Origin of the sequence: Gordonia shandongensis DSM 45094, assembly GCF_000423025.1 — a bacterium.
Classification (GTDB): Bacteria; Actinomycetota; Actinomycetes; order Mycobacteriales; family Mycobacteriaceae; genus Gordonia; species Gordonia shandongensis.
The window spans coordinates 287,350-345,020 of the sequence record NZ_AUHE01000002.1; the positions used below are offsets into that span (position 1 = coordinate 287,350).

The window sequence follows — 57,671 nt, forward strand, 5'->3', positions numbered from 1 at the left end:
AGCAGGCCGAGTCCTGGGAGGATCTGCCCGAGGACATCAAGAACACCTACGACCGCCTCGGCATCCCCGAAGCCGAGAAGCAGCGTCTGGTGGCGGGCGTCGCCGCGCAGTACGAGTCCGAGGTCGTGTACCACCAGATCCGGGAAGACCTGCAGGAGAAGGGTGTCATCTTCGTCGACACCGACACCGGGCTGAAGGACTACCCGGAGCTGTTCCAGGAGTACTTCGGAACGGTGATCCCGGCGGGCGACAACAAGTTCTCGGCGCTGAACACCGCGGTCTGGTCCGGTGGATCATTCATCTACGTGCCGCCGGGCGTCCACGTCGACATCCCGCTGCAGGCGTACTTCCGGATCAACACCGAGAACATGGGCCAGTTCGAGCGGACGCTCATCATCGTCGACGAGGACGCATACGTCCACTACGTCGAGGGCTGCACCGCGCCGATCTACAAGTCGGACTCGTTGCACTCCGCAGTCGTCGAGATCGTGGTCAAGAAGGGCGGCCGCTGCCGCTACACGACCATTCAGAACTGGTCGAACAACGTCTACAACCTGGTCACCAAGCGTGCGAAGGCCGAAGCGGGCGCGACCATGGAGTGGATCGACGGGAACATCGGGTCCAAGGTCACGATGAAGTACCCGGCCGTCTGGCTGACCGGCGAGCACGCCAAGGGCGAGGTCCTGTCGGTCGCGTTCGCCGGCGAGGGCCAGCATCAGGACACCGGCTCGAAGATGGTGCATCTCGCGCCGCACACGTCGAGCAACATCGTCTCCAAGTCGGTGGCGCGCGGCGGCGGACGGTCGTCGTATCGCGGACTCATCAAGATCAACCCGGGTGCGCACGGCAGTCGCTCCACGGTGGAGTGCGACGCGCTCCTGGTCGACCAGATCAGCCGCAGCGACACGTACCCGTACGTGGACATCCGCGAGGACGACGTCACGATGGGCCACGAGGCCACGGTCTCGAAGGTCAGCGACGACCAGATCTTCTATCTGATGAGTCGTGGGCTGAGCGAGGAGGAGGCGATGGCGATGGTGGTCCGCGGATTCGTGGAGCCGATCGCCAAGGAGCTCCCCATGGAGTACGCGCTCGAGCTCAATCGCCTCATCGAACTGCAGATGGAAGGATCGGTCGGCTGATGACGGACACCGTCGCAACCACCGCGTCGCCGGTGGTCAACAAGGGTGAGCTCTTCACCTCGTACGACGTCGAGGCCTTCGAGGTCCCGGCACAGCGCGAAGAGGCCTGGCGCTTCACTCCGTTCCGCCGGCTGCAGGGACTGCACGACGGCAGTGCACCGGCCACGGGTCGCGCGGGCGTCGAGGTCACCGGCGTCGGGGCGGGAGTCAGTGTTGACACCGTCGGGCGCGACGACGAGCGTCTCGGGCAGGCCGGTGTGCCGTTCGACCGGGTCTCGGCGCAGGCCTACTCCTCGTTCGACGAGGCGACCATCGTCACGATCGAGAAGGAGGCGCAGGTCGCCGACCCCGTCACGATCACGATGACCGGGCCGGGTGCCGACGAGGTCGCCTACACGCATCTCCAGATCCGGGCGATGCCGTTCTCGAAGGCCGTCGTGGTGCTCGATCAACGCGGTGGGGGCGTGATCGGCGAGAACGTCGAGATCATCGCCGGCGACAGCGCGCACATCACGGTGCTCAACGTCCACGAATGGGACGACGACGTCACCCACGTGACGACTCACCACGTCTCGGTCGGCCGCGATGCGTCCGTCAAGCATTTCGCGATCAGCCTGGGCGGGCGCACGGTCCGCATCTCGCCGCATGTGCAGTACACCGGCCCCGGCGGCGACGCCGAGCTGTGGGGCCTGTACTTCGCGGACGCCGGACAGCACCTCGAGCAGCGGCTGCTCGTCGATCACTCGCAGCCGAACTGCCGGTCGCACGTGATCTACAAGGGGGCGCTGCAGGGCGACGAGTCCGGTGACAAGCGCAAGGAGGCGCACACGGTCTGGATCGGCGACGTGTTGATCCGTCCCGACGCCGAGGGCACCGACACCTACGAGCTCAACCGCAACCTGGTCCTCACCGACAACGCGCGCGCCGACTCGGTGCCGAACCTCGAGATCGAGACCGGCGAGATCCTGGGTGCCGGGCACGCGAGCACGACCGGCCGGTTCGACGACGAGCAGTTGTTCTACCTGCAGTCCCGGGGCATCCCCGAGGATCAGGCGCGGCGGCTGGTCGTCCGCGGATTCTTCGGCGAGGTCCTCGCCAAGATCGCGGTGCCCGAACTGCGCGAACGGCTCGAAGCCGCGATCGAGGCCGAACTCGAGGCCGCCGGCGCCTGACGCGCACCGACCCCACGACCCACTTTCGATTTTCGTCAAAGGAACCACTACAGATGACCACCCTGGAAATCCGCGATCTGCACGTCGACGTGACGCCGGCCGATCCCGACGCCGAGCCCATCCACATCCTCAAGGGCGTCGATCTGACGATCCGCGCAGGCGAGAAGCACGCGATCATGGGCCCGAACGGCTCGGGCAAGTCGACGCTGTCGTACGCGATCGCCGGTCACCCCAAGTACACCGTGACCTCGGGAAGCATCACCCTCGACGGTGAGGACGTCCTCGAGATGAGCGTCGACGAGCGGGCCCGCGCGGGCCTGTTCCTGGCCATGCAGTACCCGGTCGAGGTGCCCGGCGTCTCGATGTCGAACTTCCTGCGCAGCGCCGCGACCGCCGTCCGCGGTGAGGCGCCGAAGCTCCGCCACTGGGTCAAGGAGACCAAGGAGGCGATGGCCGAACTCGAGATCGACCCGTCGTTCGGCGAGCGAAGCGTCAACGAGGGGTTCTCGGGCGGCGAGAAGAAGCGTCACGAGATCCTGCAGCTGGGCCTCCTCAAGCCGAAGATCGCGATCCTCGACGAGACCGACTCGGGCCTCGACGTCGATGCGCTGCGGATCGTCTCCGAGGGCGTGAACCAGTACGCGGAACGCGAGAACGGCGGAATCCTGCTGATCACGCACTACACGCGGATCCTTCGCTACATCAAGCCCGATCGCGTCCACGTCTTCGTCGACGGGCGCGTCGTGGAGTCCGGTGGTCCGGAACTGGCCGACGAGCTGGAGGAGAAGGGCTACGAGCGCTTCACCTCGGCACTGGCGCAGTAGGCGGCGATGACCACCGCTGCTGCACTCGACGTCACGGCCGTCCGGCAGGATTTTCCGATCCTGTCGCGCACGGTTCGTGACGGAAAGCCGCTGGTCTACCTCGACTCGGGTGCCACGTCTCAGCGTCCGCTGCAGGTGTTGGACGCGGAACGGGACTTCCTGCTGCATCGGAACGCCGCCGTCCATCGGGGTGCGCACCAGCTGGCCGAGGAGGCCACCGACGCGTACGAGCATGCGCGGGCCGCGATCGCCGGGTTCGTCGGCGCCGCGGTCGATGAGGTGGTGTTCACGAAGAACGCCACCGAGTCGCTCAACCTGGTCGCGTACGCGCTCGGTGATGATCGGGCCGCCTCCGTGGTCGGCGGGACGCCCCTCGGGGAGGGCGACACCGTCGTGGTCACCGAGTTGGAACACCACGCCAATCTGGTGCCCTGGCAGGAACTCTGCCGTCGGACGGGCGCGACCCTCCGGTGGTACTCGATCACCGACGACGGCCGCATCGATCTGGATTCACTGGAACTCGACGAGTCGGTGAAGGTCGTCGCCTTCACCCATCAGTCGAACGTGACGGGTGCGGTCGCGGACGTCCCCGAACTCGTCGCTCGGGCCCACGAAGTCGGAGCGCTCGTCGTACTCGACGCCTGCCAGTCGGTTCCGCACATGCCCGTCGACTTCGCCGCGCTCGGCGTCGACTTCGCGGCCTTCTCGGGCCACAAGATGCTCGGCCCGTCGGGAGTCGGGGTGCTCTACGCCAAGGCGTCCCTGTCCGCTCAACTGCCGCCCTTCCTCACGGGTGGCTCGATGATCGAGACCGTCACCATGGAGGGCTCGACGTATGCGGCGCCGCCGCAGCGGTTCGAGGCCGGTGTCCCGATGACCTCGCAGGTGGTCGGGCTCGGTGCCGCGGTCGACTACCTCGAGCACATCGGGATGGACGTCGTCGCCGCCCACGAGCACGAGTTGACCGCGCGTGCCCTCGAACGCCTGACCGCGATCGAGGGGCTGCGGCTCGTCGGTCCCGCCGACACCGCGCTGCGCGGGGGAGCGGTGTCGTTCGACGTCGCCGGCGTCCACGCGCACGACCTCGGACAGATCCTCGACGACGAGGGCGTCGCGATCCGCGTGGGCCATCACTGCGCGTGGCCTCTGCACCGGAAGTTCGGTGTCCAGGCCAGTGCGCGTGCGTCGTTCGCCGTCTACAACACGCTGGACGAGGTCGATGCGCTCGCCGACGCCATCGTCACCGCACAGCGTTTCTTCGGGGAGCGCTGAGCCGTGCGGATGGAGCAGATGTACCAGGAAGTGATCCTCGATCACTACAAACACCCGCACGGCCGCGGTCTGCGCGATCCCTTCGGAGCCGAGGTCCATCACGTCAACCCGACCTGCGGCGACGAGGTGACGTTGCGGGTGTCGGTGGTCGACGAGACGGTCGCCGACATCTCGTACGACGCGCAGGGCTGCTCGATCTCCCAGGCGTCGACGTCCGTGCTGTTCGACCAGGTGGTCGGACTGCGAGTCGACGAGGCGCTCGCCGCACTCGACTCGTTCAACACGATGATGACCTCGCGCGGAACCGAATCCGGTGACGAGGACGTCATCGGCGACGGGATCGCCTTCGCGGGTGTCAGCAGATACCCGGCACGGGTGAAGTGCGCGCTGCTGGGATGGATGGCGTTCAAGGACGCGCTGTCCCAGACCGTCGACATCATCACAGATTCTCCTACCCACCGTGATCAAGGAGCCACCTCATGACCGAGACCAACACGGCACTGCCCTCCATCGACGATGTCGAGGAGGCCATGCGCGACGTCGTCGACCCCGAACTCGGGATCAACGTCGTCGACCTCGGCCTCGTCTACGGACTGGAGGTCGATGACGACGCCGCGGCGAAGATCGAGATGACCCTCACCTCGCCGGCATGCCCGCTGCAGGACGTGATCGAAGACCAGATCCGCAGCGTCCTGATCAACAGCGGTCTGTGCACCGACATGGAGATCGAATGGACCTGGATCCCGCCGTGGGGGCCGGAGAAGATCACCGACGACGGCCGCGAGCAGCTGCGAGCGCTCGGCTTCACCGTCTGACCGGTCGCATCGGCCGGCCGGGCGCCGTGGAGCAGGCGTCGCCCGGTGGCCGTCTCGGCGGCACGTCATTCGGGTGACGGGTGTGCGCAACGGCACCAGTATGCTCGTCGCATGCAGAAATCTTGGCGCAGACCCCTGCTCCCGGTGTTCGCCCTCGTTCTCGGCATGGCGCTGGCCGCCTGCGCGGTGGACGGGACGCCGACACGCGGGCCGATCACCCTGAAGACGGGGAAGTACGGAGGCGAGCAGACTCCGGCGCTCGGCGATGCCGACTCGCCGGTCTCGTGGGCGAAGCTGCGGGCGGTACGCCTGGCCGACCACATGGTCTTTCCCAGTGCGATCGATCCCAAACTCGACGACGGAAAGCTCCCGACCCAGCCGTTGGCGACTGTCACCAACACGCAGATCGTGATCCCCGACACCGCGGATCTGCCGGCGATGAAGCACTTCGAGTACGGATTCACGGTGACCGCAGGCAATGCCGACGACAACGATTACGGATTCAACCAGGCCGTGTACGTCTTCTCCGACGACAAGGCGGCCACCGCCGCGGTCGACGAGCTGTCCGGGGCGATGCTGAAACCGTCGAGGTATTCGAAGTTCGCGAAGGCCCCGGTTCCGGGGCTTCCCGCGGGTGCCGTCGGGATTCACGACGGCGGCAAGTACGGCGAGACCGTGGCTGCGTTCACCACGCAGGGCTCGCGACTGATCTACACCTGGGCGAAGTCGCCCGACCGGGGTTGGTCGGAGCGGGTCGCCGCGACGGGACAGGAGCAGCAGATCGCACTGCTCAAGGACGTCGGAGCCGACAGCGACGATCGGCGAATCGATCCCGACGGGCTGCTGACCGGGACACTGCGGTCCGACGACGGCAATCCCCTGCACAAGGCCGTCTACGGTCGGCGGGCCGCGGCACTGTTCTACGGTGACCAGGAGGCGGCCCTGCGGGCGCTCACCGCGGCGGGCATCGACCGCTTCGCATGGAACGGCAGTCAGGCGTACCGGGCGGCGAGCGAGCGCCAGGCCGCGGGCTGGGTCGACTTCTTGGCCGAGAACTTCGAGGACGAGACGACCCGCAAGGCGTCGAGCCCGCAGGACCTCGGGTCGGCGCGCTGCCTGAAGAGCGGGCGGAGGGCCGCCTGCTTCATCACGGTGGGCCGGTACGTCGGCGAAGTGTACGACTCCACCCTCGAGGACGCGCAGGCGCAGATCTCGGCCCAGTACACGTTCCTCAAGAAGCTCCGCGACTGACCCTGTCGCGACGGCGGTGCGATGATCGAGACCGTAAGGGTAAATCCGTGCCGTCGCAGCGATCCTCCTGGGCATAACCCGACGGGTGTCCAGCGTGGTGCCCAGTCTGTGGGTGGCGTCGTGTCCGACGCCGCCGACAGAAATGAGGAACACGATGAAGCAGTGGTCAGCAATGCGACGGTCGGTCGCGAGGAGGGTGGCCGTCGCCGCCGCGGCGTCGGTGACCGCAGCCGGTGTGGTCGCCGGCGTTCCGGTGACCGCGGACGCGGCGCCCGACACGGGGGAGTACACCCTGACGCTGGTGCGGCACGGCGAGTCCGAGGGCAACACGAGCGGATTCATCGACACGAAGACGCCGGGACCGAACCTGACGGCCAAGGGGCGGACCCAGGCGCGGGCGATCGCCGAACTCCTGGGCTCGTCGCGATTCGACGGCGTGTACGCGTCGCGGATGATCCGGACCCAGCAGACGGCGGAACCGATGGCACGGAAGCTGCACAAGCGAGTCGTCGTCAAGGACGGAGTCCACGAGATCCTCGCCGGCGACTACGAGGGGACCTCGGAGGCAGACGCGAAGGCGGAAGCCGAACAGGGGAAGGGCTATTTCGGCGCACCGTTCCGGTGGATGAACGGGGACCTCGCCGCGCGCATTCCGGGCGCGGAGAACGGCACCGAGTTCCTCTCGCGGTACACGGGCTCCATCAATGAGGTCTTCGCCGGCGGTAAGAGGAATCCGGTCGTGTTCTCCCACGTCGCGGCGATCTCGACGTGGGTGATGCTCAGCGCGAACAACGCGGCGAACTATGCCGAACAGTCGCGCAAGGACGTCCTGAAGAACGTCGGCTACATCGTCCTCAAGGGCAAACCCGGCAGTTGGCGCATCGTCAAGTGGGTCGGCTCGCCGCAGCTGCCCGCCGTTCCCGAATGCCCGCAGTTCGGCTTCGGCTCCTCGTCGGGGTCGCTGATGCCGTGCTGACGGCCCCGGCGCTCCGACGCCGGTGACGGTGAGGTGGGCGCGATCAGACTCGCGCGGTCAGATGGACGCGATCAGATGGACGCGGGGGAATACTCGGGTCGCCGACCGTGTTGGATGGGGACATGGCAACCATTGATCTGACCGGAGCCGATTTCGAGAAGACGATCGTCGACAACGAGATCGTGCTCGTCGACTTCTGGGCGACCTGGTGCGGCCCGTGCCGCCAGTTCGCGCCCACCTTCACCAAAGCGTCCGATGACAACCCCGACATCGTGTTCGGCAAGGTCGACACCGAGGCCGAACAGGAGTTGGCCGCTGCCGCGAGCATCAGGTCGATTCCGACGATCATGGCGTTCAAGCAGGGGCGTCTGGTCTTCAACGAGGCCGGCGCACTGCCGCCGCAGGCCCTCGACAACCTGATCACGCAGCTCAAGGAACTCGATGTGGACAAGGCGCTTCGGGAGAGCGGCCAGGACTGAACCGTCGGCCCGGTGACCGACCCCGGGGCGACGGTGCCGTAGATTCGAGCAACGACACCGTCGTCCCGTTGCGAAGGGGAACCACCGTTGCGCAAGTCATCCGTCGTCTCAGCGTGCTCGATCGTCCTCACGGTCGGGCTCGTGGTCGCCGCACTCCTCGGTGTGTTCACCCACCGGACCGACGGCACCGCCGTCCCGAACGAGGCCACCCGAGCAGGTCAGCTTCTCGGTGGGGCGGCGGCCGCGCTCGCCGACGCACCGGCGGTGACCTACAGCGGTGCGATCCGCGGCGGCAACGGCCTGAGCATGCAGCTCCACGACGTGACCGTCAGTTCCACCGGTGACGCCGCGGGCCGGATCGGGACCCGCGACGGACAGGCGGAGATCCGGCTGCTGGGCGACCTGCTGCTGGTCAAGGCCGGCGAGAAGTTCTGGAAGGAACGGGTGCCGGGCCAGCAGCTCGGCGTCCAGGTGAAGAACAAGACCGCCGACGCCTGGACCCTGGCCCCGATCGACGTGTTCGGCGCCGATCTGCGCCTGCTGCTGCGCCCCAGTCGGATGGGCGCGGCGCTCGAAGGCCGGCAGGCCAGGACGGGCGATGCGGAGATCTCCGGCACCGTCGCAGACCCGCGCTGGTCGGACACCCCCGACGTCCGCGTCCACACCGGACGCGATCCGGTCGGCGTCACCCGATACGACGAGGCCGACGAGTTCGACGGCAGCAGCCGCATCGAGGCCGGCGAGGTGACGACCACCCTTGACGACGAGGACCGTCCCGTCGGCGTCAGCGCCCCGATCGAGACGATCGACTCCGACGGGAGAATGCCGCAGGCGAGTCTGTCGATCGATCTCCTGGACTCGGCCGACACCGTGTACTCGAAGATCGAGAAGACGATCGCGAGCACCGAATCGCTGCCGGTCGCGTCGGTCCGCATCGACGTGGGCGACGGAGACCTCGACTGCACGTTCGCCAGCTGCGTGATGAAGTACGACGTCCGCAACACCGCTGTCGGCGCGGTCTCCGGGGAGGTGCGCATCACCCTCACCACGAAGCTGACGGTGAACAACGTGCCCGGTCGGTCGTGTACGGCCTCGGCGGTCGGCCCGTTCAACGGGTCGACCCCCGTATCGTGCACCATTCCGGTCAACGAATCCGGCAACCGCGATGTCGCATTCAACTCGAGCAGCCAGTTCCTGGTCACCGCGATGGGTCGCCTCGACACCGACGCACTGCGTACGGAGTCGACGCGCGCCCGCACCCTCACCGAATCGGCGGCGGGGTGGCGCGCCGCTGGCGTGAAGAAGCATCCGACCGCCCGCGCCTACCACCGAGCGATCGTCGGCGGCGCCTCGTCGCTGGTGTACGACGTCGGCGGCTTCGCATTCGACGGACGTGAGCCCGACGGGACGCTGCTGATCGTGGCGTCGGCCGGATACGACGCGCACGTCACCCCGTCCGGCGATCTGGATCCGGCATGGCCGGGGACCGCGAAGGTCGTCGAACTGGCGCGGGCCGCGCGGTCGGCCGCGGGAAGCAGTCCGATCCGCATGGTCTTCGCCGAACAGCGTGCGGCCGACGCCACCGCCCGGAAGCTCGCGGCCGAAGGCGTCGAGAACATCGAGGTCGTCGCGGTAGCACCCTGATCGGGGCGGTCCCGTCGCGGTGCGGCGTCGCTACGGCGCGCGATGTACGAGGCTCGCGATGGTGCGACGGCGCATCACCGATCGGAGTTCGCCGGGCACCGTCGCGTAGAGCCGGACCATCGTCCGGACGACGCCCGCGAGGTTCCCCCGTTCCGACAGGAACGCCCGCTGGTCATCCCCGGGGAGGCGGAAGAAGGCGTCGAAGAAGGCCGTGATCGACGGTCCGTCGAGAGCGAGGAGGACCTCCAGCCCCGCCGATCGCAGCCGGTGGACCCAGCGGGCGCGGCACGGCCACAACGCGCGCCGCGGGTCACGACCGGCGACGACGGCGGCCACCACGGTGTCGACGGCCGCGAGCGACGGGGCCACGCTGTAACCCGTGGCCGGATGCATCAGGCCGCCGGCAGCTCCGAACGCCAGCGCCGCCCGTGTGCCTCGGGACCACGGGCGCGGCGCGGAGTCGAGGGGAAAGTCGACGAATTCGTGATCGAGACGTCCCGTCGACACGCCGGAGGGCAGCCGTGCGCCCGTCCGCCGACCGAGTTCATCGACGTCGATGGGCGGACGTCCCGCCAGGCAGGTCTCCTCGACGAGGTATCCGTGCGGCGTGGGAACCCGGTAGCTGAACGACGGACTGTCTGCGGAGGCGTGTCGCCAATCCATGAGAACGGTCTCGTCCCCGACATCGCGTCGATCCGTCGACGCGGTGAGGAAGACACCAGATGCCGTCTGCCGCGCCGCACCCGGATCGGCGCCGCGGCCGCCGCGCGCATCGACGACGCAGCGCGCAGACACCCGGGTACCGCTCTCGGTGTCAACACCGGTCGCGGTGAGCCTCGAGGCCCGATCGACGATCACCGCGGCGCCGTCGAGCGTCAACGACCGTTGCAGGATGTCGGTGCGGAGCGTCACATAGGGACGTCCGACGACTCGGCGATCGGGGGTGTAGACGACGACGCCGGACGACGGACGGGTGAGTGCGTCCCGCGTGATCCAACCCGGCAGGTCGTCGACGAACATGCCGTAGGTGGCGCGCCAGGGCGTATCGGGTGCCGGATCGATGACGGCGACGGCGAGGCCCGCGGCGACCGCCCGGTGTGCGAGGGCCCGCCCCGCGGGGCCGGCGCCGACGACCGCGAGATCCACGTGTGCGGGGACGTTCACATGCTTCCGGTGGCCATCATCCCGCCGTCCACGCGAAGCGTCTCGCCGGTGATCCACGACGCGTGATCGCTGACGAGGAATGCGGCGGCCGCCGCGATGTCCTCGGGACTCCCGAGCCGCTTGAGCGGATATCCCGCGGCGGCCTGGTCCTCGCCTGCGGCGACGAGGACGGAGGCGAACTGGGTCTTGACGATGCCGGGAGCGATGGCGTTCACCCGAATCGTCGGTCCCAGCTGCCAGGCGAGTTCCTCGGTGAGTCGGATCAGGGCGGCCTTCGACGCACCGTACGCGGCGATGACGCCCGTGGACCGTAGTCCGGCGATCGACGCGATGTTGACGATCGCTCCGCCGGACTCCCTCATCCCCGCGGCGTACGCCTCCTGAACGTATCCGAGAGCGGCCACCACGTTGGTGTCCAGGAGTTTGCGCACACCGTTGAGGTCGGTGGTCATGAGATCGCCGAAGACCGGGTTGATCCCGGTGTTGTTGACGAGGATGTCGATGCCGCCGTTGGTGACGGCCGCCTGCACGGCGGCCGCCCGATGCTCACCGTCCCCGGTGTTGCCGGCGACCGGGGTCACGACGGCGTCGGGGATCGCCTCGCGGATCTCCGACGCCGCGGCGTCGAGGGGTTCGGCCTTGCGGCCGGTGATCACGACCGCGGCACCGCGCGCGGCGAGTTCGTGGGCGATCGCGAGGCCGATGCCTCGGCTGGCGCCGGTGACGACGGCCGACCGGCCGCTCAGATCGACGGGGGCGGGGCTCGAAGCAGTCATGGCTCCACCGTATCCCTCGCTGACGTCGGACGGTCCGGTGAATTCGGGTTCGCCGGTCGCCGGTCGGTACACTGGCCCTCCGTGATCACCGCGACCGACCTGGAAGTACGAGCGGGCGCGAGGACTCTCCTCTCCGCGCCCGGGGACGCCCTCCGAGTGGCTCCCGGCGACCGCATCGGCCTCGTCGGCCGCAACGGGGCGGGCAAGACCACGACCCTGCGAATCCTGGCGGGGGAGACGCACCCCTACGCCGGCGAGATCCGGAGTTCCGGGCCCGTCGGATACCTGCCGCAGGACCCGAAGGAGGGCGATCTCGACGTCCTCGCGAAGAACCGGGTGCTCTCGGCGCGCGGACTCGACGAGATCCTGGCGTCCATGGCCCGTCAGCAGGCCGAGATGGAGTCGGCGTCGGACGACAGTCGACGCGACCGGGCCATCGCCAAGTACTCCCGCCTGGAGGAGCGGTTCGGCGCGCTCGGCGGTTACGAGGCCGAATCGGATGCCGCGCGGATCTGCAGCAGTCTCGGCCTGCCCGATCGGGTGCTCTCTCAGCCCCTGCACACGCTCTCGGGCGGACAGCGGCGTCGTATCGAGTTGGCGCGCATCCTCTTCGCGGCATCGGACGGCTCGGGGAAGTCCGACACCACCCTGCTGCTCGACGAGCCGACCAACCATCTCGACGCCGACTCCATCGCGTGGCTGCGGACCTTCCTGCAGAACCACGAGGGCGGCCTCGTCGTGATCAGCCACGACGTGGAACTCCTGGCCGACGTGGTCAACCGGGTCTGGTTCCTCGACGCCGTCCGCGGTGAGGCCGACGTGTACAACATGAGCTGGCAGCGGTACCTCGACGCTCGGGCGACCGACGAACAGCGCCGCAAGCGGGAACGCGCGAACGCCGAGAAGAAGGCGTCGGCGCTGCGCACGCAGGCCGCGAAGCTGGGTGCCAAGGCCACCAAGGCGACCGCTGCCCAACAGATGCTCAAACGCGCCGACCGGATGATGGACGAGCTCGACGAAGTGCGGGTGGAGGACAAGACCGCTCACATCCGGTTCCCGGAACCCGCGGCCTGCGGGAAGACACCGCTGACCGCCAGGGAGCTCACGAAGGTCTACGGCTCACTGGAGATCTTCACCGGCGTCGACCTCGCGATCGACAAGGGGTCGCGGGTCGTGGTCCTCGGGCTCAACGGCGCCGGGAAGACCACGCTGCTGCGCCTGCTGGCGGGCACCGAGGACCCGGATCTGGGCGAGGTGGTGCCGGGGTACGGTCTCAAACTCGGCTACTTCGCCCAGGAGCACGACACCCTCGACGACACGGTGTCGGTGTGGGACAACATCCGGCACGCGGCTCCGGACGCCGGCGAGCAGGACCTGCGCGGGCTCCTCGGCGCATTCATGTTCTCCGGCGCCCAGTTGGAGCAGCCGGCCGGGACGCTGTCCGGTGGCGAGAAGACCCGACTCGCGTTGGCGGGTCTGGTCTCGTCGGCGGCGAATGTGCTGCTCCTCGACGAGCCGACCAACAACCTCGACCCGGTGTCACGCGAGCAGGTCCTCGATGCCTTGCGGAGCTACACGGGAGCCGTCGTCCTGGTGACGCACGACCCCGGTGCCGCCGCCGCCCTCGATCCGCAGCGGGTGATCCTGCTGCCGGACGGCACCGAGGATCACTGGTCCGAGGAGTACCAGGAGATCATCGAGCTCGCGTGAGCACCGGTCACGCCGGTCGCGCGAAGACGACGATGTTGTCCCGATAACCCAGGGGCGGCCCGACGAACGGGCCGCCGCAGGTCACCAGTGCCAGCGTCTCGGGACCGTCCATCCGGTTCAACTCGTCGAACGGAACCGCATCGGCACCCTTTCCCTCCTTCCGGGCGTCCACGACGCGGGTCACCGAGTACCGGTGCCGGGCACCGTCGGTCGTGTCGACGGTGACGGTGTCGCCGGGCGACAGCTCCGCGAAACGAGCGGCGAACCCGGTGCCCTGCTGTGCGTCGTCGACATGGCCGGCGACGACGACGGTGCCCGTCCCCGAACCGGGGAGGGCGGAGTCGACCCACCAACCGAGACGCGCGATGTCGGTCGGTGGCAGAAGCGTGCCCTCAGCGTCGGTCGCGACGGCATCGGTCGCGGCGTGTGCACCGCCCACCTCCACGCCCGTCGGTGTGGAGGGGTCGTGCGAGACTGCACTCACCGGAGGTCGAAGGTTCTCTTGCGCGTGGGTCGTGTCCGACGCGTTCTGCTCGGTGCCACAGGCCACTGCGAGCGTCACGGTCGCGACGGCGACCGTGACGCCGAGCAGCCGACGGAGTCGGTGCATCAGTAGATCCTTCCGGTCGGAATCGACCGCAGCGGAACTCGATGTGCGGGGTTCCGGATGACGACCGGTTGTTCGATCGGGGTGTCGTAGAAGGTCAGGAAACGTGTCTTGCCACGGTGGACCTCGATGAAGTGCGGGGTGCGGTCCAGAACGTATCCCGCCGGTGCCGCGATCTCCTCGACCCGATATCCGCCGGGCGGCAGTTCGCCGATGGTGGCGACTCCGGCCGCCGACGTGGTCGTCTCCCGGACGAGGTCCCCGGACTCATGCGTGACGCGGAAGCGCGCGCCGGCCAACACGGCTCCGGTCACCTTGTCGCGTTTGGTGATCGACACGGCCCCGACGCTCGAGTGCTGACGCCCCATCTTGACCACGATCGAGTAGGCCTGTCCCGGTGCCAGTGTGAAGGACTTCGGTTCGAGGACGGCGATGTTGTAGTCGCCGACGACGGCTGCCACGCTGGCCCGCACGGTCCCCGCGGGCACCCGGACCGTCGAGGGTGTCGACACCGTCTGGAAGGGGCCGTGCTCGGGTCCCAGTTCCACGCGCACACCGGCGACGGCGTGCCCGTCGACCATGTCGACGGCTGTCACCGACACGGTTCCCGATCCGCGCGGCGTCGTGCTGGGGGTCGTTGTACTGGGTGTCGTCGAGCTGGGTGGGGTCGTGCTCGACGACGGCGCGGACGGGGACTCGGTGGACCGGGGCGGGGTGGACGACTCGACGGTCGTCGGCGCCGGAGGAGAGGCCGCCGGGGGCGTATCGGCCGGGGAGGAGGAATCGACTGCCGGCGCGTCGGCCCGAGCCTGGGGTACGACGAACACCGCGGCGGTGGCCAGTGCGACCAGGATCGCTGCGACCGCCACGAGAATGCGATGCGGTGACTTCTTCATGGTGAACTCCTGCTGTGTGTCCGGCGGAATCGGACCGCCGGAGCGCGGGTCCCGACATCTGTTACGTCGGCCACGGCGACAACACGGTTACGGTGCGGTGCGGTCGCGTCATTCGGCCGAATGGATCGTCCGGGCGGCCCGCCGATCAGGCGGTGCGCCCGGTCGGGACCGAACGGAGCGGGACGCGGTCGGCGGGATTCCGCTGCGCGGTGTAGCCGACGGGCAGGTCGTAGAAGACGGCCTCGGTGAACCATCCGCGAGGCACACGGATCCGCTGGGGTGTCGTGTCCAGGACATAGCCGCGGGGTGCACCGGTCTCGGTGACGACGTAGCAACCGGGCGGCACGGCGACCGTGCCGATGCCGTCGGCTCCCGTCGTCACCGTCGCCGCACGTCGGCCGGACCGACAACCGACGAGCTCGAAGGAGGCTCCGCCGAGCATCGCCCCGGTGACGCGATCCCTCTTGTGGAGGACCAGTCCGCTGCCCGGGGCGGGTTCGGTGGGCGACGTCGAGGGGGTGCTGGGCGATGATCTCGGGGTCGAACTCACGCGCGACGACGGGGGCTCAGATGATGCGGGCTGGGACGACGAGGGCTCAGATGACGAGGGCTCAGGTGCTGCGGGCTGGGACGACGATCGCGGGGCCGACTCCGACGTCGCGGTCGGAACGGCCGTGTCGGCCGGCGTGCCCGCCCCCGGTACACCCGAACCCGCGTCACCCGGCGGATCCTGGGCGGTCGACGGCGAGACGACCGCCACGATCAAGGCCAGGGCGCCGAGGAGCGCGGTGACGAATGCGGCGCTACGGCGAATCCAACGGTTCATGGGGCACCTCCGAGGGCGTGAAGCGCCGGCCCGACACGAGTCGGCGCGGCGGCGTCGACTCCCGACAGCGATGAATGCGGTCTCCTACCGGGTAGATCGGCGAAAGCTCCCGAAGAGTTACCGCCGGAGCCTCGGCTCGCGAGCGGGCGAACGCTTATTCGGCGAGCACCGCGGCCTTCAGATCGCCCTTCACCAGTTTCCCGGTCGGCGTTCGCGGAAGTTCGTCCACGAATCGGATCTCCCGAGGCACCTTGTACGGAGCCAGCTCCGCGGTGGCATGGGCGAGCAGTTCGGCCGCCAACTCCGGCGACCCCGACGCGGTGTCCACCAGCTGCACGAAACCGACGGGCCGTTCGCCCAGATCCTCGTCGGGCAGACCGATCACCGCGACGTCGTACACGGCCTCGTGGTTGATGAGCACGTTCTCCGCCTCCTGGGGGTAGATGTTCACCCCGCCCGAGATGATCATGAAGGCACGCCGATCCGTCAGGTACAGGAACCCCTCCTCGTCGAGATAGCCGAGGTCGCCGGTCGTCGCCCACGTGTCATGCAGCGGGTGTTGCGCCTCGCGGGTCTTGTCCGGATCGTTGTGGTACTCGAACGGCATCTCCTCGCGCTCGAAGTACACGGTGCCGACCTCGCCGACGGGCAGATCCGCTCCGTCGTCATCGCAGATGTGCACCACACCGAGCGCCGGGCGTCCCACCGATCCGGGATGCGCGAGCGCATCGGCGGAGTTGATCAGCGTGACACCGGCCGATTCGGTCGCCGCGTAGTACTCGTTGATCACCGGTCCCCACCATTCGATCATCCTGCGCTTGACCTCGGCCGGGCACGGTGCGGCGGCGTGGATGGCGCACTGCAGGCTCGAGACGTCATAGCGGTTGCGAACCTCGTCGGGCAGCTTCAGCATGCGGACGAACATCGTCGGCACCCATTGGCTGTGAGTGACCCGATAGTCCTGGATGTACTGCAGCGCCATCTCCGGGTCGAAGCGGTCCATCAGGATCGTCGTACCGCCGAGGGAGTTCACCATCGCGCAATAGCGCAGGGGGGCGGCGTGGTACAGCGGGGCGGGCGACAGGTAGACGGTCTCGGTGTCGAATCCGTACGCGGGTCCGAAGACTGCGGACACCAGGTCGGGGATCTGGTCGACCTGCCCCTGGGGGATGGCGGGGCGGATCCCCTTGGGCCTGCCCGTGGTCCCGGACGAGTACAGCATGTCGGTGCCGCGAGGCTGGTCGGTCAGCGGCGCCGGCGACGCCGCGGCGAGGAGTTCGGCGTGGTCGCCGAATCCGGGCACGCCGCCGTCGCCCGCCGCGGACGACCACCCGATTCGACGCGACGGATCGGCCAGTGCCGGAATCTCGTGGGCACGCGACACGGCGGGCGCCACCGATGACGCCGCGAAGACGATCCGCGCATCGCAGTCGGCGAGGATGTAGTTGACCTCCGACGGCGTGAGGTGATGGTTCACGGCGGTGACGTACATGCCGCTGCGCACCGCCGCCCAGTACACCCCGAACGCTCGCAGATCGTTGTCGGAGACGATGGCCACGGTGTCGCCCGGGCCGAGCCCGAGACCTCGGAGATGATTGGCGATCCGCGTCGAATCGTCGGTCAACTCGGCGTAGGTGAGTGTCTCTCCGGTGGCCGGACGGATGATCGCCGGTTTATCGGGGGTGCTGGCGGCGAATGTTCCCGGGTACATGGGCGGGCTCCTGTCTGTGGGGTGCGTCTCCACAGACAGTAACTGAGCGAGCGCTCATTCGGTGGCGGATCGGTGAATGACCGTCGCCGCTCCCATCACTCGCCGAGCGGCGCGCGCACCGAGGCCTCCACCAGATCGAGTACGGCGTGCAGGTCGTCGGTCGACTGGCCGGACGCCAACCGGGTGACGATGCCGTCGAGGATCACGTCGAGATAGGTCACCAGCACCTCGGGCTCCACGTCCTTGCGGAGACTGCCGGCCTGCCGTTTCCGCTCCAGCCGGGCCAACGTCGCGGCTTCGCGGTCGGCGCTCTGCGCCTCCCACGCCTCACGGAACCCGGGGTCCGAACGGATCTTCCGGACGATCTCCAGACGCGTGCTCAGCCACTCGTAGTCCTTGGGGCGGGCCAAGATGTCGCGCATCACCTGCACGAGGCCCTCCTGAGCGGCGACGTCCGCCATGCGTTCGGCGTCCTCCCGAGCCAAGGCGAGGAAGAGCGCCTCCTTGTCCTTGAAGTGGTGGAAGATCGCACCCCGAGACAGCCCGGTGGCCTCCTCGAGGCGTTTGACCGTGGCTCCGTCGTATCCGTATTCGGCGAAACAGTGCCGCGCGCCGTCGAGAATCTCCCGACGACGCGCGGCGAGCCGATCATCACTGACTCTCGGCATCACTGTTCCCCGTCGCTTCGCGCGGGCAGGGTGATCAGCCCTTGATCATGTTCCGAAGGACGTACTGCAGGATTCCTCCGTTGCGGTAGTAGTCGGCCTCTCCCGGCGTGTCGATACGCACGACCGCGTCGAACTCGACCTTCTCCCCGCTGTCCTTGGTGGCGGTCACGTGAATGGTCTCCGGGGTGACGCCCTCGTTCAGCTTCTCGATGCCGACGAAGTCGTAGACCTCGGTGCCGTCCAGACCCAGGGTCTTGGCCGACTCGCCCTCCGGGAACTGCAGCGGCACGACGCCCATGCCGATGAGGTTCGAACGGTGGATCCGCTCGAACGACTCGGCGAGGACCACCTTCACGCCCAACAGGATCGTGCCCTTCGCCGCCCAGTCGCGCGACGAGCCCGAGCCGTACTCCTTGCCGCCGATGACGACGAGCGGGATGCCGGCGGCCTGGTAGTTCTGCGATGCGTCGTAGATGAACGCCTGCGGTCCGTCGGGCTGGGTGAAGTCACGCGTGTACCCGCCCGAGACGCCGTCCAGAAGCTGGTTCTGAAGGCGGATGTTGGCGAACGTGCCGCGGATCATCACCTCGTGGTTGCCGCGACGGCTGCCCAGGGAGTTGTAGTCCTTGCGTGCCACACCGTGCGAATCGAGGTACTGCGCGGCGGGGGTCCCCGGCTTGATCGGGCCCGCCGGGCTGATGTGGTCGGTCGTGACCGAGTCGCCCAGCAGGGCCAGCACCCGGGCACCGGTGACATCCGAGACCGGCTGCGGTTCCAGCGTCATGCCGTCGAAGTACGGCGCCTTCCGTACGTAGGTGGAGTCGTCGCCCCAGGCGAAGGTGTCGCCCTCGGGGGTGTCCAGGCTCCGCCACCGCTCATCGCCCTTGAAGACGTCGGCGTAGGACTTGCGGAACATGTCCTGGCTGATCGCGTTCTTGATCGTGTCGTCGATCTCCTGTGCCGAAGGCCAGATGTCCTTGAGGAACACATCGGTGCCGTCGGTGTTCTGACCGAGCGGCTCGGTCTCGAAGTCGAAGTCCATCGTGCCGGCCAGGGCGTAGGCGATGACCAGCGGCGGCGAGGCCAGGTAGTTCATCTTCACGTCGGGGGAGATGCGTCCCTCGAAGTTGCGGTTGCCGGAGAGCACGGCGGTCACCGACAGATCGTTGTCGTTGACTGCCTTGCTGATCTCGTCGGGGAGCGGTCCGGTGTTGCCGATGCAGGTGGTGCAGCCGTAACCGCCCAGGTAGAAGCCGAGCTTCTCGAGGTACGGCCACAGGCCGGCCTTCTCGTAGTAGTCGGTGACGACCTGCGAACCCGGAGCCATGTTGGTCTTGACCCACGGCTTGGTGCTCAGCCCCTTCTCGACGGCGTTGCGGGCCAGCAGCGCGGCACCGATCATCACCGACGGGTTGGAGGTGTTGGTGCACGAGGTGATGCCCGCGACCGCGACGGCGCCGTGGTCGAGGATGAACTCGCCGTGCTCCTCGGAGACGACCTTCACCGGATTGCTCGGACGCCCCTCGGCCCCGTTGGCGGCCGACTGCACGTCGACCGCGCCGTCGTCCGCGAACGACAGAACAGCCGGATCGGAAGCCGGGAACGACTCCTCGACCGCCTCGTCGAGCTTGCTGTGGGCGGTCGGCATGTGCTCTTCGACGTAGTTGTGGATGTCCTTGCGGAAGGCCGTCTTGGCCTCCGAGAGCAGGATGCGGTCCTGCGGACGCTTCGGACCCGCGATCGCCGGGACGACGTCCCCGAGGTCGAGCTCCAGGTACTCCGAGTACTCGGGCTCGTGCTCCGGGTCGTGCCACATGCCCTGCTCCTTGGCGTAGGCCTCGACGAGAGCGAGCTGCTCATCGTCGCGACCGGTCAGGCGCAGGTAGTTGATGGTCTCCTCGTCGATCGGGAAGATCGCGCAGGTGGAGCCGAACTCGGGGCTCATGTTGCCCAGGGTGGCGCGGTTGGCCAGGGGCACCTCGGCGACGCCCTTGCCGTAGAACTCGACGAACTTGCCGACCACTCCGTGCTGACGCAGCATGTCGGTCACGGTCAGCACGACGTCGGTCGCGGTCACGCCCGGCTTGATCTCACCGGTCAGCTTGAAGCCGACGACCCGCGGGATGAGCATGGAGACCGGCTGGCCGAGCATCGCCGCCTCGGCCTCGATGCCGCCGACGCCCCAGCCCAGCACGCCCAGGCCGTTCTGCATCGTGGTGTGCGAGTCGGTGCCGACGCAGGTGTCGGGGTAGGCCTTGCCGTCGCGGACCATGACCGAGCGGGCCAGGTACTCGATGTTGACCTGGTGAACGATGCCGGTGCCCGGGGGGACGACCTTGAAGTCGTCGAACGCGCCCTGGCCCCAGCGCAGGAAGCGGTAGCGCTCGCTGTTGCGCTGGTATTCGAGCTCCACGTTGCGCTCGAAGGCGTCGGCGCGGCCGAAGACGTCGAGGATCACCGAGTGGTCGATGACCATCTCGGCGGGGGACAGCGGATTGACCTTGTTGGGGTCGCCGCCGAGGGCGGTGATCGCCTCGCGCATCGTCGCCAGGTCGACGACGCAGGGAACGCCGGTGAAGTCCTGCATGAGGACACGAGCCGGCGTGAACTGGATCTCCGTGCTCGGCTCGGCCGACGGGTCCCAGTTGGCGAGGGCGTTGATGTGCTCGGCGGTGATGTTGGCGCCGTCCTCGGTCCGCAGCAGGTTCTCGGCGAGAACCTTCAGCGCGTACGGCAGCTTCTCGGTGCCGGGCACGGCCTTCAGACGGTAGATCTCGTAGGAGTTCTCACCGACCTGGAGGGTGCCGCGGGAGTCAAAGGTGTTGATGCTCACGTGTGCTCCACTCATCTCATGCGTTTGTCGTCGGCGGGCTGCGCCGACAGACGTTCTTCTCGAAAGCCTCGCAGCAGCGGTGGGCTGTCGACCGCGTGCTACGACCCCATCATAGCAGTACGGGCGTACTGGTTGGTGGGTAACCGCGAGTCGACACGGGGAATTCATCCGCGAACGGGGTCGGCGGGGGACCGCGCACCGGTTCTGCCGTATCCTCGGCGACGACATCTGTTCGACCACGCGAGGGAGCCACCTCTGATGAACCCGGGCCCGACGGTCTTCCCGCTCGCCTCGCCGTCCACGACCGGCGTCCCGGTCGACGCGTGGTCGAACCTCGACATGCCGGCCATCACCGCCTCGTTGACCTCGAGCGGGGTGTGGGCGCCCGCACCTGCGCGGCCCGGACTCGAGAAGCTCGTCTCCGAGGCCGCGGACGATGGCCACGACCTGCATGTCGTGGTCCTCGACCAGTCGTACTCTCCGTTCACCGTCTACCGCGACATCGCGACCACCCTGCAGCGCGACGTCGGTGGGACCGTGCTGGTGTTCGGACCGTCTGGACGGGGGACCGCCTCGGACGAGTTCAGTCGCGTGCAACTCGAGGACGGCAGCCACGAAGCGGTGAAGACCGGTGATGTGACGGCGGCGGCGACGCAGATCTACCACAAGGCCGTCGATCCGAACGTCGATTGGACCGGTGTCACCATCGGTTTGATCGTGGTGGTCGCCGTGGGCGCGGCCGTCGCTCGGTGGCGGATGGTGCGGCGGCGTCGCACCGCCGTCTCGACGACGTCATCGGCGACGGCGCCCTCCGCGGGCACTGCCCGGGCGTCGAGCGACGCGGAGGCCACGGCCGCGGAGCCGGGTGCCGACGAGGGCGATGCGACGTCGGCGGACTCGGACGACGCCTGAGGCCGTATCTGCACGGCGTTCGGGCCGTGTTATTCAACTGTGACGATTTTCTAAGGCTTTCGCCTTTCTGCAGTTGGTGAACGTTTCCGCAGGTAATCACGTATTTGTAATTCATCGAACCAGGTTTCACGTGTTGCCTATGTGACGTACGGTGCTGGAGACACTTTATGGTGCTCAGGGGATTGACGTTACAAGGGAGTACTCGAGTTGAAGCCAGCCTCTTCCGGCGCGCGCTGGGCGATCCGCGGTGCCGCCCTCGGCGCCGCCGTGCTCGTCGGCCTACTGGGTGCGGGGCCAGCGGCCGCCGACCCCGGCAAGGCCGATCCCGTCGCGTCCTTGATCAACCAGATCGCCGACGTCGACCAGTCCCTCAGCGACCTGGCGTCGAACGTCCAGATCAAACAGGAGAACGTCAACCGCACGCTGGTCGACTTCCAGAACGCCCTCGCGGCACAGCAGGTGGCCGCGGCCGCCAGCTCCAGTGCCAAGAAGTCGCTGCACTCGGTCAGTGCCCGAGTGGAGGCCGCCCAGAAGGAGTTCGATGCATTCGTCCGGTCGGTCAACCGGCAGGGCAACAATCGCGGAGCGATGACCAAGTACGTCGCGTCCGACGATCCCTCGAAGGTTCTCGACCAGATGACGGCCGTCGACCAGATCACCCGCGATCAGCAGGCGACGATCCGCAAACTCCAGGTGGCGCGCAACCAGCAGGCCAACCGGGTCGCCGCCACCGAGGCCACGCGGCTGCAGACGACGATGGCGGCCGATGACGCGGCGGCCCGCAAGCGCGCCGCGGTCTCGGCGGTCAAGGAGGCGGAGACCGCCCTGTCCACCCAGCGGGGCAAACGGGAGAAGCTGGTCTCCGAGCGGGACTCGTTGACCCAGCGGCTCAAGGCGATGCGTCAGACGACCTCCGGCGACTCGGGGAGCCGCACCCCGGCAGACGCGATCGACAAGGCCCTCAAGAAGATTCCGAGCAAGCCGGTGGCCGGCGACGACGCGGTGGCGCAGGCGGCGGAAGCAGCGACCAAGCTCGCCGTCGAGACGGGCCAGGCACTGCTGGCGAGCCTGATCGGCAAGCAGGACCTCCCGAAGTCCGAGTTCTTGAACGAGTTGGGCATCGGCGGCAGCAGCGAGGAGCCCGGCGGCGATGTGATCTCGCGCCTCGGTTCGAACCTGCTCGGCGGCCTCCTCGGCGGCGGGGGCGGCGGTGAGATCCGCCCGGGCCTGCGGGGCCCCCAGGCGATCGATCTCGTGATCGACCGGATGAAGTCGCAGCTCGGCGTCACCTACGCCTGGGGCGGCGGTGACGCCAACGGACCGACGCTCGGCATCCGGGACGGCGGTGTGGCCGACAGTTACGGCGACTACCAGAAGGTCGGATTCGACTGCTCGGGCCTGATGATCTACGGCTTCGCCGCCGTCGGCATCGATCTGCCGCACTACACCGGATACCAGTACACCTCCGGGCCCCAGGTCCCGCTGTCGGAGATGAAGCGCGGAGACATGATCTTCTACGGACCCAACGCCAGCCAGCACGTGGCGTTGATCCTCGGCGACGGGACGATGATCGAGGCGCCCGCCTCGGGCGACGTCGTGAAGATCTCGCCGGTCCGCACCGACGGCGCCATGCCGAATGTCGTGCGGCTCCTCTGAGTCGCCACGAGTCCCGCTACTGTGGGTGGCGGTATCACGCACGCCTCGACCGGCAGGAGCATCGGTTTGACATCACCTGGCAGCAGCGGACGCACCCGCGTCACCTCGACGCGGTCGGTCACGGACGCGACCGACCCGACCCTCACCGCTGAGGATCGTGCGCTCTTGGAGCGCACGATGTTCGAGGTCAAGCGTGTGATCGTGGGACAGGACAAGCTCGTCGAGCGCATCCTGACCGGGCTGTTGGCCCGCGGTCACATCCTTCTCGAAGGTGTTCCCGGCGTGGCCAAGACGCTGGCCGTGGAGACCTTCGCCACCGTGATCGGCGGCAGCTTCTCGCGGGTGCAGTTCACGCCCGACCTGGTACCGACCGACCTCATCGGCACCCGCATCTACCGGCAGGGCCGAGAGGAGTTCGAGACCGAGCTGGGGCCGGTGGTCGCCAACTTCGTCCTCGCGGACGAGATCAACCGCGCACCGGCCAAAGTGCAGTCGGCCCTGCTCGAGGTGATGGCCGAGCGTCATGTCTCGATCGGCGGCACCACGCACCCGATGCCCGACCCCTTCCTGGTGATGGCGACGCAGAACCCGATCGAGAACGAAGGCGTCTACCCGCTGCCCGAGGCGCAGCGCGACCGCTTCCTGTTCAAGGTCCTCGTCGACTACCCCTCGGTCGAGGAGGAGCGCGAGATCGTCTACCGGATGGGGAACACTCCGCCCACGGCATCGCAGATTCTCGATCCGGCTGCGACGATCCGGCTCCAGCAGCTGGCCGGGACGGTGTTCGTGCATCACGCGCTCGTCGACTACGTGGTTCGCGTCATCACGGCGACGCGGCGGCCCGAGGAGGCCGGACTCGGCGACGTGGCTCAGTGGCTCTCATACGGCGCATCGCCGCGCGCGACGCTGGGAATCATCGCCTCGGCGCGGGCGCTGGCGCTCATCCACGGTCGTGACTACGTGATCCCGCAGGACGTCGTCGAGGTGATCCCCGATGTGCTGCGGCATCGTCTCGTACTCTCGTACGACGCCCTGGCCGACGAGGTGTCGCCCGACCACATCATCACGCGCGTGTTGCAGACGATCGCGCTGCCGCAGGTCGCCGCGGCCCCCAGTGCGCCGCCGCAGGTCGCCGCGCCCGGTCCCCAGCAGCCGGCGGCCCAGCAGCCGGCGGCCCAGCAGTCGGCTGCCCAGCACCCGGTGGCCCAGCAGCAGGCGCCCCAGCAGCACCCGGTGAACCCGCAGCCGAACCAGCAGCAGGGCGATGCCGGTCAATAGCGGTCTGCCGTCGTTCGCGGACGGCACACTCACCGACCCCGCGCTGACGGCGGCGCTCAGCTCCCTGGAACTGACGGTGCGCCGAAAGCTCGACGGCGTGCTGCAGGGCGAGCACCTGGGCCTCATCCCGGGTCCCGGTTCCGAGCCCGGCGAAGCGCGGGAGTATCAGCCCGGCGACGACATCCGCCGGATGGAGTGGGCGGTCACCGCCCGGACCGGGGTCCCGCATGTGCGGCAGATGATCGCCGACCGCGAACTGGAGACCTGGTTCGTGATGGACGCCTCGGCGAGCCTCGACTTCGGGACGGCCGAGCACACCAAACGGGACATCGCCGTGGCGGCGGCCGCCGCCATCGTCCATCTCACGGCCGGCGGCGGAAACCGGCACGGTGCGATCATCGTCACCGGCGACGACGTGGTCCGCATCCCGGCGCGCAGCGGCCGGGCGCACGACCGCGCGCTGCTGCGGGCGATGGCGACGACCACCCGCTCCGCACCCGGCGTCCGCGGCGATCTCAACGCGGGACTCGAGGCCCTGCGCCGCCCGATGCGGCGTCGCGGGCTGGCCGTCGTCATCAGCGACTTCCTCGGGACCGTCGACTGGGATCGATCGCTGCGCGCCATCGGCGGCCATCACGAACTGCTGGGCGTGCAGGTCCTGGATCCGCGGGACGAGGAGCTGCCGCCCGTCGGTCCGGTCACCCTTCGTGACGCCGAGTCCGGCGACATCGTCGACATCGACGTCACCGACCGTGTCCGCGACGACTATGCGCGGGCCGCAGCCGAGCACCGCGACGCCGTCGTCCGGTCGTTTCGCAGCGCCGGCGGCCCCGTGATGCGGCTGCGCACCGACCGCGACTGGATCGCCGAGACGGTGCGCTTCGTCGCCGCGCGGCGACGCACGCTGTCGGCCGGAGCGCGCTGATGAACGATCTCCTCGCTCACCCGTGGTGGCTGCTGGCCAGCCTGCTGGTCGTGGCCCTCGCAGCCGCGTATGTGATCGTGATGCGGCGGCGGCGCTCACGGGCGATCACGTTCGCGAACCTCGAGATGCTCAAGTCGGTCACACCGCGCGTCCAGGATCGATTCCGCCACGTGCCGGTCGCGATACTGCTCGTGGGACTGCTGCTGTTGACGGTCGCGATGGCCGGCCCGATGTCCGAACGCGATGTCGCCCGAAACCGCGCTACCGTCATGCTCGTGGTCGACGTCTCCAATTCGATGGAATCGACCGACGTGGCGCCGAGCCGCCTGAAGGCGGCACAGGCGGCCGGGAAGCGATTCGCCGACGACCTGACCGACGGCATCAACCTCGGGTTGATCTCGTTCGCGGGCACCGCCTCGACACTGGTGTCGCCGACACCGGACCACGATGCGACGAAGACGGCGCTCGACCGACTCAGACTCGCCGACAAGACCGCGACCGGAGAGGGCATCTTCGCCGGACTCCAGCAGATCCAGACCCTCAACGCCGCACTCGGGGGCGATGCCGCCGCACCGCCCGCCCGCATCGTCCTGCTCTCGGACGGCAAGCAGACGGTCCCCGAGAGTCCCGACGATCCGCGCGGTGGATTCACCGCGGCCCGCAAGGCCAAGGAGAAGGACGTTCCGGTCTCGACGATCTCGTTCGGCACCCTGACCGGCACCGTCGATCTCGAGAACCCCGGCGGCGGTATGGAGCGGGTTCCGGTGCCCGTCGACGACGACTCGTTGCGGACCATCGCCAACCTGTCCGGCGGCGACTTCTTCACCGCATCGAGCCTGGACGAGCTCAACAAGGTCTACGAGACACTGCAGAAGAAGATCGGTTACGAGCGGCAGCGAGGCGAGAATTCCCGCCCCTGGCTGATCGCCGGAACCCTGCTGGCGATCATCGGCTCGTTCGCAGCCCTGTTCCTGAACCGCAGACTCCCCTGAGATAGGTTGAACAACCATGGCAGAGACTTCATCGATCCCCGCCCAGACCCCTCGCTCCGTCCTGGTGACCGGCGGCAACCGCGGCATCGGCCTGGCGGTCGCGCGGCGGCTGGCCGCCGACGGCCACAAGGTCGCCGTCACACACCGCGGATCGGGTGCACCCGACGGACTCTTCGGCGTGCAGTGCGACGTCACCGACAACGCATCCGTGGAGAAGGCGTTCGCCGCTGTCGCCGAGCACCAGGGCCCGGTGGAGGTGCTCGTCGCCAACGCCGGGATCACCGACAACATGCTGCTGATGCGTCTGTCGGAGGAGAGTTTCGAGAACGTCGTCGACGCGAACCTCACCGGTGCCTTCCGCTGTGCGAAGGTCGCGACCAAGGGGATGCAGCGCGGGCGGTTCGGCAGGATGATCTTCCTCGGCTCCGTCGTGGCCACGTCGGGCGTCCCGGGGCAGGCCAACTACGCGGCGTCGAAGGCCGGACTGATCGGTCTGGCGCGCTCCATCGCCCGTGAGCTCGGGTCCCGGAACATCACGGCGAACGTCGTCGCGCCCGGCTTCATCGAGACGGATATGACGGCCGAGATGGAGGACAAGTACGTGGACATGGCCAAGCAGGCCATTCCGCTCGGCCGCATGGGTCGCCCCGAGGACGTCGCGGCCGCCATCAGCTTCCTGGCGTCCGATCAGGGCGGATACATCACCGGCGCCGTCGTCCCCGTCGACGGCGGCATGGGCATGGGGCACTGACACCCGACGGGCCGATCCCGGCCGTACACACCGAGACTCATCGAAGGAGCACGTCGTGAGCGGAATCCTCGCGGGCAAGACCATCCTGGTGACCGGCATCATCACCGATGCGTCGATCGCCTTCCACACCGCGCGAGTGGCCCAGGAGCAGGGCGCCACCGTCATCATCACCGGCATTCCGGAACGCCTCCGGCTGATCGATCGGATCGCCAAGCGCCTTCCGCAGGAGACTCCGCCCGCGATCGGGTTGGACGTGACCGACGAGGACAGCCTCGGCGCACTCGCCGACAGCGTCCGCGAGCTGGCCCCGAACGGCGTCGACGGAGTGGTGCACTCGATCGCCTTCGCCCCGAAGACCCTGATGGGCCCCGACGCGCTCCCGTTCCTCGACGGCCCCGGCCCCGACGTCGCCAAGTCGTTCGAGATCTCCGCATGGAGCTACGCGGCGCTCGCCCGCGCCGTGCTTCCCGTGATGAACGAGGGCGGCTCGATCGTCGGAATGGACTTCGATCCGCGGACCGCGCTTCCGGACTACAACTGGATGGGCGTGGCGAAGGCGGCCCTCGAGTCGGTGAACCGCTATGTGGCGCGCGAGGTCGGCGAGGCCAAGCGCATCCGGTCGAACCTGGTGGCCGCGGGCCCGATCAAGACGCTGGCGGCCAAGGCCATCTCGGGTACCGCGACCGACGACGCGAAGAAGCTGACGATGCTCAACGAGTACTGGGACGGGGCGTCGCCGATCGGGTGGAACGTCGACGACCCGGGGGTCGTCGGCACGAGCGTGTGCGCCGTCCTGTCGGACTTCCTGCCGGGTACCACCGGTTCGATCATCTACGTCGACGGCGGCGCGAGCCACAACACCTGGTTCCCCGAGAACTTCCTGCAGTGAGAGGACCGACGGCGACGTGACGGGTGCGAAGTTCGACGCCCTGCTGTTCCTGTCGTTCGGCGGCCCCGAGAAGCCGGCGGACGTGCGCCCGTTTCTCGAGAACGTGACGCGGGGGCGAGGCGTCCCGGCTCAGCGCCTCGATGAGGTGGTCGAGCACTATCTGCACTTCGGCGGGGTGTCGCCGATCAATCGGCTGAATCTCGACATGATCGACGCTCTGCGCGCCGAGTTCGACCGGCGGGGCCGGACCGACCTGCCGATCTACTTCGGCAACCGCAACTGGCATCCGCTGATCGGCGATGTGGTCGGCGGGCTGCATCGAGACGGTCATCGCCGGATCCTGGTGTTCCCGACGTCCGCATGGGGCGGTTATTCCGGATGCAGGCAGTACCACGAGGACGTGGCCGGAGCATGGCGTGACGTCGGTGCCGAGGACCTGGTGATGCGCAAGCTCCCGCAGTTCTCCACGGAGCCGGGATTCGTGCGTGCGGCGGCCACCGTCCTCGACAGGACGCTGGCCGAGTTCGGCCGTGACGCGCGCGTGGTCTTCACCGCGCATTCGGTACCGGAGGCGGCGGACCGCGCCGCGGGGCCGGCGGCGGGGGAGGGCCGCCTGTATTCACGGCAGGTGCGGGCCGCGGCGGAGTCCGTGGCCGCGGCCTGCGGAGTCGCCGACTTCGATGTGGTCTGGCAGTCGCGCTCGGGTCCGCCGCAGGTGCCGTGGCTCGAACCGGATGTGTGCGATCACCTCGGCGCTCTCGCGGGACGGGGCGTCCAACGCGTCGCGGTGATGCCCATCGGCTTCATCTCCGATCACCTCGAAGTGGTCTGGGATCTGGACACCGAGGCGCGCGAGGTCGCCGAGCGCCTCGGGATGGCGTACACCAGGGTGCCGACGGTCGGGACCGAGCCCGAGTTCATCGAGATGGTCGCTGACCTCGTCGACCGGTACGTCGACGGGGACGGTGACCTGTCGGCGATGGGTTGCGGTGACAACGGGTCGCCGTGCCGTCCCGACTGCTGCGTCCCGGCTCGGCGGCCGGTCACCGCCGACTGAGCCGACCGACCACGCCGCACCCGATCAGGTCGACTCCGGGTCGGCGGTGACGAAATCGATGAGCTCCTCGACACTCCGCAGCAGGGGGACCTCGAGGTCTCGGAAGTCATCGACCGCGTCGAGCACGCGCCGCCAACCGTCCCGCGGCGAGCCCCATCCGAGTTCGTCGCAGATCCCCGTCTTCCAGTCGGTCCCCATCGGGATCACCGGCCATTCGGCGATTCCGACCGATGCGGGTTTCACCGCCTGCCACACGTCCACGTAGGGGTGCCCCCGCACGAGGACGTCGGGACCGACCTCCGCGGTCAGCTGGGCCTCTTTGGTTCCTGCCACCAGGTGATCGACGAGGACCCCGGCTCTCCGGTGCGGGGCGGGCACGAACTCGGCGAGCGCATCGGCGAGGTTGTCGAGTCCGTCGAGGCTGATGACCACGACGCCCTCGGAGCGAAGATCGTCTCCCCAGACGCGCTCGACGAGGGTGGCGTCGTGGACGCCCTCTACGAAGATCCGGCCGGCGCGCGCGGTCCGGGCGCGGCGCTGCGGAGCCGTCCGGGAACCGGACGCGGTCCGCACCGGCGCACGGGGTCCGGCCGACCGGGGTGCGACGAGGGTCACGGTTCTGCCGTCGATCAGGAATGCCGCCGGATACAGGGGGAACACCCGCGTCCGACCATGCCGGTCCTCGAGCCGGACGAGATCTGCGGCGTAGCTGCGTTCCATACCGACGACCGCTCCGCAGAACCCGGTTCCGGCATCCTCCACGACGAGTCCTCGTTCGGCGGCCACCTCGGGGGCCTTCGGGGCTCGACGGCGTGGAGTGGACAGGACGTCTCGGCCATAGCGATCTTCGAACACGGCTGCCAAGCGTAGTACGCCGCGGCGCAGACGAGGCCGGGCCGCGCCGGGGCGGGGACGGGTATCGTGGCCAGGCGATGACGTCATCGAGAACCGATCTGCTCCGCCCCGGATCCGCGGGTGCTCTTGCGGTCTGGGCTGCCGCCAGAGACGCCGGCCGCTGCTCGGCGGACGACGTCCTGTCGACCCTCGGCGAGTACGCCCAGGTGCACGAGTACGCCCCGGGCGGCGGGACGCTCGAGCTGCTGTCCGCGGTGTCGCGCGCCGCCCATCTCGTCGTCCGCCTCCCGGCTCCGGGAGACCCGCAGGGACTGCCGCCGGGGCGCGCGACCGATGCGGCGATGGCCGTCGGTGAGGTCCTCGTCGTCGACGACCGACCGGCTCCCGCCGACGGGCCGGCGGCGGGGTTGGCGTTGATTCCGCGCGGATCCGGTGAGCGGTGCCGCTGGGAGGCCATCCGCTACTCGACTCCCGTCGCGGTCGACGCCTTGAGCGTCGACGAACCCCTCGGCGAGATCGAATACCGGCTGCGCGGCGCGATCGGCGATGCGGCGAACCTGCTGTCCGGACTCGGTGGCGGGCGCAGGACGGCTCCCGCCGAGGTGCGCGAGGCCGTCGGCGACGTCGCACGGCGACGCCGCATCGATCTCCCGCCACACGACGATCCGCGAGTCGATCGGGTCCTCGCGAGTGCGGACCGGGTGGAGGCGATCGTGGTGCTCGCGGGGCGGGGGACGCTCGGCGATTCGGGCGGGGAACTCGCCGCCGCCGACACGGCGCTGCGGGAACTCGCCGAGTTGTCACGGCGGGCGCGGGCAGCAGCTCTCAATGCCGTGATCGTCGGCTATCGCCGGTGAGGGATCGTCGGCCGTCGCCGGGGCTGGATCGTCGGCCGTCGCCGGGGCGGAGCGCTCCGGAGTCGCTGTCAGGTGAGGATCAGGTGGCCGGCGCCGGCCATCGCGCACGCCCACAGCACTGACGCGAAGGTGCCCAGAATGAACTGTTCGCTGGCTCGGGGAGCGCGCAGTTCGGAGAACCGCGCGAGGCCTTTGACGCCGAGCAGGACGGCCAGACCGGCGGGCCATCCGGCGAGGAGGGACGCGACGACCGCCGCCCGCTCCAGGACACCGATGACGCGGCCGCCGCGCAGTGGGGCCTGCGGTTCGTCATCGTGATTGTCGCCCCGTGTGGGGATGCGGCCCGCCGCGAGCACCAGTCGGACGATCGGGCCACCGGTGGCCGCGGCGGCGAGCATGACGAGGATGATGAGGGCGACGCGCGCGCCGCTCTCGGCAATGGTCCACGAGACGCCCGCGATGACGAGGAGCCCGACGAGGATGGCGGACACCGCCGCTGCAGCGACATCGCCCGCGAGGAGACCTCGATCAGAAATCGTGTCGGACCGGGAGAGACGGGAGCGGACGAGACCGGCCCCGACGGCGAACACTATGAGGCAGGTCAGCAGAAAGAACGGCAGCATCGATTCAGTCCCCCTCGTCGGACGCGCGGAGCAACCGCGCGAACAGTTCCAATCCCGGCCCCTCGAGATCCCAGCGGGCATGACGCAGGCGGAGCGACACCGCCTGCGGTGTGATGCCGAGGACCTCGGCGGCCGCCGCTTGAGTGTATCCCGCGGCCATCAGGGCCACTGCCTCCCGGCCGGCTTCGGACCGGTCGATCAGTAATTCGATCAGGTAGGCGCCCGCGACCCCGGCGTGCTCGCACCACGGGGACTGTCCGGCGACACGCAGTCGGCGGGAGTCCTTCTTCGCGGCGTCGACCGCGTCCCGCGCGGCGACGAACGCGGCGCCGCGACCGGCACGGGTCTGCGCGGGCAGCGGGGTCTCGACGTCGCCGACGCCGATTCCCACGCTCCAGTGGCCGGAGACCGCCAAGTCGACGGCGAGTCGGGCGAGGGCGTCGGGTGTCTCGAAGACCGCCTGGACCTCGTCCCCGGCCGTGCGTTCGAACGGGCGGAGCAGACCCGGGTGATCCGAGCCGGTCGCGATGAGTTCGGGAACGCGGTCCGTGTCGGTACGGCTGCCGCGTTGGTCGACGGTGATCACGTACACGACGTCCGCCCTTCCGTTTCGGCACCACCGGGTGAAATCAAGCCTATTGGATTGAATTGGTTATAACAAGTCATATCACTTGTCGATGGTGTGCTGCGAGGCATCACCTCGTCGCGACGACTCGCCCCCGACCGGCATCCGGGTGTCGAGGATGAGCCCCACCACGCCGACGGCGAACAGCGTTGCGGAGATCAGGATCCCGAGCCGCGATCCGGTGCCCGCCAGGGCGTCGCCGAGGAAGATCACGGCCGCGTTGCCGGGCGTCATACCGACGAGGCTCGCGACCACATACGGCCACAGGCGGATGCTCGAGAGTCCGGCGAGATAGTTCAGGACCGAGAACGGGCACACCGCGATCATCCGCAACGCGCCCACCGCCAGCCAGCCGCGGTGTGCCAGCCGATGCTCGATCGTCGCCAAACGCGGCCGCCGCAGATACGGCTGGATGCGCTCGCGACCGGCCCGCCGCGCAATCGAGAATGCGACGACCGCCGCGAACAGTGAGGACGCCGTCGCCCCGACAAACGCGAGGGCGGGTGGAAAGAGGACGCCGGCGGCGAGCGTGAACGCAGTTCGGGGGACCGGCGCGATCGGCACCACCGCATAGGCGGCGAAGAACGCGACGGCGAACCAGGGGCCGAGCGAATCCGACCACGCCCTGGCCGTCGCGATCGAAGGCATCGGCGTCAGTGTGGCCGCGGCGAGCAGCACGATCACGCCGATCATCACGATCGCACCGCGGAGCACGGCCATCCGCGTGGCGCGGCGCCGCCGGGTCGGCTCATCGTCGACGGGCCTTCCCCCGTCTCCTGTGACCCCGTCTCCTCTGACCCCGTCTCCCGTGACCCCGTCTCCCGTCGCACCGAGCTGCACGGGTGTCTCGGCACACGGGACGGCCCGCGGTGAATCACTGCGCACGACCTCGAGTTTACGGTGTGGATCACAGGCCGCGTTCTCGGCCGAGCGTTTGATCGGTTATCGTGAGGCGACTTCGCAGAACATCCTTATCCGCAACGTCCACACCCGCGACATCAACGTATGGAGGAAGCGCGCCGATGACGGTCAGTGATCAGACGGACAACGCGCCCACGGCCCCCGACCTGCAGCAGGCCTACCAGAAGTGGTCGGCGGCGGCCGCCGGAGTTCTGGCCAAGTCGCGCCGGGTCGAGGCCGATGCGCTCCCGGACACCCCCGAGGCGATGCTCTCGACGCACACCGGTGACGGCACCGTCATCCGACCGCTGTACACGCGGAAGGACGAGACCGACGAGAACGGACTGCCGGGCCGCTTCCCGTTCGTCCGCGGGGCCGACGCCGTCCGCGACGTCACGACCGGCTGGCGGGTCACCGAACGATTCGGCGACGAGGGTGACGTCACGCCGGCCGCCGTCAACGAGGCGATCCTCGACGCCGCCGCCAACGGCACCAGCGGGCTGTGGATCCGCCTGGGACACGGCCTCGCCGCCGATGATCTCGCGACCGTCCTCGACGGCGTGTACCTGGACCTCATGCCGGTCACCCTCGACGCCGGCGCCGACGGAATCGCGGCCGCCCGCGCCTACCTCGCGCTGCGCGAAGCGCGTCCCGAGAGTCCTTACACCGCGTCGCCGACGGCAGCCACCGTGCAGAGCCTCGGCCTGTCGCCGCTCACAGCCGCCTACTCGGGTCGCGCCACCGTCGATGTCGCCGAGGCCACTGCCGTCGCCGCCGAGACGCCGACCGGCGTGCGAGCCCTGCGGGTCGACGGCACCGACTTCAGCCAGGCCGGAGCAACTCATCCCCAGCAGCTCGGTCTCATCGTCTCCGCCGCGGTGGAGCACATCCGAGACCTGACGGCCGCGGGCCTCGACGTCGAGGCCGCCCTGGGGCAGCTCACCTTCGCCGTGGGCGTGGACGACGACCAGTTCGCCGGGATCGCCGCACTGCGCGCACTGCGGCGCGTGTGGGCGCGAGTCGCAGAAGTCCTCGGTGCCCCCGATGCGGGTGCGGCCGTCACCCACGCGGTCACCGACCTGGCGATGCTCACCCAGCGCGACCCCTGGGTCAACATGCTGCGGTCCACCGTCGCGGCCTTCGGTGCCGGACTCGGCGGCGCCGATCAGGTGACGGTCCTGGGCTACGACGCCGCGTTGCCCGCCGACCAGCGAACGTCGAGCGCGTCCTTCTCCCACCGCATCGCGCGAAACACTCAGCTGCTGCTCCTCGAGGAGTCGAATCTGGGCCGCGTCCTCGACCCGGCCGGCGGATCGTGGTTCGTCGAATCGCTGACCGACGACCTCGCCGCGGCCGCCTGGGACGTGTTCACGACCGTGGAGCGGCTCGGCGGTTACCGCTCGGCGCTCGACGACGGATGGATCGAGCGACAGATCGCCGAATCGCTCGCCGCGCGCGACGAAGCCGTCGCGCACCGCACCGCCGCCGTCACCGGCGTCAGCGAGTTCCCGAATCTGGCCGAGCCCGCGCGCCCGGTCGGCACCTCCGACACCGTCGATCTCGCGACGGCGACCGGCAGACTGGCGCGCGTCGCCCGGCGATTCGAGGCGCTGCGCGATCGCGCCGATGCGGCCGCGGCCACCGGTGCCCGCCCGAACGTCCTGCTGCTGCCGGTCGGCAGCATCGCCGAACACAACGGGCGCACCACATTCGTCACCAACCTGCTCGCGGCCGGCGGCATCGACGTCGTGAACCCGGGACCGATCTCCGCGGATCAGGTCGCCGATGTGGCAGGCACCCACCGCGTCGCGGTGGTGTGCGGCACCGCCGCCCGATACGAGCAGGAGGGACCCGCCGTGCTTGCGGCCGCGCGCGCCGCCGGCGTCCACCGGGTCCTCATGGCCGGATCCGAACGGGAGTGGCCCGCAGCGGACGTCCCCGACGGCGCGCTGCGCGTCGGCATCGACGCCGTGGCCACCCTGACCGACCTTCTCGACGAACTCACCGACCGCGGGAGCGCAGACGCATGAGCGAGAACAGCATTCCGAACTTCGCCGATGTCGACCTGTCCGGCGGGAGACGCGCCGAGCCCGCAGGCACGGGCGCCGATCAGACCGGCGCACTCGCCTCGGCCCACGGATACGACGCCGACCAGGTGACTTGGCAGACGCCCGAACAGATCGCCGTGCAGCCGGTGTTCACGCGGGCCGACCGCGACGCGGCACGCGACGCCGGCTATCCGCTCGACTCCATCCCCGGGACCGCGCCCTTCATCCGCGGTCCCTACCCGACCATGTACGTCAATCAGCCGTGGACGATCCGACAGTACGCCGGCTTCTCGACCGCGGCGGAGTCGAACGCCTTCTACCGCCGCAACCTGGCTGCCGGGCAGAAGGGCCTGTCGGTCGCGTTCGACCTCGCGACCCACCGCGGCTACGACTCGGACCATCCGCGTGTCGCCGGCGACGTCGGGATGGCGGGCGTCGCGATCGACTCGATCCTGGACATGCGGCAGCTGTTCGACGGTATCGATCTGGGCAGCGTCTCGGTGTCGATGACCATGAACGGCGCCGTTCTGCCCATCCTCGCGCTGTACGTGGTGGCCGCCGAAGAGCAGGGCGTGCCGCCGGAGAAGCTGGCCGGAACCATTCAGAACGACATCCTCAAAGAGTTCATGGTCCGCAACACCTACATCTATCCGCCGACGCCGTCGATGCGGATCATCTCGGACATCTTCGCGTACACGAGCACCAAGATGCCCAAGTTCAACTCGATCTCGATCTCCGGTTACCACATCCAGGAGGCCGGGGCGACGGCCGATCTGGAGTTGGCGTACACGCTCGCCGACGGGGTGGAGTACATCCGCGCCGGGCTGGAGGCCGGACTGGACATCGATCAGTTCGCCCCTCGACTGTCCTTCTTCTGGGGCATCGGCATGAACTTCTTCATGGAGGTCGCCAAACTGCGTGCGGCGCGCCTCCTGTGGAGCGAGCTCGTCGCGAAGTTCGAGCCGAAGAACCCGAAGAGCCTGTCGTTGCGGACGCACTCGCAGACCTCGGGATGGTCGCTGACGGCGCAGGACGTCTACAACAACGTCGCCCGCACCTGCGTCGAGGCGATGGCCGCGACGCAGGGACACACGCAGTCGCTGCACACCAATGCACTCGACGAGGCGATCGCCCTGCCCACCGACTTCTCGGCACGTATCGCCCGCAACACCCAGCTGCTGCTTCAGCAGGAGTCGGGTACCACGCGGCCGATCGACCCCTGGGCCGGTTCGAACTACGTCGAGTGGCTCACCCACGAGCTCGCCGAGAAGGCCCGCGCGCATATCGCGGAGGTCGAGGAGGCCGGCGGCATGACACAGGCGATCAACGAGGGGCTGCCCAAACTCCGCATCGAGGAGGCCGCCGCCCGAACGCAGGCGCGGATCGATTCGGGACGTCAGCCCCTGGTCGGTGTCAACAAGTACCGCGTCGACGAGGACGAGGAGATCGAAGTCCTCAAGGTCGAGAACTCGAAGGTCCGCGCCGAGCAGCTGGCGAAGCTCGAGAGGCTCCGCGCGGAGCGCGACGGCGCCGCCGTCGAGTCGGCACTCGCCGACCTGACCCGCGCGGCGGCGGAGCCGGGAGGTTCGAACCTCGACGACAACCTCATGGCCCTGGCCATCGAGGCCGCACGCCACGGCGCGACCGGCGGCGAGATCTCCGACGCGATGGAGAAGGTCTTCGGTCGACATCAGGCCGAGATCCGCACGATCAGCGGTGTGTACCGCCATGAAGCAGGTGAGTCCGTGAGCAAGATCGATGAGGCGATGGCCGTCGTGGACGCCTTCGCCGAGGCCGAGGGGCGTCGTCCCCGCGTGCTGGTCGCCAAGATGGGCCAGGACGGACACGACCGCGGTCAGAAGGTCATCGCCACGGCGTTCGCCGACCTCGGATTCGACGTGGATGTCGGTCCGCTGTTCGCGACGCCCGACGAGGTGGCCTCCCAGGCCGCCGACAACGACGTGCACGTCGTCGGCGTCTCGTCGCTCGCAGCCGGGCACCTGACCCTGGTGCCCGCCCTCAAGAAGGCATTGGCCGATGTGGGCCGCGAGGACATCATGATCGTGGTCGGCGGAGTGATTCCGCCGGGCGATTTCGACGACCTGTACCGTGCCGGCGCGGCGGCGATCTTCCCGCCCGGAAGCGTGATCGCCGACAGTGCGGTCGACCTCCTGCACAAACTGGCCGATCAGCTGGGCCTGGAACTGGCTGCCGCCGACCGATGAGTGCCTCGGCGCCGCGGCGCGGTGGACGTCCCGTCGACGTCGGTGCCCTCGCCGACGGAATCCTCGCCGGGAACCGGGCGACGCTCGCCCGTGCCATCACCCTCGTGGAGTCGACCCGGCCCGATCACCGCGACGCCGCCCAGGAGCTGCTGCTGGCGTTGACGCCGCATGCCGGCTCCTCGTACCGGGTCGGGATCACCGGGGTCCCCGGCGTGGGGAAGTCGACGACCATCGAGGCGCTCGGAATGCACCTCATCGACCTCGGACATCGCGTCGCGGTACTCGCCGTCGACCCGTCGTCGACCCGGACCGGAGGATCGATCCTCGGCGACAAGACCCGGATGGGGCGGCTGTCGGCCGCCGACCGGGCGTACGTGCGCCCCTCGCCGACGGCCGGAACTCTCGGCGGAGTCACCAAGGCGACCCGCGAGACGATCGTCCTCGTCGAGGCCGCGGGCTACGACGTGGTGCTCGTCGAGACCGTCGGCGTCGGACAATCGGAGGTCAGCGTCGCCGGTATGGTCGACGTCTTCACCTTCCTCACCCTGGCGCGCACCGGCGACTCCCTGCAGGGCATCAAGAAGGGCGTTCTCGAACTCGCCGAGATCGTCGTGGTGAACAAGGCCGACGGCAAACACGTCACCGAGGCGCGCGGCGCGGCGCGCGAGCTCCGCAACGCTCTGGGCCTGATCTACCCGCACGATGCGGTGTGGACCCCGCCGGTCCTCACGATGAGCGCCTTGGAGAACACCGGCGTCGATCGCTTCTGGGAGACCGTGCTGAAACACCGGGCGACGCTCGCCGAGGCGGGCGAGTTCGACCGTCGTCGAGCGCAGCAGCAGGTCGACTGGATGTGGACGATGGTCCGCGAGACGGTTCTCAACCGACTCGACGCCGACTCGGACGTGCGGAGCGTGCGACGCGATGTCGAGTCGCAGATCCTCGACGGAACCCTGACTCCGGCGCTCGCCGCCGAGCAGATCGTCCGCGCCGCCGGCCTCTGACGGGCCCTCCGCGCCTCACCGGACCGCGGCACGCGACCGGATCCGGCTCAAGAGACCGAGGATCACGACGCTCACCATCACCAACAGCAGCGTGTTCGCGGCGGCCGAGAAGATCTCCCCCCGGTCCGACTGGGCGAACACCGTGACCGGAAGCGTCCTCCACGATGCGGGGTAGACCATGATCGTGGCGCCCAGCTCGCCCATGCACAGCGCCACCGACAGGCCGGCCGCCGCGGCGATCGCCGGCGCCAACAGCGGCAGCGTCACGGTGAACAGGATCCGCGCCGGGCGCGCCCCGAGGGAGTCGGCCACCCGGTCGAGCGCCGGGTCGAGCGATGTGGCGGCGGCCGCGACCATCGAATAGGCGAACGACAGGACCAGCAGCGACTGGACGACGATGACGATGGTCGGCGTACCGTTCAGCACCAGCGGCGGGGATGAGAAGGCGATGAGGACCGCGAGTCCGATCACGACGGACGGCACCGCGACCGGGACGTGGAACACGGTGTCGATGATCCCCTTGAGACGAGTGGGCGCCTGCCGCGCCGCCAAGGCGGCCCACGTGCCGATCACGACTGCGATCGCCGAGGCGATCAACGCGGTCTGGACCGAGACGACCACGCTCTGGAGGTTGTCCTCGGTGAGCGTCTGAGCCATATGGGTCCCGGTGAGCCCCGACGGGAGGACCGATGTCCAGTTCGACGAGAACGCGGTCAGGGCGGTCACGACGATGGGTGCGATGACGAAGACGCCGACGATCACGGCGAACACCGTCCAGATCACCGCCCGCGCGGAGGTGGTGCGGATGAGCATCGATCAGACTCCCGTCCGGGCGTCGAAGCGCCGCAGAATGAGTCGGTACCCGAGATAGACGGTCACCGAGAGGGCCAACTGGAGGACGGCGATGACGGCCGCCGTTGCGAAATCGGAGCCGACGATCGACTTCGTGTAGATCATCATCGGCAGGGTCATGACGTCCTTCGCCCCGGTGAACAGGACGATGCCGAACTCGTTGAGGGTCAGCAGAAAGGTCAACGATCCGGCGGCCGCCAGTGACGGCCGCACCCGCGGAAGGATCACCCGAGTCGCGATCCTCAACGGTCCGGCCCCCAACGACGAGGCGACGTCGATGTGCACGCCGGGGAACTGACTGAACGCCGCGAGGACGGGACGGACCACGAACGGGGTGTAGAAGGCGATCTCCGCCAGGACCACGCCGGTGACCGAACTCATCAGGGTGAGATTGTCGCCGGTGATCGAGGAGATCACGCCGACCGGTCCGAACAGGACTCCGAGTGCCAGCGGCAGCAGGAACGAGGGCAACGAGACGACGGCCTCGATGATCCGCACGATCGCGCCGGCGCCGGGGAAGGGCACGAACGCCAGGACGAACGCGATGAACGTGCCCGTCACCAGGCAACCGGCGGTCGCCAGACCCGCGATCTCGACAGTCCGCCACACCGCCTTGTGGACCGCCGGATCCGACAGCGTGGTGGACCACGTCGACAGCCCGGCGAATCGATCGTTGCGGTCGGTGAAGCTCTTGGCGATCACCCAGGCCAGCGGGTACCCCAACCCGACGCCGAGAACGACGAGCGGACCGATCAGGAGGGCGAGGCCGGGACCGACGGTTCGCCGCCGCGAGGTCGTCGGCCGCTGCGGCGCCGTGACCGTCGCCGTCATGCGCTCTTCTCCGCGGGAACCATGTGCACGTCCGCCGGATCCACGCGGACCCACAACCGTTCACCGGGTCGGGGAGCGTCGCGGAGCACGGGGACGTCGACGCCGATCGGCAGATCGGTGTGCGCCACACGGGCCCGCACATGCCGGGTCGAACCGCGCCACTGGAGGTCGACGACGTCGACCTCCAGACCGTTGTCCGGCACGGTGCGGCTGAACTCCCAGGCCCACGGGCGCACGGCCAACGACACCTGCTGGTCGCGCCGAGCACCGCGGCTGCTGCGGGCACGCAGTCCGGCACCACCGTGATCCACGGGGCCGACCGCACCGGCATCGATGTGGTCGAGGGCCCGAACCGGGAGGATGTCGGCGCCGCCGAGGAAGGTCGCCGCGAATTCGCTCGGCGGACGGTGGAACAGGTTCTCGGCGGTGTCGATCGCCTCCAGGCGGGCGTTGCGCATGAGCGCGATCCGGTCCGCGAGGGCCAACGCCTCGGCCTGGTCGTGCGTCACGTGGACGATCGCGATGTCCGGGAGGTCGTGGCGGAGCTGCTGGAGTTCGATCAGCATCTCCTCGCGAAGCCGGGTGTCGAGCGCCGACAGCGGCTCGTCGAGCAGCAGGAGGTCCGGCTGGCCCGCGAGGGCCCGTGCGATGGCGACACGCTGCTGTTGGCCGCCGGAGAGTTCACGCGGCAGCCGGTCGGCATAGGACAGCATTCCGACCATCCGCAGCACCTCGTTGACTCGCGGCGTGATGTCGGCGCGCGGTGTGCGGCGCGCCTTGAGTCCGAACGCCACGTTGGCGCGGACGTTCATGTGCGGGAAGAGGGCGTAGTGCTGGACCACGAAGCCGACGCCCCGGTCGCGCGGCGGCAGCGCGGTCACCGTGCGACCGTCGATCTCGACGTCGCCCGCCACGACGTCCTCGAAACCGGCGATCGCCTTCAAGGCCGTCGACTTACCGGACCCGGACGGTCCGAGGAGGGCGAGTGTCTCGCCGCGGGCGACCTCGAAGCTGCATTCGGCGAGGGCGATCGTGCTCCCGTAGGCCACCGACACGTCGCGCAGTGCGACGGCGGGAACCGTCGAGACCGGCGTGTGGTCGCCCGGTGTCTGACGGGCTGGTGTCTGACGGGCTGGTGTCTGACGGACTGGGGCGAGCGGCTGCTGCCGCGGTGCGGCGCTCACTGGTCCGTCGCCTTGTTGTAGGCGTCGATGAGGGCCTGGAAGTTCTCGTCGACCTCCGACCAGTCCGGCTGCCAGACGTCGACCCCGGCGACGGCGGCACGGATCGCCTCGTCGTCTCCCGTCGTCGGGACGTCCGTGCGCGCCGAGATGCCGAAGACCTCGCCTGCCAGCGTCTTCTGCACGGGGACCGACATCAGGAAGTCGACCAGCTTCTGGGCGTTCTCGGGGTGCGGCGCATCGGCGGCCAGTCCCATGAAGTAGGGGAGGGCGATCGTCGTCCGCTTTCCGTCGGGACCGGCGGGGATGAACGTCTCGTACGCCGCGCCGTCGTCGGCGATCGACGCCAGCGCCATCTGCACATCGCTGTTGGCGACGGCCAACTCGCCCTTGGAGACCTTCGGCCCGAGCTTGCCGGTCGAGGCGGACGGGCCGACGTTGTTGGCCTGGAGTCGACCGAGGTAGTCCAGGGCGCCGTCGTCGCCCATCACATGGCGAAGGAGCAGGAGCAGCGCGGTCCCGTCGCCGGCCTGTCCGGGGGTCGAGTACTGGATCTTCTGGTCGAACCGATCGTCGAGGAGGTCCGTCCACGTCTCGGGAGCCGGCGTCACGGCGGTGCCCCGGATCATCGTGAAGTAGTTGTCGGCCAACGCCAGGTAGTGACCGCTGGGGGCCTTCGCCTGCGCAGGCAGCGCGTCGGCCTCGGCGATCGACGTGTCGCCGAGCAGCCCCTGGCGATCGGCCTGCTGGATGAACGGCGGGAGGGTGACCAGAACGTCCATCTGCGGGTTGGCCTTCTCCTTGGCCGCACGTGAGACGACTTCGCCCGAGCCGCCCTCCACGTAGTCGACCCGAATGCCGGTCTCCCGTTCGAACGCCGCGAACTGCGTCTTGTACCACGATGCGAGTCCGTCGGCACTGTAGACGGTCACCGCGTCGGGGTCGTCGGCGCTGCCGCCGGTGCCGCCGCAGGCGGCGACCGCGGCGATGCTGAGCGCGGCGGCGAGTGCCGTGGCCGCGCGAGTGAAGCTCTTCATGGATCCTCTTCTCCGGGATGTCGGGTGGGACGGGACGGTCGTGCGGTCGATGGGGTCGAACGGGGGTCAGGTGGGGGAGTCGACGGTGGCCACCAGTTCACCGGCGACGTGGCGTGCGGCGAGTTCGAGACCGATCGTCATGCCGACGCCGGTGGTCACCGCACAGACGTGCACGCCCGGTGCCGGCGAACCCACCAGGTAGGGCCCCCCGGGGCGGCTGGCGTACACCCCCTGCCATCGCTGGCGGACGGTCAGCGACGTGCCGAGGACGTCCTCGACGTCGGTGAGGATGAGACGGGACACCCCCTCGTCGAGGAAGGGATCGACGGTCTTGTCGGACGTGTGGGAATCGCCTACCAGCAGTCCGCCGTCGGGCCGCTGGGTGAGCATGATGTTCGTGTCGGCGGCGAGCAGATCGGGCCGCTCTCCGGTCAGTCGGGTGCGCAGCGCCGCCGCAGCACCGGTTTCGGCGAATGCGGCGTATCGGAGCAGCGAGGTCGCGGTGAGGACCGCCGGCGCCACCCGGAACCCCGGATCGTCGGTGAGCATCATCTGCAGCGAGCAGCGGACCACCCCCGCTTCGTCGGCCAGATCGGGGAAGTGACGGTCGAGGTCGTGTCCCACGCAGACGTAGACCTCCGCGGCGGTGACGATCCCGCGGGACGTCCGGACACGGACCCTGCCCGGCCCGGCGTCGTCGACGCCGAGGAACGAGGTGCGCCACGAGAATTCGACGCCCCGCGCTCCGAGCCAGTCGGCGAGGCGGGGCACGGCGGTACGGGGGTCGACGCGCAGGTCGTCGGTCAGGCGGGCCCCGCCGACGAGGGCGGCACCGCCCGCTCCGCCGAGTTCCGCTCGCACTGCCGCCGCGTCGATGAGTTCCACCGAGTCACGTGCTGCCGCGACCTCCTCGAGGACGTCGATCTCGTCGTGCGAGCGAGCCGCGACCGCGCCGGCGTCTCGGCGGACGTCCAGTCCGGCACGGGAGGCCGCGGAGAGCCATCGTTCGCGTGCACCGAGGGCGAGCTCCCGCAGTTCCCCGCTCTGTCCGGTCGCGCACACATGCCCGAAGTTGCGGATCGACGCGCCGACCGGGCGCTCGTCTCGATCGATGACGATCACGGACCGTCCGGCGTCGAGCGCAGCCGAGGCATGACCGAGCCCGACCACCCCGGCGCCGACGACGAGAACATCGCATTCCTGAATTCTCACGCTTCGAAGCGTCGCCCGGCCCGGGCTGACTCGCAACCGGTGAGCCCACTTGTCTATATAAGTTTTCTCGTCGTTAAACAGTGTGAACACACTGTTACGGGACGTTCACGTGGAAGTCGCTAAGGTGACACGTCGACTTGTATACTCAGATGCGTGTCCATCCCCATTCATGAGCAGCTCAGCGCCGAATTCCGAGCGCGGATCGCGTCCGGCGTCTGGCCCGAAGGGCGTCGCGCCCCCAGTGAAGCCGCACTGTGCGACGAGTTCGGGGTGTCTCGCGGACCGGTGAGGCAAGCGCTGTCCACACTTCGCGCAGAGGGGCTCCTCGTCGGCGGACGCGGGCGCTCACCGCTCGTTCGTCGCACCGTCCCGGGCCCCTCGTCGACCGTGCTCGGGTCGTTCACCGCCTGGGCCGACGCCGAGGGACACCGGCCCGGACAGCACACCCTGCTGCACTCGCGACACGCGGCGGGCGACGAGGTCGCCAACCCGCTCGGCGACGTGGCGGCCACCCTCGAGGTGTCCCCGGAGGACCCGGTGGTGACCATCGTGCGCGTCCGGACCCTCGACGACGAGCCCGCCGTGATCGAGCACATGACCTTCTCCTGGGAGGTCGGCCGGTTGCTGATGGAGTTCGACCCCGACTCGGGCTCGATCAACCGCTTCATGATCGATCGCGGTGTCGATCTCTACAGTTCGAGCCATCGGATCGACGCCGTCGCGGCCACCGAACGCGACGCCGTGGCACTCGGGGTGCCCGAGGGGGCCCCGCTGATCCGCGCCCGGCGCCTCACGCGTGACGCCGCGGGCCGACCGGTCGAGACCGCAGAGGACCGTTACGTCCCCGGCCTGTGCGCGATCACGGTCGAGAACAGGCTGACGGCGGCCGACGGCGCCCTTCCCCATATCCGACTCGCGTGACGCACCCGGGTCACGCCCGATCCTCCTGTATGCACACCACTTCGAACGGAGACCACCCATGATCACCCTCGCTGCATTCGACATCGCGGGAACCACCGTCGACGACGGCGGCGCCGTCTACGACGCACTCCGCGCCTGCGTCGAAGAGGTCGGCGCGAACGTCGCCGACGGGGACCTCGCGCACTGGATGGGCACCGACAAGGTGACCGCGATCGCGAATCTCGCCCGACTCGGCGGGGTGGAACTGGACGACGGACAGGCCCGGTCCGCGTTCGTGCGCTTTCGCGAGATCCTCGCCGAGCGCTACCGCACCGAGCCGCCGACTCCGGTTCCGGGTGCTGCACAGACCGTCACGCGTCTGCAGAACGGCGGCGTCAAGGTCGCGCTGACGACCGGGTTCGACCGCGCCGTGGTCGAACCCCTGTTGGAGTCGCTCAACTGGGGCGTCGCCGGGTCGGCCGCCGCCGATTCGCACCACGAAGTGGTCTTCGACACGGTCGTGACCACCGACGACGTCGCCGCGGGCCGACCGGCCCCCGACATGATCCGATTGGCGATGCAGCGCTGCGGCGTCACCGCGGCAGATCAGGTCATCGCCGCCGGGGACACCGCCGTCGACGTGCAGGCGGCCAACAACGCCGGCGCCGTGTCCGTCGGTGTGCTGACGGGGCAGACGCCGCGGGCGACGCTCGAGGACAACGCCGCCGACCACGTCCTGGACTCCATCGCATCGATTCCCGACCTACCGGGTGTTCTCGATTCGTCCGCGCGTCACTCCGAAGCATCCGCGGCCGTCCAACCGGCCGCGGATGCGCGCGGCTGACGCGGGAGCGGGCCACCGCACAGCGTCGTCGACACCGACTCCGAGAACAGCGAACCGCGAGAGGCTTTCGCCTTCTCGCGGTTCGTCGTCAGTGTGTCCGAGGGGGGACTTGAACCCCCACGTCCGTTAATAGGACACTAGCACCTCAAGCTAGCGCGTCTGCCATTCCGCCACTCGGACTCGATGTAGTTTGCACACCCCGCATCGCGGCGCGCCGCATAACAATAACCAAGGTTGCCCCGGTATCCCAAATCCCCTACGAATGGAGAGGTGACAGCCTTGCGCGCAACCGACGAAGTGGTCGACATCGTCAGTCGACTGATCCGATTCGACACCTCCAACACCGGACGTCCGGAGACGACCGTCGGGGAACGGGAGTGCGCCGAATGGGTTGCGGCGCAACTGGAGGAGGTCGGCTACTCCACCGAGTACGTGGAGTCGGGGATGCCGGGTCGAGGCAACGTCTTCGCCCGGTTGCCGGGCGCCGATCCGAACCGCGGGGCCCTGCTCATCCATGCCCATCTCGATGTGGTCCCGGCCGAGGCCGACGACTGGCGGGTCCACCCGTTCTCGGGCGCCGTTCAGGACGGCTACATCTGGGGCCGCGGCGCGGTCGACATGAAGGACATGGCGGGGATGGCGCTCGCGCTGGCCCGGCAGTTCAAACGTGACGGCACCGTGCCGCCGCGCGACCTCGTCTTCGCGTTCCTGGCCGACGAGGAGGCCGGTGGGACCTGGGGATCGCATTGGCTGGTCGATCATCGGCCCGATCTGTTCGAGGGAGTCACCGAGGCCGTCGGCGAGGTCGGTGGGTTCTCCCTGACCGTCGACCGGCCGGACGGCGAGGTCCGGCGACTGTATCTGGTGGAGACCGCGGAGAAGGGGCTCTCGTGGATGCGGCTCACCTGTGACGCCCAGGCGGGCCACGGGTCGTTCCTCGCCGCGGAGAACGCGGTCACCGAGATCGCGTCGGCGGTGGCCCGGATCGGCGCTCACCAGTTTCCGCTCGTGATGACCGAGTCGGTTCGCGAGTTCCTCGCCGCGCTCTCCGAGGAGACCGGTCTGGACTTCAGTCCGGAGACGCCCGACCTGGAATCGGCGCTGTTCAAGATCGGCAATCTCGCGCGAATCATCGGCGCCACACTCCGCGACACCGCCAATCCGACGATGCTCTCCGCCGGCTACAAGGCGAATGTGATTCCACAGCACGCCGAAGCGGTGATCGACTGCCGAGTCCTGCCGGGACGGCAGGAGGAGTTCGAGCGGACCATCGACGAGCTCATCGGCCCCAACGTCCAGCGGGAGTGGATCACCCACCTGCCCGCCTACGAGACGACCTTCGACGGCGATCTGGTGGATGCGATGAACGCGGCTGTTCTCGCGCACGACGAGAAGGGCCGAACGGTGCCGTACATGCTCTCGGGCGGCACCGACGCCAAGGCCTTCGCGCGGCTGGGCATCCGCTGCTTCGGCTTCGCCCCGCTGCAGCTGCCACCCGACCTCGACTTCGCCGCGCTGTTCCACGGTGTGGACGAACGGGTGCCGGTAGAGTCGGTTCTGTTCGGCACCAAGGTCTTCGAGCATTTCATGCACAACTGCTGACCGGGCCGACGACGATGAGTCGCAGGGAAAGGATTCGATGGTGGGTGCGTACGATCCCTACGGGGCGTTGCCGTCATTGCCGGTCATCACGGTGACGTCGACCGACTTCGCCGAGGGGCAGACCCTCCCGACGCCGCAGGTCTCGGCGATCTTCGGCGCCGGCGGTGAGGACGTCTCGCCGCAGTTGAGCTGGTCCGGTTTTCCGGCGGAGACCAAGAGTTTCACGGTGACCTGCTACGACCCCGACGCGCCGACCGCCGCCGGCTTCTGGCACTGGGCGGTGGCCGACATCCCGGCCTCGGTGACGTCGCTGCCGACCGGGGCGGGTGCCCCCGAGTCGACTGATCTGCCCGCCGGAGCCGTCACCCTCGGCAACGACGCCGGACTCAAGCAGTTCGTGGGCGCCGGGCCGCCTCCCGGCCACGGCCCGCACCGCTACATGTTCGCCGTCCACGCCGTCGATGTGGAGTCGCTGGAGCTTCCCGCCGACGCGACCCCCAGCTTCCTGGGTTTCAACCTGTACTCTCGCGCCATTGCGCGAGGGGTGTTGACCGGCGTGTTCGAACTGCCCGGCGAATCCTGAGGCGCGCGGGGCCCGGCTCAGCGGACGCCGGTGTTCAGACGCCCGTGCCGACGGCGTCCGACAGCGATGAGTATCCCTCCGCCCGCAGCCGGTCCGCGATGCCGCGGTGCAGGTCGCGGAGCCAGACGGGGCCGCCGTAGATGAATCCGGTGTACGCCTGAAGCAGATCGGCGCCCGCCCGGATTCGGTCCCATGCCTGGTCGACGGTCTCGATGCCCCCGACGCTGACCAATGCGATCCGGCCGCCCACTCGTCTGTGCAGCCGACGCAGGACCTCCAGGGAGCGATCGGCGACCGGCGGCCCCGACAGGCCGCCCGCACCGATCGCCTCGACGGTGTCCGGCGGAGTGCGCAGGCCGTCGCGGGCGATCGTCGTGTTGGTCGCGACAATTCCCGCCAGTCCCAGCTCGACGGCGAGGTCGGCCACGGCATCGACATCCGCGTCGGCGAGGTCCGGGGCGATCTTGACCAGCACGGGGACGTCGACCACCTCGGTCACGGCCGCGAGGATCGGCCGGAGGGCATCGACGGCCTGGAGATCACGCAGGCCCGGCGTGTTCGGCGAACTGACGTTGACCACCACGAAGTCGGCCGACGGCCCCAGCGTGCGGGCACTGTGAAGGTAGTCGTCGACGGCGCCGTCGAGGGGGACCACCTTGGTCTTACCGATGTTGGCGCCCACCGGGACGCGCACCGGCCCCCGGCGAGGTGCTCGCAGTGCGGTCGCCGCATCATCCGCACCCGGATTGTTGAAGCCCATCCGGTTGATCAGGGCGCGGTCGGCCGGCAGTCGGAACAGGCGCGGCGTCGGATTGCCGGGTTGTGCCTGGCCGGTGATGGTCCCGACCTCGGCGAATCCGAAGCCGAGCTGACCCCAGGCGTTCACGCTCGCCGCGGTCTTGTCGAAGCCCGCGGCCAATCCGATCGGAGCCGGAAAGTCGATTCCGAAGACCGTCGATCGCAGGATCGGGTCGGTCGGCGCGAAGATCCGGGCGAGGACGGTCCGCAGTATCGGCGCCGAACCGCATCGGCGGATCAGCGCCGAGGTGATGCCGTGGATCCGTTCGGGGTCGATGCGGAACATCAGCCGGAGCAGGCGGGGGTAGAGGAAGCTGTTCACTGCGCTCAGCATTCGGGGGTGTCCTTCTCCTCGGTGCCGAGGACGCGATCTCGACGGCCGGTCGACGTTCGGGGACTGCTCACGACACCGCCGCGGTGTCGACGACCTGGAGTCCACCGTCCCGCGCGGAGACCATCAGGAGCGCGCCGCTCGTCGGATCGACATCCATGGCGGCGACCTGCGGGACGGTCGCGATCCGGTGCTTCTCGACCGCTTCACCGGAATCGAGGGCGTACGCGACGGCGGTGTTCGACGCCGTCGACGAGATCCAGAGCAGGTTCCGTGCGGAGTCGTAGGCGAGCGCGAAGGGGCTCGCTGGGACGGGGGCGCGCATCCGCATCACGATCGGCTGCCCGTAATACGCGTAGAACTCGTTGTTTCGGGTGCCGGAGACCAGCACGCGACCGTAGCGGTCGACGGTCGAGTGGGTGGCGCCGTCACCGGCGCGCAGTGCGGCCTTGTGTTCACCGCTGTCGACGTCGACGGGGGTGACCGCCGACTGTGCACGATCGAGGACGACCACCTGGCCGGCCCGATCGCCGGCGGTCTCCGGTGCCACCGTGATGTCGTCGACGCGGACCCACCCGCCGATGTCTCGCTGTCGTGATCCGTCGCGCGCGAACACGAGCAGTCGTCCGCGGTCGGTGCCGACCAGGGTGCGTCCGTCGGGGAGTGCGGCGACCGAGAGGACTCCGGTCAGGTCGGCTGCCTGTTCGGAGATCTCGCCGGTCGCCGACAGGTGCACGATCCCGGCGGGGCCGGCGCCGACGAAACCGTCGCGGTCGGCGGCGAGGGCCGTCAGCTCCGGCACCGGAATCTCGCGGGGCGGCGTCGTCCAGTCGACGGTCGTCCGGTCGTCGGGCCCCTCGGCCGCGGGAGACGTCGCGAACAGGCGGACCGTCCGTCCGGCTTCGTCGAGGACGGCGACGGCGTCCCGGTCACCGCGGGCCGCGACGATTGTCGCCGACGGGGGGAGGGCGACGATCGAGCCGGTCGGTGCCGGCCCCCCGGCGGGGGACCGTTCGGCCGTCGCCGGTGTGACGGTCGGCACGTCGTCCTGGGGTCCGTCGTCGGACTGGCCGCAGGCGGTGAGGACGGAGACGGTGGCCACGGCGACGAGGAGGGCCGAGAGACGGGATCGCACACGCATGCCTCCATCTTGCGTGATGGCTCGGCGCGGGGACATCGATGGGTAGCATCGGCGTTCGTGATTGAGACGATGACGTGGCTCCAGGCGATCGTGTTGGGCGCCGTGCAAGGTGTGACCGAGTTCCTGCCGATCTCCTCGTCGGGGCATCTGCGGATCGTGTCGGAGCTGTGGTTCGGCGACGACGCGGGCGCCTCGTTCACCGCGGTCACGCAGTTGGGAACCGAGCTCGCCGTCCTGCTGTACTTCGGCAAGGACATCGGCCGCATCGTCCGCGCGTGGTTCGTCGGACTTCGCGACGCATCGGCCCGCGGCATCGACTACCGGGTCGGGTGGTACGTGATTCTGGCCACGATTCCGATCGGCGTGCTCGGTTTCGTCTTCAAGGACCAGATTCGGACGGCCGGGCGGAACCTGTGGCTCGTCGCGATCATGCTGATCGTCTTCTCGTTCGTGTTCTTCGCCGCCGAACGGTACGCCGCACAGAAGCGGACCCTGGAGAAGCTCACGGGGCGCGATGCGCTCATCATGGGTGCGGCCCAGTGTCTTGCGTTGATTCCGGGGGTGTCCCGCTCGGGCGCCACGGCGAGCGCGGGTCTGTTCGCGGGCCTGGAACGCGAGGCGGCGTTCCGATTCTCCTTCCTCATCGCCATTCCCGCCGTCCTGGCGTCCGGTCTGTTCAGTCTCAAGGACGTGTTCGAGCCGGCAGGGGAGGGACTGGCGGCGACGGGACCTCAGATCGCGGTCGCGACGGCGATCGCGTTCGTGCTGGGGTACGTGTCGATCGCCTGGCTGATGCGTTTCGTGTCGCACCACTCGATGAGCTGGTTCGGCGGGTACCGGATCGCGCTCGGTGTCGCGGTCCTGGTCCTGCTGTCGACGCGCGTCATCAGCAGCTGACTACGCTGGCGGACATGACGGTCATCCTGATCCGGCACGGCCGGTCCACCGCCAATACGGCGCGACTGCTCGCGGGTCGCACGCCGGGTGTCGACCTCGACGAACACGGCGCCGTCCAGGCGACCGGGTTGGTCGACCGACTCGACGACGTCCTCGACCGGATCGTCGCGGTGGAGCGTTCCCCGTTGGAGCGGTGTGAGCAGACTGCTGCGCCGCTCGTCGCGGCGATGGCCGCTCGGAGCGGCGGCCGGGTGCACGCCCGCGTGGAGGACGATCTGATCGAGGTCGACTACGGGCAGTGGAGCAACCGGCCGATGGGCGATCTGGTCGGTGAGCCGCTGTGGCGGACGGTGCAGCAGCAGCCGTCGGCCGCCCGGTTTCCCGGCGGGGAGGGTCTCGCCGACGTCTCGCGGCGGGCGACCGCGGCCGTGCGCCGCCTGGACGGTCGTCACGGCGGCGATGACGGTCAGGGCCTGTGGGTCGCCTTCTCACACGGCGACGTGATCAAGAGCGTGCTCGCCGACGCCCTGGGACTGCACCTGGACCACTTCCAGCGCATCGTCGTCGATCCGGCGTCGATCAGCGTCGTCCACTACGGGTCCGCGCGGCCGTCTGTGCTGACGGTCAACAACTCCGGTCGGCTCGTGCTTCCGCGCGGCCCCGCGCAGGCCGATGCCGCGGTCGGCGGTTCGACGGGAGTCTGAGGGGGCCAGTCCGGACGGTACCGTGATACGGGCCGGCGCCGAGGCGGCCCGAGCCGAGGGAAGGGATGCGAACGATGGCCCGAACGATTCACGAGTTCCGCAGTCCGCAGCGCTTCGTTGCGGGAACCGTCGGTGTTCCCGGGGACCGCACCTTCTACCTGCAGGTGTCGCAGGACGCGCGGCTGATGAGCGTCGAGTTGGAGAAGCAGCAGGTGTTGATCCTGGCCGATCGGCTCGGCTATCTGCTCGACGAGGTGCAACGCCGATTCGGGACGCCGGTGCCGCCCGAGGTGTCGGAGGTCAGCGACACCGATCCCCTCGAGAGTCCCGTGGACGCCGAGTTCCGGGTGGGGTCGATGGGCCTGGGTTGGGACGCGGAGGGCGCGTCCGTGGTGATCGAACTCCTGGCGGTCACCGAGCAGCCGATCGATGAGTCTGTGATCCTCGACGACACCGATGAGGGGCCCGACACCCTTCGGATCTTCCTGACCGCCGACGAGGCACGCGAGTTCAGCGCCCGTTCGATGCGGGTGATCGCTGCGGGCCGACCGCTGTGCCCGCTCTGCTCCCAGCCGCTGGACCCGGAGGGACACATCTGTGCGCGCAGCAACGGCTACAAGCGCGATGCGGAGTTCAGCCGGTCCGTCGAGTTCGTCGACCCGGAGGTGTTGGCCGGCCTGAGCCGCCTGGTGCCCGGCTTCGACGCCTCCTTCGACGTCGACGACGACTCCGGCGACGACGATTCCGGTGACGACGACTCCGGTGACGATGCTGCGGGGGACGAAGCTGCGGGGGACGGAGCTGCGGGGGACGGAGCTGCGGGAGACGACCGGGCCGAAGACCGTGGTGATGAAGACGACGGTGATGCGGACGATGGTGATGTGGGCGACGGGGAGGGGGACGACTGACCACGGTGAACGGCGACGTGATCGATCTGCTCACCTCGGGGGAGATGACACTGCTCGGCCGGATCCCGTCCGCGAGCAACCTCACCCTGGCCTGCGTGGTTCGCGCAGGCGACGACGAACTCAGGTGTGTCTACAAGCCCGTACGCGGTGAGGCCCCGCTGTGGGATTTCCCCGACGGCACGCTCGCGGGTCGCGAGGTCGCGTCGTACCTCATCTGCGAGGCGCTCGGCTGGGATCTGATACCGGAGACGACGCTGCGGCAGTCCGGACCAGTCGACGCCGATCTGGGACCCGGCATGGTCCAACGATGGATCGACGGACCCGAGTCCGACCTGATCGACGTGGTCCGGGCCGATGCCGTCTCACCCGGTTCACTCGTGATCCTGGCCGGCCACGACGCCGACGGGACGCCGGTGGCCCTGGTCCACCGGGACGATGCCCGGCTTGCGCGGCTCGCGGTCCTCGACGCCGTCATCAACAACGCCGACCGCAAGGGCGGTCACGTTCTGACGACCGCCGACGGACGGATGTACGGCATCGACCACGGGATCTGCCTGCATGCCGAGGACAAGCTCCGCACCGTCCTCTGGGGGTGGGCCGGTCGTCCCATCGCGGACGACGATCTGGCCGCGCTCGGTGTGCTGCACTCGCTCCTGGCACAGCCGGACGCGGAACTGGTCGTCGCACTCGCCGCGCTGATCAGCGGCGACGAGATCGAGGCACTCCGGATCCGGGTGGGCGACCTCCTCGACAGCCGCCGGATGCCGTCGCCGCCGCACAGTCGGGCGATTCCCTGGCCGCCGTTCTAGAACCGTCTGCCCGGACGCTCGGAGGTCTGTGACACCCGCTGCCGGACCCCGGGGCGGCGCCGCCGGGGTCCGGGCACATACAGTTGACGGCATGCATTCGTGGCCCTCGCCTCCCATTCCGTCCGTGCCGGGCACCGGTGTTCCCCTCCGGCTCCACGACACCGCCGACGCCCAGGTGAAGCCCGTCGCGCCCGGCGAGGTCGCGACGATGTACGTCTGCGGCATCACCCCGTACGACGCGACCCACCTGGGGCATGCGGCGACCTACGTGATGTTCGATCTGATCAACCGGTCGCTTCGGGACGCCGGGCACGACGTCCACTACGTGCAGAACATCACCGACGTCGACGACCCGCTCTTCGAACGGGCGGCGCGGGACGGCATCGACTGGCGTGATCTGGGCAGCCGGGAGATCGAGTTGTTCCGGACCGACATGGAGGCCCTGCGGGTGATTCCACCGCGCGATTACGTGGGCGCCGTCGAGACGATCGACGAGGTCATTCGCGCGGTGGGTGTCCTGCTGGAGAACGGGTCGGCGTACATCGTCGACGATCCGGAGTTTCCGGACGTCTACTTCCGGGTCGATGCGACCGACCACTTCGGCTACGAGTCCGGATACGACGCCGCGACGATGGCCCGATTCTTCGCCGAACGCGGCGGGGACCCCGACCGACCCGGTAAGCGGAATCCGCTCGACGCGCTGCTGTGGCGCGCGGCGCGCGACGGGGAGCCGTCATGGGAGTCGCCGATGGGCCCCGGACGTCCCGGATGGCACATCGAGTGCTCGGCGATCGCCCTGGAACGCCTGGGCATGGGTTTCGACATCCAGGGCGGCGGCAGCGACCTCATCTTCCCGCACCACGAGTTCTCCGCCGCGCACGGCGAGGCCATCACCGGCGGGCGCCGTTTCGCCCGCCACTACGTCCACACGGGAATGATCGGACTCGACGGCGAGAAGATGTCGAAGAGCCTCGGAAATCTGGTGCTCGTCTCGAAGCTTAGGGACGCAGGCGTCGATCCGGGCGCCATCCGACTGGGGCTGCTGTCGGAACACTATCGCGGCGACCGCATGTGGACCGACGACGTGCTGGCGATCGGGGAGCGGCGTCTGGCCAACTGGCGTCGAGCAGCCAAGGCGGAGACCGGGCCCGACGCCGCCGACACCGTGGCGCGGCTGCGCCAGCATCTGGCCGACGATCTCGACACCCCGAAGGCGCTGGCCGCCGTCGATGCGTGGGCCGCCGATGCGACGATCGGGATCGGCTCGTCGACCCAGGCTCCCGGGTTGATCACCGCTGCCGTGGACGCCCTGCTCGGCGTCGACATCGCCCCGCGCCGCTGACGACTGCCATCCGGCCGGGCCGGGACCCGATCCGATAGGCTACCGGCCGTGGCACGAGCTGAACGGATTCCGCGCGGTACGGCCGAAGGGGTCTGGACCGTCACGACCCAGACGTCGACGTACCTGTTGGACTTCGCCGCGATGACCCTGTTGCGGGCGCCCGGCGTGGGACGGCCCGACGGCGACGAGTGGATCATCAGCGATTTGCGGCGCGACTCGGAGGACATCCCGCTGCTGGGCGTCACCAGCTGCCGGGTCGGCGAGCCCGCGCAGTTCTGGGTGGCGGCCGCCGACGATCCTGATGTTCGCACGTGGCGCGTGACCACGCCCGTCGTCGACATCGAACGCATCGACTGACGGTTCGTCTCCTACGCCTCGGAGTCGCCGCGCCGCCGGAGGTACTTTTCGAACTCGGCCGCGATCTCATCGCCGTCGATCCGCAGCAACGCGTCGCTGAGGTCTTCGTCGCTCGACTCCTCGAGTTCCTGGACGTATTCGGCCATATCGTCGTCCTCGCTGATCATGTCGGTGATCGTGGCCTCCCATTCCGCTGCGTGATCGGCGAGCATGCCCAGATCGATCGACAGGCCCGTCACGGTCGCGACCGTGGTCAGCAGGGCGAGGGTCGCCTTCGGGTTCGACGTGTGCGAGACGTAATGGGGTACGGCGGCCCACAGGGACACCGTGGGGATGCCCGCCTGGACGAAGGCGTCCGCCAGGACTCCGGTGATCCCGGTCGGCCCCTCGTAGCGGCTGGGCTGCAGGCCGAGCCGAGCGGTGGCTTCGGTGCTCTCGGCGGTGCCGGTGACCGGGACGGGCCGCGTGTGCGGCGCATCGGCGAGCAGAGCCCCGAGTACGACCGCGAGTTCGACGCCGAGGTCGTCGGCCAGTTCGACGATCTGCCGGCAGTACGCGCGCCACCGGTGGTTGGGTTCGGGGCCCAGCACCAGGACCACGTCTCGGTCACCGCCGGGGACGACGCACGACGAGATCACGGTCGACGGCCATTCGATCCGCCGGGTCACGCCGTCCTTCTGTCGGATCGTCGGTCGGGTCGACTGATAGTCGTAGAAGTCGTCGGGATCGACCTCCCGGACCGGGGTGGCGTCCCAGGCCAGCGCCAGGTGCTCCACGGCACCGGTCGCCGAGTCGGCCGCGTCGTTCCATCCGGAGAAGGCGGCGATTAAAATCGGGTTGCGCAAAACAGGGAGCCCGCCACGACGGTCGGAATTGTCCAGGTTGTCGTGTTTCTCGGGTGGCGTGGGGCTCATTGCTCCGAGCCTACGGAGAACGGAACAGAACGGCGAACTACCCTGACGGACATGTCCTTCACGAACTCCTCCCGAACCGACTACGACTCGACCTTCCTGGACGCGATGTCCCGACGGGTCGTCATCGGGGACGGCGCGATGGGGACCATGCTGCAGGCGGCCGACCTCACGCTGGACGACTTCGCGCAGCTCGAAGGATGCAACGAGATCCTCAACGACACGCGGCCCGATGTCCTCGCCGACATCCACCGCCGATACTTCGAGGCCGGCGCCGATGCGGTCGAGACCAACACGTTCGGGTGCAACCTGTCGAACCTCGGCGACTACGACATCGCCGACCGCATCCGCGAGCTGTCGTACGCCGGCACGTCGATCGCCCGCGGTGTCGCCGACGAGTTCGGACCGTCCGCTGACGGGACGGACCGATTCGTCCTCGGATCGATCGGTCCGGGAACCAAGCTCCCCAGTCTCGGGCACACCACGTTCCAGGCGATCCGCGACGCCTACATCGAGTGCGTGCTGGGCATGCTCGACGGCGGCGCCGACGCGATCCTCATCGAGACCTCGCAGGACCTGCTCCAGCTCAAGGCCGCCGTCGTCGCCGCTCGACGTGCGATGGCGAGCGCCGGCCGTCACCTTCCGATCATCACTCACGTGACGGTCGAGACGACCGGGACCATGCTCGTGGGCTCCGAGATCGGCGCGGCGCTGGCCGCGATCGAACCGCTCGGCGCCGACGTGATCGGCCTGAACTGCGCCACCGGCCCGGCGGAGATGAGCGAGCACCTGCGCTATCTGTCCAAGCACGCCCGGATCCCGGTGTCGGTGATGCCCAACGCGGGCCTCCCGGTCCTCGGGAAGAACGGTGCCGAGTACCCCCTGACTCCGGAGGAGATGGCGTCGGCGCTCTCCGGCTTCGTCCACGATTACGGGCTCCAGTTCGTGGGCGGATGCTGTGGCAGCACGCCCGAGCACATCCGGCAGGTCGCCGAAGCGCTGCACGGTGTGCAGGCGCCGGCGCGGACACCGGAGCACGTGTCGGAGACGTCGTCGCTCTACACGGCCGTCCCGTTCCGTCAGGACGCCAGCTTCCTGGTCGTCGCCGAACGCACCAACTCCAACGGCTCCAAGGCGTTCCGCGAGGCGATGATCGACGGCGACTACGAGACGTGCCTCCAGATCGCCAAGGCGCAGACCCGCGACGGTGCGCACATGCTGGATCTCAACGTCGACTACGTGGGCCGCGACGGTGCGGCCGACATGACCGAGTTGGCCTCACGGTTCGCCACCGCGTCGACCCTGCCGATCATGATCGACTCCACCGAGCCGGAGGTCATCCAGGCGGGACTCGAGCATCTCGGCGGTCGGTGCGCCGTCAACTCGGTGAACTACGAGGACGGCGACGGACCGGACTCCCGGTTCGCCCGCATCATGAAGCACGTCGTGGAGCACGGTGCGGCGGTGGTCGCCCTCACGATCGACGAGCAGGGGCAGGCGCGCACCGCGGACCACAAGGTCGAGATCGCCGAACGCCTGATCGCCGACCTGACCGGCGACGCCTGGGGACTCGCCGAAGAGGACATCATCATCGACGCCCTCACGTTCCCGATCTCCACGGGTCAGGAAGAGGTCCGCCGCGACGGCATCGAGACGATCGAGGCCATCCGCAGAATCAAGGAGTCGCACCCCGACGTCCACTTCACCCTGGGCATCTCGAACATCTCGTTCGGGCTCAACCCGGCCGCACGGCAGGTGCTCAACTCCGTGTTCCTGCACGAGTGCGTCAAAGCCGGCCTGGACACCGCGATCGTCCACGCGTCCAAGATCCTGCCGATGGCGCGGATTCCCGAGGAGCAGCGGCAGACGGCCCTCGACCTCGTCTACAACAACCGCACCGACGACTACGATCCGCTGCAGCGGCTGATGGAGCTGTTCGAGGGCGTCTCGGCCGCCTCGGCGCGCGAGTCGCGGGCCGCCGAACTCGCAGCCATGCCGCTCTTCGAACGACTGGAGCAGCGGATCGTCGACGGCGACCGCAACGGTCTCATCGACGATCTCGATGAGG

General features: G+C 69.0%; 54 protein-coding genes and 1 tRNA gene (2 of these 55 only partly in view). 34 read left to right on the forward strand and 21 right to left on the reverse strand.

The features are described from left to right. The 10 genes from sufB to G528_RS0104225 all read left to right on the forward strand — a co-directional run. On the forward strand, window positions 1-1,142 hold the 3' portion of the coding sequence (gene sufB, locus G528_RS0104180) for a Fe-S cluster assembly protein SufB (protein WP_026917878.1). 295 nt of this gene lie to the left of the window's left edge; 1,142 of the gene's 1,437 nt are visible here — the last part of the coding sequence; its start codon lies beyond the left edge, outside the window; it ends in the stop codon at window positions 1,140-1,142. Next, the gene (gene sufD / locus G528_RS0104185) at window positions 1,142-2,314 is read left to right on the forward strand and encodes a Fe-S cluster assembly protein SufD (protein ID WP_026917879.1); all 1,173 of its coding nucleotides are present in this window, start codon (window positions 1,142-1,144) and stop codon (window positions 2,312-2,314) included. The genes sufB and sufD overlap by 1 nt, the downstream gene beginning before the upstream one ends. A 53-nt stretch (window positions 2,315-2,367) precedes the next feature. After that, window positions 2,368-3,138 carry a Fe-S cluster assembly ATPase SufC gene (sufC, locus tag G528_RS0104190; RefSeq protein WP_026917880.1) on the forward strand — a complete coding sequence of 257 codons (771 nt, stop codon included), beginning with the start codon at window positions 2,368-2,370 and terminating at the stop codon, window positions 3,136-3,138. A gap of 6 nt (window positions 3,139-3,144) precedes the next feature. Beyond that, a complete protein-coding gene (locus G528_RS0104195) occupies window positions 3,145-4,410 on the forward strand; it encodes a cysteine desulfurase (RefSeq protein WP_026917881.1) in 1,266 nt (421 codons plus the stop codon). 3 nt (window positions 4,411-4,413) lie between these two features. Beyond that, window positions 4,414-4,893: a Fe-S cluster assembly sulfur transfer protein SufU gene (gene sufU, locus G528_RS16340; RefSeq protein WP_051198258.1), complete on the forward strand. Its 480-nt coding sequence runs from the start codon at window positions 4,414-4,416 to the stop codon at window positions 4,891-4,893. Beyond that, entirely contained in the window at window positions 4,890-5,225 is a 336-nt protein-coding gene (locus G528_RS0104205; RefSeq protein ID WP_026917882.1) for a metal-sulfur cluster assembly factor, read from the forward strand. Before sufU ends, G528_RS0104205 begins: the two co-directional genes overlap by 4 nt. Window positions 5,226-5,336: 111 nt before the next feature. Continuing rightward, complete coding sequence (locus tag G528_RS0104210; RefSeq protein WP_156890342.1) at window positions 5,337-6,476, forward strand: DUF7373 family lipoprotein; 1,140 nt, start codon at window positions 5,337-5,339, stop codon at window positions 6,474-6,476. 154 nt (window positions 6,477-6,630) lie between these two features. Beyond that, window positions 6,631-7,452 carry a histidine phosphatase family protein gene (locus tag G528_RS16345; RefSeq protein WP_051198316.1) on the forward strand — a complete coding sequence of 274 codons (822 nt, stop codon included), beginning with the start codon at window positions 6,631-6,633 and terminating at the stop codon, window positions 7,450-7,452. Between the two features lie 122 nt (window positions 7,453-7,574). After that, entirely contained in the window at window positions 7,575-7,931 is a 357-nt protein-coding gene (gene trxA / locus G528_RS0104220; protein ID WP_026917884.1) for a thioredoxin, read from the forward strand. An 87-nt stretch (window positions 7,932-8,018) separates the two neighbouring features. Further along, window positions 8,019-9,575: a hypothetical protein gene (locus G528_RS0104225; protein ID WP_026917885.1), complete on the forward strand. Its 1,557-nt coding sequence runs from the start codon at window positions 8,019-8,021 to the stop codon at window positions 9,573-9,575. 30 nt (window positions 9,576-9,605) lie between these two features. Here G528_RS0104225 and G528_RS0104230 read toward each other — a convergent pair whose 3' ends face one another. Together G528_RS0104230 and G528_RS0104235 are read right to left on the reverse strand one after the other, a co-directional pair. Then, window positions 9,606-10,739, reverse strand: coding sequence for a lycopene cyclase family protein (locus tag G528_RS0104230; protein ID WP_026917886.1), 1,134 nt, complete (start codon window positions 10,737-10,739; stop codon window positions 9,606-9,608). Then, window positions 10,736-11,515: an SDR family oxidoreductase gene (locus G528_RS0104235; RefSeq protein ID WP_026917887.1), complete on the reverse strand. Its 780-nt coding sequence runs from the start codon at window positions 11,513-11,515 to the stop codon at window positions 10,736-10,738. The genes G528_RS0104230 and G528_RS0104235 overlap by 4 nt, the downstream gene beginning before the upstream one ends. 81 nt (window positions 11,516-11,596) lie before the next feature. Between G528_RS0104235 and G528_RS0104240 the strand changes: the two genes are divergently transcribed. Continuing rightward, window positions 11,597-13,225 (forward strand): ABC-F family ATP-binding cassette domain-containing protein, encoded by a 1,629-nt coding sequence (locus G528_RS0104240; protein ID WP_026917888.1) that lies wholly within the window; start codon window positions 11,597-11,599, stop codon window positions 13,223-13,225. Between the two features lie 7 nt (window positions 13,226-13,232). On the opposite strand, the gene G528_RS0104245 is transcribed toward G528_RS0104240, so the two are convergent. From G528_RS0104245 to acnA, 6 genes are all read right to left on the reverse strand, one after another. Continuing rightward, window positions 13,233-13,835 carry a class F sortase gene (locus G528_RS0104245; RefSeq protein ID WP_035718849.1) on the reverse strand — a complete coding sequence of 201 codons (603 nt, stop codon included), beginning with the start codon at window positions 13,833-13,835 and terminating at the stop codon, window positions 13,233-13,235. Further along, the gene (locus tag G528_RS17980; RefSeq protein ID WP_156890344.1) at window positions 13,835-14,428 is read right to left on the reverse strand and encodes an MSCRAMM family protein; all 594 of its coding nucleotides are present in this window, start codon (window positions 14,426-14,428) and stop codon (window positions 13,835-13,837) included. Before G528_RS17980 ends, G528_RS0104245 begins: the two co-directional genes overlap by 1 nt. A gap of 445 nt (window positions 14,429-14,873) precedes the next feature. After that, a complete protein-coding gene (locus tag G528_RS18895) occupies window positions 14,874-15,554 on the reverse strand; it encodes a SpaA isopeptide-forming pilin-related protein (protein ID WP_342663104.1) in 681 nt (226 codons plus the stop codon). Window positions 15,555-15,708: 154 nt separating this feature from the next. After that, window positions 15,709-17,265, reverse strand: a complete 1,557-nt coding sequence (locus G528_RS0104265; RefSeq protein ID WP_026917890.1) for an acyl-CoA synthetase — start codon at window positions 17,263-17,265, stop codon at window positions 15,709-15,711. A 95-nt stretch (window positions 17,266-17,360) separates the two neighbouring features. After that, window positions 17,361-17,933 (reverse strand): TetR/AcrR family transcriptional regulator, encoded by a 573-nt coding sequence (locus G528_RS0104270; protein WP_026917891.1) that lies wholly within the window; start codon window positions 17,931-17,933, stop codon window positions 17,361-17,363. A gap of 34 nt (window positions 17,934-17,967) precedes the next feature. Continuing rightward, entirely contained in the window at window positions 17,968-20,781 is a 2,814-nt protein-coding gene (acnA, locus tag G528_RS0104275; protein WP_156890346.1) for an aconitate hydratase AcnA, read from the reverse strand. Window positions 20,782-21,024: 243 nt separating this feature from the next. On the opposite strand from acnA, the gene G528_RS0104280 reads away from it, so the two are divergent. The 8 genes from G528_RS0104280 (at window position 21,025) to G528_RS0104315 (ending at window position 29,226) form a co-directional block, all read left to right on the forward strand. Continuing rightward, window positions 21,025-21,678, forward strand: coding sequence for an Rv1476 family membrane protein (locus G528_RS0104280; RefSeq protein ID WP_026917893.1), 654 nt, complete (start codon window positions 21,025-21,027; stop codon window positions 21,676-21,678). 207 nt (window positions 21,679-21,885) lie between these two features. After that, window positions 21,886-23,334: an NlpC/P60 family protein gene (locus G528_RS0104285; RefSeq protein ID WP_026917894.1), complete on the forward strand. Its 1,449-nt coding sequence runs from the start codon at window positions 21,886-21,888 to the stop codon at window positions 23,332-23,334. Window positions 23,335-23,511: 177 nt separating this feature from the next. Beyond that, window positions 23,512-24,612 (forward strand): AAA family ATPase, encoded by a 1,101-nt coding sequence (locus G528_RS0104290; RefSeq protein ID WP_084638038.1) that lies wholly within the window; start codon window positions 23,512-23,514, stop codon window positions 24,610-24,612. Continuing rightward, complete coding sequence (locus G528_RS0104295) at window positions 24,599-25,537, forward strand: DUF58 domain-containing protein (RefSeq protein WP_026917896.1); 939 nt, start codon at window positions 24,599-24,601, stop codon at window positions 25,535-25,537. Before G528_RS0104290 ends, G528_RS0104295 begins: the two co-directional genes overlap by 14 nt. Then, on the forward strand, window positions 25,537-26,529 hold the full coding sequence (locus G528_RS0104300; protein WP_026917897.1) for a VWA domain-containing protein: 993 nt from the start codon (window positions 25,537-25,539) through the stop codon (window positions 26,527-26,529). The genes G528_RS0104295 and G528_RS0104300 overlap by 1 nt, the downstream gene beginning before the upstream one ends. 16 nt (window positions 26,530-26,545) lie before the next feature. Continuing rightward, window positions 26,546-27,280, forward strand: a complete 735-nt coding sequence (fabG1, locus tag G528_RS0104305) for a 3-oxoacyl-ACP reductase FabG1 (protein WP_026917898.1) — start codon at window positions 26,546-26,548, stop codon at window positions 27,278-27,280. A 55-nt stretch (window positions 27,281-27,335) separates the two neighbouring features. Beyond that, window positions 27,336-28,169 carry an NADH-dependent enoyl-ACP reductase InhA gene (inhA, locus tag G528_RS0104310; RefSeq protein WP_026917899.1) on the forward strand — a complete coding sequence of 278 codons (834 nt, stop codon included), beginning with the start codon at window positions 27,336-27,338 and terminating at the stop codon, window positions 28,167-28,169. Between the two features lie 16 nt (window positions 28,170-28,185). Continuing rightward, window positions 28,186-29,226, forward strand: a complete 1,041-nt coding sequence (locus G528_RS0104315) for a ferrochelatase (RefSeq protein ID WP_026917900.1) — start codon at window positions 28,186-28,188, stop codon at window positions 29,224-29,226. A 24-nt stretch (window positions 29,227-29,250) separates the two neighbouring features. Here G528_RS0104315 and G528_RS0104320 read toward each other — a convergent pair whose 3' ends face one another. Continuing rightward, complete coding sequence (locus G528_RS0104320; protein WP_026917901.1) at window positions 29,251-30,081, reverse strand: DUF3097 domain-containing protein; 831 nt, start codon at window positions 30,079-30,081, stop codon at window positions 29,251-29,253. A gap of 77 nt (window positions 30,082-30,158) precedes the next feature. On the opposite strand from G528_RS0104320, the gene G528_RS0104325 reads away from it, so the two are divergent. Next, window positions 30,159-30,938 (forward strand): hypothetical protein, encoded by a 780-nt coding sequence (locus G528_RS0104325; RefSeq protein WP_026917902.1) that lies wholly within the window; start codon window positions 30,159-30,161, stop codon window positions 30,936-30,938. Between the two features lie 68 nt (window positions 30,939-31,006). Here G528_RS0104325 and G528_RS0104330 read toward each other — a convergent pair whose 3' ends face one another. The 3 genes from G528_RS0104330 to G528_RS16360 form a co-directional block, all read right to left on the reverse strand. Continuing rightward, the gene (locus G528_RS0104330) at window positions 31,007-31,561 is read right to left on the reverse strand and encodes a hypothetical protein (RefSeq protein ID WP_035718852.1); all 555 of its coding nucleotides are present in this window, start codon (window positions 31,559-31,561) and stop codon (window positions 31,007-31,009) included. Window positions 31,562-31,565: 4 nt separating this feature from the next. Continuing rightward, window positions 31,566-32,153 (reverse strand): hypothetical protein, encoded by a 588-nt coding sequence (locus G528_RS0104335; protein ID WP_026917904.1) that lies wholly within the window; start codon window positions 32,151-32,153, stop codon window positions 31,566-31,568. Window positions 32,154-32,228: 75 nt separating this feature from the next. Continuing rightward, complete coding sequence (locus G528_RS16360; protein WP_084638020.1) at window positions 32,229-33,071, reverse strand: TVP38/TMEM64 family protein; 843 nt, start codon at window positions 33,069-33,071, stop codon at window positions 32,229-32,231. Window positions 33,072-33,208: 137 nt separating this feature from the next. Here G528_RS16360 and G528_RS0104345 point away from each other — a divergent pair, with 137 nt between their 5' ends. Genes G528_RS0104345 through meaB form a run of 3 tightly spaced genes read left to right on the forward strand, consistent with a single transcriptional unit; the run spans window position 33,209 to window position 38,363 of the window. Further along, window positions 33,209-35,116 (forward strand): methylmalonyl-CoA mutase family protein, encoded by a 1,908-nt coding sequence (locus G528_RS0104345; protein ID WP_026917905.1) that lies wholly within the window; start codon window positions 33,209-33,211, stop codon window positions 35,114-35,116. Then, window positions 35,113-37,359, forward strand: a complete 2,247-nt coding sequence (gene scpA / locus G528_RS0104350) for a methylmalonyl-CoA mutase (RefSeq protein ID WP_026917906.1) — start codon at window positions 35,113-35,115, stop codon at window positions 37,357-37,359. The genes G528_RS0104345 and scpA overlap by 4 nt, the downstream gene beginning before the upstream one ends. Then, window positions 37,356-38,363 (forward strand): methylmalonyl Co-A mutase-associated GTPase MeaB, encoded by a 1,008-nt coding sequence (meaB, locus tag G528_RS0104355; protein WP_026917907.1) that lies wholly within the window; start codon window positions 37,356-37,358, stop codon window positions 38,361-38,363. The genes scpA and meaB overlap by 4 nt, the downstream gene beginning before the upstream one ends. A gap of 15 nt (window positions 38,364-38,378) precedes the next feature. Here meaB and G528_RS0104360 read toward each other — a convergent pair whose 3' ends face one another. The 5 genes from G528_RS0104360 to G528_RS0104380 form a co-directional block, all read right to left on the reverse strand. Beyond that, window positions 38,379-39,176: an ABC transporter permease gene (locus G528_RS0104360; RefSeq protein ID WP_026917908.1), complete on the reverse strand. Its 798-nt coding sequence runs from the start codon at window positions 39,174-39,176 to the stop codon at window positions 38,379-38,381. Between the two features lie 3 nt (window positions 39,177-39,179). Further along, window positions 39,180-40,046: a 2-aminoethylphosphonate ABC transporter permease subunit gene (locus G528_RS0104365; protein ID WP_026917909.1), complete on the reverse strand. Its 867-nt coding sequence runs from the start codon at window positions 40,044-40,046 to the stop codon at window positions 39,180-39,182. Further along, entirely contained in the window at window positions 40,043-41,230 is a 1,188-nt protein-coding gene (locus tag G528_RS16365; protein ID WP_084638021.1) for an ABC transporter ATP-binding protein, read from the reverse strand. Before G528_RS16365 ends, G528_RS0104365 begins: the two co-directional genes overlap by 4 nt. Further along, window positions 41,227-42,264, reverse strand: a complete 1,038-nt coding sequence (locus G528_RS0104375) for a 2-aminoethylphosphonate ABC transporter substrate-binding protein (RefSeq protein ID WP_026917910.1) — start codon at window positions 42,262-42,264, stop codon at window positions 41,227-41,229. The genes G528_RS16365 and G528_RS0104375 overlap by 4 nt, the downstream gene beginning before the upstream one ends. A 66-nt stretch (window positions 42,265-42,330) precedes the next feature. After that, window positions 42,331-43,476 (reverse strand): TIGR03364 family FAD-dependent oxidoreductase, encoded by a 1,146-nt coding sequence (locus G528_RS0104380; RefSeq protein WP_026917911.1) that lies wholly within the window; start codon window positions 43,474-43,476, stop codon window positions 42,331-42,333. 153 nt (window positions 43,477-43,629) lie between these two features. Between G528_RS0104380 and G528_RS0104385 the strand changes: the two genes are divergently transcribed. Together G528_RS0104385 and G528_RS16370 are read left to right on the forward strand one after the other, a co-directional pair. Next, window positions 43,630-44,397 (forward strand): GntR family transcriptional regulator, encoded by a 768-nt coding sequence (locus G528_RS0104385; protein ID WP_026917912.1) that lies wholly within the window; start codon window positions 43,630-43,632, stop codon window positions 44,395-44,397. 58 nt (window positions 44,398-44,455) lie between these two features. Next, entirely contained in the window at window positions 44,456-45,220 is a 765-nt protein-coding gene (locus G528_RS16370) for a phosphonatase-like hydrolase (RefSeq protein WP_051198268.1), read from the forward strand. Between the two features lie 94 nt (window positions 45,221-45,314). Here G528_RS16370 and G528_RS0104395 read toward each other — a convergent pair. Next, window positions 45,315-45,400: transfer RNA gene (locus G528_RS0104395), tRNA-Leu, on the reverse strand. A gap of 90 nt (window positions 45,401-45,490) precedes the next feature. On the opposite strand from G528_RS0104395, the gene G528_RS0104400 reads away from it, so the two are divergent. After that, a complete protein-coding gene (locus G528_RS0104400; RefSeq protein ID WP_026917913.1) occupies window positions 45,491-46,822 on the forward strand; it encodes a M20/M25/M40 family metallo-hydrolase in 1,332 nt (443 codons plus the stop codon). A gap of 40 nt (window positions 46,823-46,862) precedes the next feature. After that, the gene (locus tag G528_RS0104405) at window positions 46,863-47,405 is read left to right on the forward strand and encodes a YbhB/YbcL family Raf kinase inhibitor-like protein (protein WP_026917914.1); all 543 of its coding nucleotides are present in this window, start codon (window positions 46,863-46,865) and stop codon (window positions 47,403-47,405) included. A gap of 34 nt (window positions 47,406-47,439) precedes the next feature. Here G528_RS0104405 and G528_RS0104410 read toward each other — a convergent pair whose 3' ends face one another. Both G528_RS0104410 and G528_RS0104415 read right to left on the reverse strand, forming a co-directional pair. Then, window positions 47,440-48,537: a quinone-dependent dihydroorotate dehydrogenase gene (locus G528_RS0104410; RefSeq protein ID WP_026917915.1), complete on the reverse strand. Its 1,098-nt coding sequence runs from the start codon at window positions 48,535-48,537 to the stop codon at window positions 47,440-47,442. A 67-nt stretch (window positions 48,538-48,604) separates the two neighbouring features. Continuing rightward, window positions 48,605-49,675: an NHL repeat-containing protein gene (locus tag G528_RS0104415; RefSeq protein WP_026917916.1), complete on the reverse strand. Its 1,071-nt coding sequence runs from the start codon at window positions 49,673-49,675 to the stop codon at window positions 48,605-48,607. A gap of 57 nt (window positions 49,676-49,732) precedes the next feature. Here G528_RS0104415 and G528_RS0104420 point away from each other — a divergent pair, with 57 nt between their 5' ends. The 6 genes from G528_RS0104420 (at window position 49,733) to G528_RS0104445 (ending at window position 54,692) form a co-directional block, all read left to right on the forward strand. After that, window positions 49,733-50,572, forward strand: coding sequence for an undecaprenyl-diphosphate phosphatase (locus G528_RS0104420; protein ID WP_026917917.1), 840 nt, complete (start codon window positions 49,733-49,735; stop codon window positions 50,570-50,572). A gap of 14 nt (window positions 50,573-50,586) precedes the next feature. After that, entirely contained in the window at window positions 50,587-51,276 is a 690-nt protein-coding gene (locus G528_RS0104425) for an MSMEG_4193 family putative phosphomutase (protein ID WP_026917918.1), read from the forward strand. Between the two features lie 74 nt (window positions 51,277-51,350). After that, a complete protein-coding gene (locus G528_RS16375; RefSeq protein ID WP_084638039.1) occupies window positions 51,351-52,184 on the forward strand; it encodes a DUF3090 domain-containing protein in 834 nt (277 codons plus the stop codon). A 5-nt stretch (window positions 52,185-52,189) separates the two neighbouring features. After that, window positions 52,190-52,993 (forward strand): SCO1664 family protein, encoded by an 804-nt coding sequence (locus G528_RS0104435; RefSeq protein WP_026917919.1) that lies wholly within the window; start codon window positions 52,190-52,192, stop codon window positions 52,991-52,993. Window positions 52,994-53,084: 91 nt separating this feature from the next. Continuing rightward, window positions 53,085-54,335 carry a cysteine--1-D-myo-inosityl 2-amino-2-deoxy-alpha-D-glucopyranoside ligase gene (gene mshC, locus G528_RS0104440; RefSeq protein ID WP_026917920.1) on the forward strand — a complete coding sequence of 417 codons (1,251 nt, stop codon included), beginning with the start codon at window positions 53,085-53,087 and terminating at the stop codon, window positions 54,333-54,335. 48 nt (window positions 54,336-54,383) lie between these two features. Next, window positions 54,384-54,692: a hypothetical protein gene (locus G528_RS0104445; protein ID WP_026917921.1), complete on the forward strand. Its 309-nt coding sequence runs from the start codon at window positions 54,384-54,386 to the stop codon at window positions 54,690-54,692. Between the two features lie 11 nt (window positions 54,693-54,703). Here G528_RS0104445 and G528_RS0104450 read toward each other — a convergent pair whose 3' ends face one another. Continuing rightward, window positions 54,704-55,606, reverse strand: coding sequence for a PAC2 family protein (locus tag G528_RS0104450; protein WP_051198270.1), 903 nt, complete (start codon window positions 55,604-55,606; stop codon window positions 54,704-54,706). A 51-nt stretch (window positions 55,607-55,657) separates the two neighbouring features. Between G528_RS0104450 and metH the strand changes: the two genes are divergently transcribed. Then, on the forward strand, window positions 55,658-57,671 hold the 5' portion of the coding sequence (gene metH / locus G528_RS0104455; protein WP_026917923.1) for a methionine synthase. 1,571 nt of this gene lie beyond the right edge of the window; the window shows 2,014 of its 3,585 coding nt (coding positions 1-2,014); the start codon lies at window positions 55,658-55,660; its stop codon lies off the right edge, out of view.

Bases quoted from the DNA above. Each gene is read 5' to 3' on its own strand.
- G528_RS0104290 (WP_084638038.1), top strand. From the start codon at position 23,512: ATGTTCGAGGTCAAGCGTGTGATCGTGGGACAGGACAAGCTCGTCGAG.
- G528_RS0104245 (WP_035718849.1), bottom strand. From the start codon at position 13,835: ATGCACCGACTCCGTCGGCTGCTCGGCGTCACGGTCGCCGTCGCGACC.
- G528_RS0104300 (WP_026917897.1), top strand. From the start codon at position 25,537: ATGAACGATCTCCTCGCTCACCCGTGGTGGCTGCTGGCCAGCCTGCTG.
- acnA (WP_156890346.1), bottom strand. From the start codon at position 20,781: ATGAGTGGAGCACACGTGAGCATCAACACCTTTGACTCCCGCGGCACC.
- sufD (WP_026917879.1), top strand. From the start codon at position 1,142: ATGACGGACACCGTCGCAACCACCGCGTCGCCGGTGGTCAACAAGGGT.
- G528_RS0104270 (WP_026917891.1), bottom strand. From the start codon at position 17,933: ATGCCGAGAGTCAGTGATGATCGGCTCGCCGCGCGTCGTCGGGAGATT.
- G528_RS0104375 (WP_026917910.1), bottom strand. From the start codon at position 42,264: ATGAAGAGCTTCACTCGCGCGGCCACGGCACTCGCCGCCGCGCTCAGC.
- G528_RS0104330 (WP_035718852.1), bottom strand. From the start codon at position 31,561: ATGCTGCCGTTCTTTCTGCTGACCTGCCTCATAGTGTTCGCCGTCGGG.
- G528_RS0104365 (WP_026917909.1), bottom strand. From the start codon at position 40,046: ATGACGGCGACGGTCACGGCGCCGCAGCGGCCGACGACCTCGCGGCGG.
- G528_RS0104210 (WP_156890342.1), top strand. From the start codon at position 5,337: ATGCAGAAATCTTGGCGCAGACCCCTGCTCCCGGTGTTCGCCCTCGTT.
- G528_RS0104345 (WP_026917905.1), top strand. From the start codon at position 33,209: ATGACGGTCAGTGATCAGACGGACAACGCGCCCACGGCCCCCGACCTG.
- G528_RS0104415 (WP_026917916.1), bottom strand. From the start codon at position 49,675: ATGCGTGTGCGATCCCGTCTCTCGGCCCTCCTCGTCGCCGTGGCCACC.
- scpA (WP_026917906.1), top strand. From the start codon at position 35,113: ATGAGCGAGAACAGCATTCCGAACTTCGCCGATGTCGACCTGTCCGGC.
- G528_RS0104205 (WP_026917882.1), top strand. From the start codon at position 4,890: ATGACCGAGACCAACACGGCACTGCCCTCCATCGACGATGTCGAGGAG.
- G528_RS0104295 (WP_026917896.1), top strand. From the start codon at position 24,599: ATGCCGGTCAATAGCGGTCTGCCGTCGTTCGCGGACGGCACACTCACC.
- G528_RS0104450 (WP_051198270.1), bottom strand. From the start codon at position 55,606: ATGAGCCCCACGCCACCCGAGAAACACGACAACCTGGACAATTCCGAC.
- G528_RS16345 (WP_051198316.1), top strand. From the start codon at position 6,631: ATGAAGCAGTGGTCAGCAATGCGACGGTCGGTCGCGAGGAGGGTGGCC.
- G528_RS18895 (WP_342663104.1), bottom strand. From the start codon at position 15,554: ATGAACCGTTGGATTCGCCGTAGCGCCGCATTCGTCACCGCGCTCCTC.
- G528_RS0104410 (WP_026917915.1), bottom strand. From the start codon at position 48,537: ATGCTGAGCGCAGTGAACAGCTTCCTCTACCCCCGCCTGCTCCGGCTG.
- G528_RS0104235 (WP_026917887.1), bottom strand. From the start codon at position 11,515: ATGACTGCTTCGAGCCCCGCCCCCGTCGATCTGAGCGGCCGGTCGGCC.
- mshC (WP_026917920.1), top strand. From the start codon at position 53,085: ATGCATTCGTGGCCCTCGCCTCCCATTCCGTCCGTGCCGGGCACCGGT.
- fabG1 (WP_026917898.1), top strand. From the start codon at position 26,546: ATGGCAGAGACTTCATCGATCCCCGCCCAGACCCCTCGCTCCGTCCTG.
- G528_RS16375 (WP_084638039.1), top strand. From the start codon at position 51,351: ATGGCCCGAACGATTCACGAGTTCCGCAGTCCGCAGCGCTTCGTTGCG.
- G528_RS16370 (WP_051198268.1), top strand. From the start codon at position 44,456: ATGATCACCCTCGCTGCATTCGACATCGCGGGAACCACCGTCGACGAC.
- meaB (WP_026917907.1), top strand. From the start codon at position 37,356: ATGAGTGCCTCGGCGCCGCGGCGCGGTGGACGTCCCGTCGACGTCGGT.
- G528_RS0104325 (WP_026917902.1), top strand. From the start codon at position 30,159: ATGACGTCATCGAGAACCGATCTGCTCCGCCCCGGATCCGCGGGTGCT.
- trxA (WP_026917884.1), top strand. From the start codon at position 7,575: ATGGCAACCATTGATCTGACCGGAGCCGATTTCGAGAAGACGATCGTC.
- G528_RS0104425 (WP_026917918.1), top strand. From the start codon at position 50,587: ATGACGGTCATCCTGATCCGGCACGGCCGGTCCACCGCCAATACGGCG.
- G528_RS0104360 (WP_026917908.1), bottom strand. From the start codon at position 39,176: ATGCTCATCCGCACCACCTCCGCGCGGGCGGTGATCTGGACGGTGTTC.
- G528_RS0104280 (WP_026917893.1), top strand. From the start codon at position 21,025: ATGAACCCGGGCCCGACGGTCTTCCCGCTCGCCTCGCCGTCCACGACC.
- G528_RS0104265 (WP_026917890.1), bottom strand. From the start codon at position 17,265: ATGTACCCGGGAACATTCGCCGCCAGCACCCCCGATAAACCGGCGATC.
- sufC (WP_026917880.1), top strand. From the start codon at position 2,368: ATGACCACCCTGGAAATCCGCGATCTGCACGTCGACGTGACGCCGGCC.
- G528_RS0104195 (WP_026917881.1), top strand. From the start codon at position 3,145: ATGACCACCGCTGCTGCACTCGACGTCACGGCCGTCCGGCAGGATTTT.